Here is a 57,671-nt window from a genome sequence, read left to right as displayed (position 1 = left end):
CGTCCGTTGCGCAGCATTACCACGTGGCCGATCTCCGGCACGATTTCCTCCACGTGATGGGTGACCAGCACCAGCGTGGTGCCCTCCTGTGCCAGTTGGCGCAGCAGGTCGAGGAAACGCCGGCGGGTGCCCGGGTCCAGCCCGGCGCAGGGTTCGTCGAGCAGCAGCGCGCGAGGCTGGTGCACCAGCGCACGGGCGATGAGCACGCGTCGTGCCTCGCCCGTGGACAGCGTGGAGATGTCACGCCGCGCGAGGTGCGTGGCACCGACACGGGCCAGGGCATCCATGGCCCGCGCACGCATGCTGTCGTCTACGATGTGGTCCAGGCCCAGCGTCATCGAGGCAAAGAAGCCGGACAGCACGGCGTTCAGTGCCGCTTCGTGGGTGGCTTCGAACTCGCGGCGCAGGTCGGAGGACACCACGCCCAGCAGGGAACGCAGGTCGGCCACGCTCCAGCGGTCGCGTCCGAACACCTGCAGTACCGGCGAGCCGTCCTCGTGGACCAGCGGATACAGGCGCCGTTCGATCAGTTTCACCAGCGTGGACTTGCCGGAACCGTTCGGGCCGAGGATGGCCGTGTGCTGTCCCTGGGCGATCGTGAGTGACAGCCCGTCGAGCAGGCGGCGCTCTTCGCGGAGCACGGTGGCACGATCGATGGCGAGCAGGGGCGAAGTCGGGTCCAGGTCCGTCGGCGTCATGGGAAAGTCCCTCGGGTGGTCCCCTCCTTGTACCATGACGTCATGATCAGGAGTCTCCCATGCACCCACGACTGACCCATTGGCGTCTGGACGGCCGTACGGCCCTCGTCACCGGCGCAAGCAAGGGCATCGGACAGGCCTGCGCACGCGAACTGGCCGTGCTCGGCGCCAACGTGCTGCTTGTTGCGCGCGACGAAATCGCCCTGCAACAGATCAGCGACGAACTGGCCGACGAATGCCCGGAAAGCGAAGTCCTGTGGATGGCGGCCGACATGACCGACCACGAGGATCGCCTTGCCGTGTTCGACTGGGTGGCCGACCTGGGCACGAGCCTGTCGGTGCTGGTGAACAACGTCGGCGGCAATGCCGTGAAGGCCGCGCTCGACTACGAGCCTGACGAATACCGCGACATCTTCGAACTGAACGTGTATTCCGCTTTCGAGATGTGCCGGCTCGCGCATCCGCATCTCGTGCAGCACGCGAATGCCGCCATCGTGAACATCGGCTCGGTATCGGGCATCACCCATGTGCGCACCGGTGCGCCCTATGGCATGACCAAGGCCGCCTTGCATCAACTCACGCGTAACCTCGCTTGCGAATGGGCGGAAGACGGCATCCGCGTCAACGGCGTGGCACCCTGGTATATCCGCACGCAGCGCAGCGAGCCGGCCCTGGCCGATGCGGACTACCTGGAAGAAGTGCTCGACCGCACGCCGATGGGGCGTATCGGCGAGCCGGAAGAAGTGGCCGGCGCCGTGGCCTTCCTGTGCCTGCCTGCATCCAGTTACGTCACCGGCGAAATCGTCGCCGTCGACGGTGGTTTCCTGCGCTACGGCTTCTGATGCGCGTCAGCGGCACGAGGCCAGTTGCGTACGCAGCTCGGCCTCGCGTGCTTCGAACGGAGCCCGCTGGCTGCTGAAGGCGTTGCGCAGTGCCTTGTCGTTGGCGTCGGCGTCATCGCGCAATACCTGGCAGGTTTCGGCCGGGCTGAGTTCGCGGCAGCTGTCCTGCACCCAGACGTAGTTGCTGTTTACGAGCGCACCGACATTCCCCTTGCCGCGATTGAGTTCCGGCGCGGAGGCGACCGCGGCGTTGGGACTGCCATAGGCATCCGCCAACCCCGAACTTACCGCGCCCAGCACGCCGAACGGTGCCATGTAGGGTTGCGTCTGCCCGGTGGGGCTCGTATAGGGCTTGCCGTCGGTGGCACGGATGCAGCCATACATGCGCGGCGGGGGACGGGGCGCAGGAGGCGGCAGCGGAGGTGGCGCGGCATCGGCCACGCGCGGTGGTGGCGCAGGCACCGGCGTCGGCGCTGTCGTCGGCCCGGGAACCTCAAGCCGGATCGTTTCCTGTTTCTGGTTCGTGGCGCAGGGTGATTGCTGGTAACTCGTCTCGCCGTGGGCCACGCACTTGTAGACCGTCTGTGCTTGCAGCGCACAAGGCAGCGCAAGGAGCACGATGCTGGCGATGTAGCGACATGCCGGCATCAGAACGTCGCGACGTGATCTTCGGATGCCAGTCCCAGCGTGATCGCGCCTTCGCCGACGTTGACCATGCCGGTGATACCCATGGGGGTTTCGAGCACCTGCACGCCCGTCTCGTTGCAGATGCGCACGAGTGCGTCATAGCCAGGGAGGTTGCGCAGGTCGTCCAGGTCGCCGCCGTAGCTGAGCGAGAGCGAAGGCACCAGCAGGCCGGCCTGCACGCGTTTCGCTGCATAGTCGAACAACAGCTGAGCCCCGTGCTCGAAACCACGGACCTTGCCGACAGGGCCGGTTTCGCCGCGATGCGCACGCAGGATCGGCTTGATGTCCAGCGCCGTACCAAGCATGGAGCTGAGGAAGCTCACGCTGCGATCGCCCTTGCTGCGTGCACGGGAGCGCAGGTAGTTGAGATCGCGCGGCAGCATGTATCCGTAGCTGTGGTCCGCGACATGCGCGGCGCGTTCGCGGACTTCCGCCGGGGAGTGTCCCGCCGCGATCATCCGCACCGTCTCCGCAAGGGCGGGTCCGGAGCCGGCGAAGATGTTCCGGGTATCCACCACGCGCATGAGGAACGGACCACCCAGGCCAGCCGCTTCACGCACCGGGCGGTAATTCTTCAGGATGGCGAAGCTGGCCTTGATCACGTTGTCGTGGATCGGGCTGCGCGTGGCCATGATGGTGAGGCAGACCACGCAGTCGTACTCCCGCACCATCCTGTCCAGGAACAGGTTCTGCACCTCGATGACCGAGCTGGGCTCGGTTTCGGCGGCATGGCTTCGGCTGCCCAGCCGCTGCTGGCGGAAACGCAGGATCTCCGCCGGAGCCCGGTCATCGTGGAAGCGCTGGTCGTCGACCCGCACGGTGATGGGCATCACCGCGATGCCATGGGCATCCAGGAACGCCTGCGGGACATCGCAGGCCGCATCGATCGCCATTCCGATCCGCATCGGTCATCCCCCGGCGACGTCCGGATCACCCGTCGCGCTCCGCCACGCGCCGCTTGCGGCGGATGCTACACTTGCACGAATCAATTGGCACCTCGCCGGCGTGGCGTCGCCGGTAACCGCGCCGTCGGCCCTGTCTGGCCCCGCCTGCCGCCGGCGCAAGCGCGAACCGGATTCCCCATGAAAACCAAGAACGAGATCGTTTCCAACTGGCTGCCCCGCTATACGGGCACCCCCCTGGAGGCTTTCGGCCAGCACATCCTGCTGACTAACTTCGGCCATTACGTCGAGCGCTTTGCGCTGGAGCACGGCGTCGAGGTACGTGGCCGCGACCGGCCCATGCCCAATGCCACGGCCGACGGCATCACCCTGATCAACTTCGGCATGGGCAGCCCGAACGCGGCCACCGTGATGGACCTGCTCAGCGTCATCGAGCCCAAGGCGGTGCTATTCCTCGGCAAGTGCGGTGGTCTCAAGAAGAAGAACGCCATCGGCGACCTGATCCTGCCGATTGCCGCCATCCGCGGCGAGGGCACCTCCAACGACTACCTGCTGCCCGAAGTACCGGCGCTGCCGGCCTTCCAGCTCCAGCGCGCCGTCTCCACGATGATCCGCGACCTGGGCCACGACTACTGGACGGGCACGGTGTACACCACCAACCGCCGGGTCTGGGAACATGACGACGGCTTCAAGGAATACCTGCGCCGCACCCGCTCCATGGCCATCGACATGGAAACGGCCACGATCTTCGCGGCAGGCTTCGCCAACCACATCCCCTGCGGCGCTCTGCTGCTGGTTTCCGACCAGCCGATGATCCCCGAGGGCGTGAAGACCGAATCCAGCGACGCGGCGGTCACGGCCAACTTCGTCGAGCGGCACATCAAGGTGGGCGTCGAGGCTCTGAAGCTGGTCCGCCGCCACGGCCGCAGCGTGAAGCACCTGCGCTTCGCGGATGATGGCGACGGTGACGACGACGGTTCGATTCTGTGATCGCGGGCCGCAATCTCCACTGATCCGACCCATTTTTCAGAATCCTTCCATATATCCCTGCGAACCGGACCGATAGCTTCCCGCGGACCGGTTCGCATGGGAGTTGGATCATGTCTGAAAGTTTCGAGCTGTCGCGCCACGTGCGCGAATACCACTACGACTACGCCACGGTGGTGGAAGACCTCATTGACGAGGAACAGTGCGGCATCCTCCGCCGCCGCATCGACTGGCTGATTGCGGAAGGCCAGGTAAGGCTGGTAGACCGCCGCTCGCCCGGCGGGGAAGGGTGCTACCACCACCTCTTCGACGGCGACGACGTCCGCCTGCACCTGCCGGAACTCGCGGCCTTGTACCAGGCCAGCCTGCCGCTGGTCACCGCCATCACCTCACAGGACGTCGTGCTCTCGCCGAGCCGCCGAGCCGCCATCAACATCCGCGCCTACCCGGCAGGCGGCGGCGCACAGGGCGTCCACTACGACGACAACGGTATCACGGCACTGCTCTTCCTCACCACGAACAGCGAAGCCGCATTGCGCATGGAAATCCCGCGCACGCAGGCATGCACGGAGCAACGCCATTACCTCCCCCGCGCCGGCGCCCTGGTAGTCATGAAAGGACGCGAAGTACTGCACGACTCGATGCCCACGCTACACCAGCGAAAGATCTCAGTAGTCTTCCGCTACGGCATAAGAGGAGAACCCTGGCTACCCCCCCTGTAGGAGCGCGCCTCGCGCGCGACCGGCTGAAACGGTGCGCTCCGTAGTAAAGCAGCCCCTGTGGTGCGTCGCTCCGTAGGAAGGGCTCGCCTGTCGGCCTCGCGCTCGGCGCGTGAGCGTGGCGGCGCACGAGGCGACGGGGGCGGCCCTTGGCGCTCCGGCCTGCGGTGTCCCTCGGGAAAGGAGGAGCCGCTGCGCGGCTCAGTGTCTTATGGCTTACGCCCCTTCGGGCCCGGGGAGCGGGCGGGGTTTCCTGACTCGACATCCTGTCTCGGCAGGAAAGGCCGGCCTTCCTGGCCGGCCCCGCTTCGCGGCCTTTTCCGCCCACTCCCCTCACCTCCATCAAGTCGCGCCAAGGGCCGCCCCCGCCGCCTCTGTCGAACGTCATCGCAGCTTGTTGTAGGAGCGCGCCTGCGCGCGACCGGTTGTCGCGAAAATTTTCATCGATTGCGATACCCCGGTCGCGCGCAAGGCGCGCTCCTACACGGGAGGCGGTGCGGGCCAGGCCTCTCCTGGCGCCAACCAGCCCAACCACATCGCCGCTCCGAACAACAATGCCCCAGCGATATCCAGCGTCCACTCCGGCCCGATCACCGTGCATGACTCCGACGCCAACACCGGCGCAGCCAGCGCCGCGACCATAAACAAGGCAGCTCCCAGATCCACATTCCACCGCACACCCTTCGCCAACGGATCGGCATGCTCCCGCTTCCCCAATAACGTCGCGATATGGATCCCGTGCTGAATCAACCCGCCGACGACTTTTGCCACTTCGACTCGCTGCGTCATTATTTCGACCCTCCAGCGCACACACCTCATCCCACATGCGGCGCACGGTCGCCTGCTTCGTGCATTGCAGGCCCATGCGATACACGTCGTTCCTGCGCATGCAGGAACCCAGCGCCCCGATTCGCCAGCAAACACGATCATGCTGCATCGGCTTTGGCGCCGATCGGCTCGATACCCATCCAGCGATACGCAATCCCTGTAGGAGCGCGCCTTGCGCGCGACCGGTGATATCGAAACGATGAAAATTTTCGCGACAACCGGTCGCGCGCAGGCGCGCTCCTACAACAGTCTGCGATCCCGTTTGGGAGAGGCGGCGGGGGCGGCCCTTGGCGCGACTTGATGGAGGTGAGGGGAGTGGGCGGATAAGGCCGCGTAGCGGGGCCGGCCAGGAAGGCCGGCCTTTTTCGCCGAGGCACGGAGGCCGAGTCGAAAAACCCCGCCCGCTCCCCGTGCCCGAAGGGGCGAAGCCATAAGACACTGAGCCGCGTAGCGGCTCCTCCTTTCCCGAGGGACACCGCAGGCCGGAGCGACAAGGGCCGCACCCGTCGCCTCTGCTCCGCCACGTATGAGCGCCGATGCGAGGCTGATAGGCGAGCCCTTCCTACGGAGCGACGCACCACATGGGCTGCTTTACTACGGAGCGCACCGTTTCAACCGGTCGCGCGCGAGGCGCGCTCCTACAGGGAAGGGCAAAAAAAAGCCGCCCGTGGGAGCGGGCGGCGATCTGGGGAGCGTTGCAAGATGGCGCGTTCCTTGCCGGAACGCGCACCCTGTCTCGTTGTAATGGCGGAAAGGGTTAGAGCGAGAAGTCGTATTCCGCCGAGAGCTGTACGTAGCGTGGCGTCTGGAAGCCCGTGGGGATCTTGTACGTGGTGCCGGCCAGCGATCCGCCGTTGGCGTCTTCACCCACTTCGTTGATCGTCGTGACGTGCTGCTTGTTGAACACGTTGAAGACGTTCGCGGAAAGAGTGACGCCGCGTGCCCACGTCGGCTTGTACGACGCGTTCAGGTCGATGTTCCAGGTGCTCGGCGTACGGCCGACCGAACCGCGCTGCACGATCATGCCGTCGCAGTACAGGTACGAACCGGAGCCGTATCCGCCGTTGACCTGGCCGTCGATCGGGTTCAGGCCGTAGCAGTTTTCCGGACGACCGGTCTGGAACACGCCATTGGCGCCCACCATCCACTCGTTGTTGATCTGCCATGCACCGTAGATCTTGACGGTGTGCTTGCGGTCGTTCGGCAGGTAGCCGTTGGTGCCTGCCATGATTTCCGGATAGTCGAACAGCTCGGTCGTGCCGGTGTCGGCCTGGCCGTTGCTGGAATCGACGCCGCCTTCGGAGTTACCGCGCAGGTGCGACCACACGTACGACGCCTTCAGGTACCAGGTGTTGTCGAAGTTGCGTTCCGCGGTGAGCTGGAGGGCTTCATACGCACGCTTGTACTTCGGCTCGCCGATGTCGGCACCCGACAGGTGGATCTGGTACAGCTTGCCCGTGGCGTCGACCGGCGTATTCAGCGTGACCTGGCTGCCCGGGTTGAAGATGTAGCAGCCCGGCACGTTGGTTGCGTCCGGCGTGAGGCTGGTGGTGTCGAGGTTCAGGCCGTAGGTAGCGTTGGCGTACTTGGCGATCGGGCGGAAGTCGCACGAGTCATCGATGCCGGTGAGGATCTTCCGGTAAATGGCCTTCACGCCGAGCGTCCAGTCCGCCACCTGCTGCTGCGCACCGAGGATGAACTCACGCTGCTTGAACGGCTTGAGATCCTTGGTGGCGACGGCGCCCGGGTTCGGCACCACGCCGGCTTCGCCGTTCTGGTACGACGGTTCACCGCGTGCCGGGAACTGCGCGAGGTAGGCGGCGGGAAGCGCGCCGAGGCCCGTCGGTGCGCCGGTAAGCGGATTGATGCCCGTGTAGCTGAAGTACTGCGAGGTATACAGCGAGGCGGACGCACCACGCAGGGCCACATTGCCGTCGAGCGGCAGTGAGTAATCGCCGGCACTACCGTAGACCTTGAGCGTGGAGTCGCCGTTGACGTCCCACGAGAAGCCCAGGCGTGGCTGCCAGCTGTGCACCTGCTTCACATAGGTCTGGCCGAGGCTGTTGGTGTTTTCGAAACCGTCATTGCGCACGCCGATGCGGGCCATGAAGTTGTCGGTGACGTGCCACTCGTCCTGCAGGTAGTACGACTTCTGCGTGATGCCCACCTTGGCGCCGGTGGCGAAGATCGTCTGCTGGACCACGCTGTCGGCCGGATCCAGGCCCGGGGCGTGACCGAGGATGGACTGCGGGATCGAGCTGTAAGTGTAGAGCGCACCGCCTTCATAGGCGGAACCGGTATCCGTGGTGAAGTGATCGCGTGCCCAGCCGGCCTTCAGGTCGTGGTCGCCCAGGTGGTACTCGAAGTCGATGCGACCAGAACCGCGCTTGTCTTCGCCGTCCGGTGTGTTGAGCGTTCCTGCAAACGAGCAGTGCGGATATGCAGCGGCGCCGGCCAGCACCGGGCGGCGATTGTCGGTGATGCCCGGGCAACCGGGAGAGTTGGCTGCGTCGAAGATGTTGCCGTCGTACTCTTCCACTACGCCATTGGCCGCTACTGCGCGGTTATCGCGGAGGTTCTTGCTTTTGCCGTACTGCGCGGTGAGGGTGAAGTCATCCGTGATGTAGCTGGTGTACTTCAGGATGTTGGTCATGCCACCGAACTTGTCGTACACCTGGCCGCGATAGGCCCCCTGGTGAGGCTGGCCGTTTGCATCGGTCGAGTAGGCGTAGATGTTCTGGGTTTCGGTACTGGTGTCGTTGAAACCGGTGTACTCGAGGATGTTGCTGTCGTTGATGTTCCAGTCGAGCTTGACCAGGTAACGCGGGTCCTTGATCGTCGTGTGGTTGTAGCTGCCCGAGCCGCTGGCGGTGCCATAGTGCTCATCCGACGTGCGCGTGCCGCCCACCAGGGCAAACATGAACAGCTTGTCCTTGATGAGCGGGCCGCCCAGCCATGCATTCCAGCGCTGGCCGAAGTCGGTTGCATTACCCGTGTTGTTGTTGCCCACCAGGTAGTTTTCGTTGTGGCGGGTATTGCGATACAGCACGCCGTTCTGCAGGTAGATGTTTGGCTGGTTGGACTGCAGCTGGTAAGGATTCCAGGTGTAGTCGATGCCGCCCTTCCACTCGTTGGTGCCACGCTTGGTGTTGACCGAGATCACGCCGCCGGTGGAGTTGCCGTAGCGCGCGTCGTAGCCGCCGTCCTGGATGTCTTCCGAATCGATCGCCTCGAACGGTACCTGCGAGTAGGTAAGGCTCTGGAAGAAGTTGGTGACGTTGAAGCCGTTGACGTAGTAGCTGTTCTCGGCGACCGACGCACCGCCGAACGATGCCAGGTTGCCGAAGGCGCTGTCGCCGCGGGTTGCGCCGGGCGCCAGCAGGGCCACGGCGGTCTGGTTGCGTGCCAGCGGCAGGGCCTTGATCTGCTCGGAGGTCATCACCGTGCTGGTCTGTGCCGAGGTCACGTCGATGGGCGGCAGGGCATTGGCCGTGACGGACACGGCGCCGAGGTCTTCGGCATTCGCCGACGTGCTGGCTGCTGCGGCGGCAACGCTGAGGTTGAAGTTCTGGCCGGCGACGACCTGTACTTCACGGGTTTCTTCGTGCCCCTTGCTGGTGAGCGTGATCTTGTAGTTGCCCGGCGACAGCGAGGTGATGTTGAAGCGGCCGTCGCTACCGGCTGTGGCCGAACGGCCAGCGCCGTTGCCCGTATTGGTTGCCGTGACGGTGGCACCGGCATCGGCAACGCCGTAGACGCTGCCGACGGTGCTCTGCGCGAAGCTCTGGGTGGAAACGATGCCCAGGCCTACCGCAATGGCAAGTGCAAGCGAGCGCCTGCCGGCGCTGTAAGTACGACGCGAATTCATGATGGTCTCCCCGGCCATTGGCCAAATGTCGCAAACCGCTCCACGTCCCGCTCCCGCGAGAACGCACGGCGGAGTGATGTCTATCGATCTGGCCGTCCGAGGCCCCCTTTGATGCATCGGTATCCCCTACCGACGCCCCCCGTATCGCTGTTAACGAAACTGCAACACGTGAGTGGACGCTACAGGTTCTGGATGAATTCACTCAATGGGATTTTCATGAACGGAAGAACTTGCCCCTATTGCTAAGTAATGATTCGCAAGGGTGATGCCATGCGTAATGCAATGGCTTGCCGCAGCCTTGGCTGTTTCACGCCTCATTCGCGCAGAAACTGGCGATGACGGCTGGTTTTTGCATAAAGAAAAATTTATCGTCGAAAAATATGATGGTCGATGTATTACGACCGTTCCGGCATGTTCGGGGGCCGGTATCGGGGGGAAGTGGCTGCCTGGGAAGCCCTGGTCAGGGCGCACCCCAGGCTCCTGTCTTTTTTCCGGCAAAAAGCCGCTCATCGCTGAGCGGCTCCTGGACGGGTAAAAGCTGTTTATGACTTCACGGCATATTCGTTGCCGTCATCGTCCCCAGACGAATATCGGTGCAATCGATCCGGGTGGATTGCCGCACGGGTCTCCATACGTGGCGAGGATGTGACACAGCTGATCCTGTGTGAATCCCGGCGGCGGATTGGAATAGACCTCGTTTGGCTCGAGACCGGATTCACCGTTGGCCGGCGGACCGAGATAGCAGCCAAAGCTCTGCGTCAGACTGTACTGGGTGACTTCGCCGCCTTCGAAATGCTTGTTTTCGCAGGGATATAGTGATTGCCCCACGAAATTTCCCTGGGCATCGAAGTACGAGGTTGAAATCGAGTTGCTTCTTGCCGCCATCGCAGGTGCTGCGATGCCTGCGGCCATAACCACTGATACCACGCATGCCACTATCTTAAGAGAGCGCATTACATAGCCTCCTGCCCATGTGGGCAGCCTTGTAGTTGGATGGATGATCCCTTTGCTGGTGTTCCCCAGCGATCGAACAATAGGCATGGCGCACTTAAGAATTCGCTATCGAAGCAGGTGGCGATGTCGAGGAAAATTGCGTTCCTGTAGGGATGTTCCTACGACCTTTGGTCAGGTCGGATGCGGACACGGCGCTGTGGCGCGTCGGGAGCTTCGCATGATGTTTCGATGCCAGGACGAAAAAAAGGCCGCTCCTTCTGGAGCGGCCAATATCCGGGGAAACGTGCAGCTGTTGTTGTTATGCGTCAGAGCGTGAAGTCGTACCGTGCGCCGAGGCGCACATAGCGTGGATCCTGGAAGGAGCGGGCACGCTTGTACTGCGGGTTGGGCAGGCCGGACGGGGTTTCGCCGGTTTCATACAGCTGGGTTGCCTGCTGCTTGCCGAGGAGATTGAAGATGTCCGCGGAGAAGGTCAGCTTGTGGTCGGCGAACGCCGGCTTCCAGGCGGCGCTGACGTCGAGGGTGTAGGTCCATGGAGTGCGCCCGAACGTACCGCGCTTGGCCGGATCGCCGTTGCACCAGAAGTAGTTGTTCTTGTAGTTGAACGGATCGCCGCCCACCGAGGAAGGACGCAGGCCGAGGCAGCTGACCGGCGTGCCCGAGGCGATGCGCGTCACCGTCGAGAACTGCCATTCGTCGGTCGGTGTATACGTTCCGAAGATGCGCAGCTGGTGACGCTGGTCGTTCGGCAGGTTGCCGTTGGTGTTTTCCATGATCTCCGGGAAATCCCAGCTTTCGGTCGTGGACACGTCGGCCTGCACGATGTCCGAGTCAAGCTGGCCTTCGGAGTTGCCGTAGCTGTGTGACAGCGTGTAGTCGATCTTGCCATACCACTTGTCGCTGAACTGGTGCTCCAGGTACAGGTCGAGCATCCAGTACGCACGCTTGGCCTTTGGCTCGCCGATCTGTGCCGCTGTGAGCGGGATGCTCAGGTACTGGCCAGGGGCCGGGGAAAGGGTGAAGGTGTTCGCGCGGCCCGGGTTGAACAGGTAGCAGCCGGTGCTGCGGCCGATACCGGCGTTGACCTCGTCGAGCAGGCCGTTGGCGGCACCCCAGGCCTGGAACGGACGGGGGTCGCAGGTATCGTCGATCAGGCTGCGCAGCTTTCGGTACATGGTTTTCGCACCGAAGGTCCAGGTATCCGCCAGCTGTTTGTCGAAGCCGAGGATGTACTCGTCCTGGTAGTAGGAATGCAGGTGCTGCGCCGCGACGGTCTTCGCATCAGGCGGTACGCCGTTGGCACCGTTGTTGAAGAACAGGCCCGAGTAATTGCCCTGGACCAGTCCGGTGGGCACGCCGGTGACCGGGTCGATACCCGTGAAGCCGAAGTACTGCGACGGATAAGTGGACGGGCCGGCGCCACGCACGGCGACGGAGGTGGGCAGGCCCAGATGATAGCGGCCTGCGTTGGCGTAGACCTTCAGCGAGCTGTCGCCATAGACGTCCCACGATACGCCCAGTCGTGGATCGAGCTGGTGGCGTGAGCTGGCATACGCCTGGCCGGCACCGTTGTAGTTGGTGAACTGTTCGTTGCGCAGGCCGATGTAAGCGTGCCAGCGATCGGTTACCTGCCAGTTATCCTCGACGAACTGGGAGCGCTGGTTGGTGCGTGCGGACGTGCCGGTGCCAAGCGCCGCGGATTCCACGTAGTAGCCGCCCGGGAAGTCCGCCGGGTTGTACGAGCCCGGATCGAGGCCGAGGCTGGTCAGGCGATCTCTGATGGCCTGGCCGTCGCCAAGGTCGTTGTACGTATACGACGTGCCGCCTGCGGGAACGGCACCCCAGGTGGCGCGGAGCACATAGTTGTCCATGCCGGCACGCAGATCGTGATCGCCGATGCGGTATTCGATATTGAAGCTCCAGCCCTTGGTGCTGTCTTTCGAGCCCGGCAGCAGGAAGGTCGGCGCGATGTTGCAACCGGTCTGCGGATGGCCTGCGAATGCCACGCGATCGTCGGTAATGGCAGGACACGGAAGGCCGGTGGCCGAATTGATGGTCTGCTCGTGGCTGGACTTTGCCCGGCCGTACATGGCATTGATGGTCAGGTCGTCGGTGATGTAACCCGTGTAGTGACCGATGTACGTCTGGCCGCCCGGCGTCGCATTGGTCTGTGTACCGTTGTAGTTCTTGGTGTACTGCTTGCCGAGATAGGATCCCCGGCCGGTCTGGTAGCTGTAGTTATAGATCTGGTTGTCGGTCGTCTCGGTATCGCCGATGCCGGTGAACTCCACGATATGGTTATCGGTGATGTTCCAGTCGATCTTGCCCAGCCAGCGCTTGGTCTTGGCGGTGTCCTTCTCGTCGTCACTGACCGTGCTCGGGCCGGTGTAGTTGCCGGTCTGCTTGATCCAGTCGGCGGCAGCGAAGATGAACAGCTTGTCCTTGATCAGTGCACCACCCAGCGAGCCGGAGTACTGCAGGTTGTCCTGGTCACGCAACGTGTAGGGGCTGCCGCGCTGGAACCGGGTGCCGTCACGCAGATTGATGTTGCGAGGCGTCTGCTGGAGCGCACTCGGAGACCACAACACCTGGACATCGCCCTTCCACTCGTTGGAGCCGCGCTTGGACACCACGTTGATCACGCCGCCAGTGGTGCGGCCGTACTCGGCGCCGGAGCCGCCGATCAGTACCTGTTCCTGGTCGATGGCATCGTAGGGTAGCTGGCGCGATCCCACGCCCGTGAGCGGGTTCGTGATCTGGAAACCGTTGACGTAGTAAGAGTTCTCGGAGGCCGACGAGCCACCGAAGGAAAGCGCATTGCCGTAGCCGCGTGCCGCCGGCGTGGTGCCCGGGGCAAGCAGGGCAATCGAGCTGATCGACGTACGTGCGATCGGCAGCTTGGAGAGCTGGTCGGCGCTCAGTACGGTGCGCGAGTCCACCGAACTGACGTCGATGCTCGGCATGGCATTGGCGCTCACCTGCACGGCATTCAGGTCGGTGGCCTGCTTCGATGAAGCGGCTACGTTGAAGGAGACATTGGTACCCAGCGAGATCTGGGTCGACACATCCTTGCGCGTATCGACCGTGGTGCCGTTGCGGATCAGGCTGACGTTGTAGTTGCCGATCGGCAGCGAATTGACGCGGTACTTGCCATCCTTGTCGGCGGTGATATCGCGGGTCAGGCCTGTGCCGGTGTTCTCGATGTGCAGGACATCACCGGGTGCCGCCGTGCCGTAGATGTAACCACTGCTGTTGTTCTGCGCGAGAGCGCTGCCCGCTCCGCCGATCGCCATGGCGATGGCGGCGGCCAGCGCGAGCTTTCGGCGCGGATGTGCGATGGAACGTGTTGCGTACTGCATGAGACCTACCCTCCTGAGGAATTGCATGACGAACATCGGGGTGAGGTGACCCGTATCCGCGCGGCACGCGGACGTTCCGCCCGGGAAGGGGCGGTGGGATCACCGGAACGGGAGTGCACTGCGGTGGGCGGTGGGCCTCTTGGTGGGCCTGCCGCTACCGCATCGTCAAGGCGAGCCTGGAAGCTTGCCTGTAGCAGGGGGTATGGGCGGTTGCATGTGTGCCATGTGGATTCTCCCCAAGTGAAACAAACACCGGTTCCGTGGTGATAAACCGTGGCCGCTCGTATTAATCCCCTGGAGCGGTTTCCGGCAGCGCCATATATGGCGCGTGAAAATAACGTAAGCCCGTGATAGTCCTAGGAACAATAGGAATTAGTCCTAAGCAGGAAATTACGAATAATTAATGACATATTACGATTATCAGGAATGCCGGATTCCGGCAGATGAATCGGCATGCCGCTGGTTTTGCGGCACGGCTCACAGTCCGGGATGCTTGCCTGTCGCGGACCGCCTTGGGTAGCGTGGGCCGATGAGCCTAGTCATCACCATCCTTGTTCTGTTGCTTGTGGTTGCCATTTCCGGTGCGGTCACCCGGGTGCTGCCGGTAAAACTGCCGACGCCGCTGGTCCAGATCGGACTGGGCGCCCTGCTGGCACGACCCTTCGGCATGCATGTGGAGTTCGATCCGGACCTGTTCCTCATGCTGTTCATCCCGCCCTTGCTGTTCGCGGACGGATGGCGCATTCCAAAGCGCGAGCTGTTTCTTCTGCGGGGCCCCATCCTGGCGCTTGCCGTCGGCCTGGTGTTCTTCACGATCGTCGGCATCGGTTACTTCGTTCACTGGATGATTCCGACCGTGCCCCTGGCCGTGGGCTTTGCACTGGCCGCGGTGCTTTCGCCCACCGATGCGGTGGCGGTGTCGTCCATCACCGGGGGCTCGAAGATGCCGTCCCGGTTGATGCACATCCTGTCCGGTGAAGCGTTGTTCAACGATGCGTCCGGGCTGGTCGCCCTGCAGTTTGCCGTCGTGGCAGAACTCACCGGTCGCTTCTCGCTGAAGAGCGCCACGCTCGATTTCCTGCTCATGGCCGGAGGCGGCATCGCCGCCGGCTGGCTGGTTGGCCAGGCCTTCGGCATCGTCCGGCGTCGCCTGGTGCGCTGGAGTGGCGAGATGGATCCGCCGAGCCAGGTAGTCTTGCTGCTGCTGTTGCCGTTCGCCGCCTATCTGCTTGCCGAGCACTTCGATGTATCCGGCATCCTTGCGGCCGTGACGGCAGGCATGACGCTCAACTACACCGACATCCGCAAAGGCACGTACTCCGCCACGCGGATGCAGACCGGTGCGGTATGGGCCATGGTCGAGTTCACGTTCAATGGCCTGATTTTCATCCTGTTGGGCCTGCAGCTACCGGGCATCATCGCTGGTGCAAAGGTCGACCTTGCGCAGGCCGGTGGTGGCCACCTCTGGTACCTCGCCGCCTACGTGGTCGCGATCACGCTGGCCCTGGTGATCCTGCGCTTCATATGGGTCTGGGTATCGCTGCGCTTTGCCCTGATGCGGGCGCTGCGGCGTGGCGAGCAGCGGCCCAAGGCGGGCACGCGATTGATCTGGACGACGTCGCTGGCTGGCGTGCGCGGAGCGATCACGATGGCCGGTGTGCTGTCGATTCCCATCATGAAGGGCGACGGCCCGTTTCCGGTTCGCGACCTGATGATCTTCCTGGCTTCTGGCGTGATCCTGTGCACGCTGATCTTCGGTGCGGTGGGCCTGCCCTTGCTGGTGAAGGGCCTCAGGCTTCCCGGCGAAGATCCGCGGGTGCGTGAAGAACGCAAGGCGCGAGCGCTGGTCGCGGAAGCGGCACTCAAGGCCATTGGTGAGGAACAGAAGCGGGTAGACGATGGCGGAGACGAAAACGCCATTGCGCTGGCCTCGCACGTGGCCGCGCGGGTAGTTTCCGATTACCAGCAGCGCCTGGAGGCGGCAGGTGACGAGGGCGACGTGCCCGAGAAGGCACGCGCCGAGGCGGGTACCGAGCGTGTGATGCGCCTGGCCGCGCTGCGCGCGGAGCGTCAGGAACTCTATGCGCTGAGGCGCAGGCACGAGATCAACGACGAGACCCTGCGCACGCTGTTGCGTGAGGTGGATCTCGCCGAGGCGGCACTCTCGGGGCTGCACGCGGGGTGATCCGCGTGCTCTGGGTTCACAGTCCGAAGAAGGCTTCCGTGGTGCGGATCGTCGATGCGGTCAGCTCGTCGATCGATTCCCCGCGATCCTTCGCCACCTCGTCGCGGATGTGCGCAAGATACATCGGTTCGTTGCGACGGTCCTTGGGCATCGGGCGCAGCGTGCGTGGAAGCAGGTAGGGCGCATCCGTCTCGATCATGAGGCGGTTGGCGGGAATCAGCTTCACCAGCTCACGCAGGTGGGCACCGCGCCGCTCGTCGCAGATCCAGCCCGTGATGCCGATGTGGCAATCCAGGTCGAGATAGTCACGCAGGGCATCGCCCGTGTCCGTGAAGCAGTGCACCACGGCCGCGGGCACGCGGTCGCGATAGCGGCGCAGGATCGCGAGGAAATCGTGGTGGGCATCGCGCTGGTGCAGGAAGAGCGGCTTGCCGGCCTCGACCGCGATAGCAAGCTGCCGCTCGAACACCTCGCGCTGGACGTCGCGGGGCGAATAGTTGCGGTTGTAGTCCAGGCCGGTTTCGCCCACGGCACGCACCTCGGGCTGTGCCGCCAGCTGGCGCAGCCTTGCATCGGTTGCGTCGTCGTAATCGACGGCATGGTGGGGGTGGACGCCGGCCGTGGCGTAGAGCAGGCCCGGATGTGCCCGCGCCAGTTCGAGTGCGTGCTCGCTGCCGTCACGCGATGCGCCGGTGACGATCATCCGGCCCACGCCGTGAGCCTGGGCCCGGGCCAGTACATCGCCAAAATCCTGACGGAAGGAATCGTGGGTGAGGTTCGCGCCGATGTCGATCAAGTGCATGATTCTTTTCGCTTTGGGACGATGGTTCTTAAGTGGTATGCGCGCGTGGTATCGCCGCGCAAGACCATGAATTGAAACGCATGTACGCGCCGGAATCGAGTGTTTTCGCGGTTTGCATATGCTTTTTGCGAATAACGAAAAAAGTATCGTCAAAAGATTGACGTTCGTATTTTCCTGCTGCTAGGTTCCCCAGACCGGCGGCAAAACGCAGCCGGTTCGACCTGAAGTGCGAAGGATCTCAAGAACCTGATGCAGGGGTGTCCCGCGAGGGCATCGAAGGGGAGGCGGCCCGCAATCGGCCGTCCACAAGCAGTACCACGGGCAAGGGGTAGTGCAGATGGTAAACCGCATCGCTGCGAGGACGCTCGTCGTCTCGCTCATGCTGGGCATGGCGCCCGGCGTATTCGCCCAGGGGCCCGGGGAGCCCAGGGCCACGCTCGATGTCGCTGGCCTGCGTGCGCCAGCCGGCTACGACCGTTTCATCGTCACCTACCGTGACGGCACACGCGAACGTCTCGACACCACGGCAGCCACGCAGGCGGTATCCGCGGCGTTGTCGCGTACGTCGTCGTTGGCGGCGCAGCTGCGTGCCGGCACGCCGGCAGGTGGCGCGCTACAGGTGCGCTACGGGCGCAAGCTGGCCACCGGCGCCGACCTGGTCCGCACGTCGCGCCGGCTGTCGGCCGCCGATGCGCAGGCGCTCGTCAGCCAGATCGCGGCCGATCCCGCCGTGCGCCACGTCGAGGTGGACGCGGTCATGCAGAAGATCGACGACGTCCGCGCCACGGCCGATGTCACGCCGGTCGTGGTCAATGATCCGTACTACACGCGCTACCAGTGGCACCTGCGTCCGCCGTCAGGCGCCGCGGAGAAGATCGGCAACGACGCCGCAACGTACGCGAACAAGGGCGGCAGCAATGTTGCCAATGCCTGGAATCTCGCCGACGGCACGGGCATCGTCGTGGCCGTGCTCGACACGGGCATTACCCAGCATCCGGATATCGACCTCTCACTGGCCGGTGCCGGCTACGACTTCGTCACCGATGCCTTCATGTCCGGCCGCGCCACGGACGGACGCGTTCCCGGCGGCTGGGACACCGGTGACTGGACCACGGAAGACAAATACCTCGTCGCCAACGGCGGCTGCATCGATCCGTCGAAGGGCGACGTGCAGGAAGACTCCAGCTGGCACGGCACCCATGTGTCGGGAACCATCGCGGAGCTGACCAACAACGGTGTCGGCATGGCGGGCATCGCCTACAAGGCCAAAGTACTGCCGGTACGCGTGCTGGGCCATTGCGGCGGCTACACCTCGGACATCGCCGATGCGATCGTCTGGGCTTCGGGCGGTCACGTCGACGGCGTGCCCGACAACGCGCATCCGGCGCAGGTCATCAACCTGAGCCTGGGTGGCGAAGGTGCCTGCTCGGCGGATGCGGTCACTGCCGATGCCATTACCTCCGCCATCTCGCGTGGCACCACGGTGGTGGTGGCGGCCGGCAACGAAAACGACGATGCCACCAAATACTCGCCGGCTAGCTGCCCGGGTGCGATCACGGTGGCTTCCAACGGCATCGTCGGCAAGCGCTCCTATTACTCGAACTACGGTGCACCGGTGGCAATCTCGGCACCGGGCGGTGGCGTATACGCCAATGACGGCGCGAGCGGTGCCGTGGTGGATGCGGGCTTCGTCTGGTCGGCGATCAACGCCGGCACGCATGAGCCGGTGGGTCCCGGTTACGGCGGCATGGCAGGTACCTCGCAGGCTACGCCGCATGTGTCCGGTAGTGTCGCCCTGATTCTCTCGGCGGTGAAGGCGGCAAACCTGCCGACGCCCACGCCGGTGCAGATCCGCGCGTTGCTTACATCCACCGCACATGCCTTCCCGGCCACGCCGGACAAGCCGGTGGGCGCAGGCATCCTCGATGCCTATGCCGCGGTCAACAAGGCGCTTGGCAATACGCCGGGCGGTCCGGACGCCACGGCACTCACCAATGGCGTGGCGCTCTCCGGCCAGGCCGCACCGGCCAGCGGTTCGCTGAGCTATCGCATCGATGTTCCCGAAGGCGCGCGTTCGCTGGCGCTGCGCACGTTCGGTGGCAGCGGCGACGTCACGCTGTACGTGAAGAACGGCAGCCCTGCCAGTGCTTCTGCCTACGATTACCGTTCGGCGAAACCCGCCACCAACAGCGAAACGGTGACCCTGGCGCGACCTGCGGCGGGCACCTGGTACATCACGGTGGATGCGGGCGGCAAGCCGTTTACCAACGTCACCGTGCAGGCGAGTTTCACCGCGCCTTGAGCGACACCACCGTGCGCCCTCGTGGCGCACGGTCCAGGGACCGGTGCAGGGGGCACCGTGTCCGGGAGGTCTTGCACCGGCGAGGGGGCCTTCGCCGGTGGGCGTGCAGGGAGGGGTCCCGGCGCCGTATTAGGGAGGTAAACGTAATGACTTCACGAGCAAGAGCACAGGCCTTCGGCCTCGTGCTGACGGGCGTCTTCACCCTCGCGGGGGCCGCACACGCCGCCGACCAGGCCACCACGGCCGCACCGCAGACCGTCATGGTGCAGGGCGTGCAGGTGGCCATCGACCCGGCCACCGGCCGCCTGCGCGAGCCGACGGCTGCGGAGCGTGCCGCGCTTTCCAGGGCATTCGAGGTACAGCAGAGCAAGGTCTCCGCGCTTTCCGCGCAGCCGCGCACGGCAGCCGATGCCGTGTCCACCTTTCGCACGGTGAACCTCGCCAATGGCGTGCGTGCACAGGCCGTACGGGTGCCGCAGGAACTGATGAGCAGCGTCGTCGCCGAGCGCAACGCCGATGGTTCGGTCAGCATCCATCACGACGATCATGGCGTGCATGCCGCGCCGAAGGCTCCGGAGGTGACCCGATGATCCGCCGCGGCCTTCTGTATACCGCCCTTCTCACCGCCGGCCTGTTCGGCGCCGTGACGGCTGCCACGGCAGCGGAAATCAAGATCGTCAACCAGGATGCCGGCACCGGCAAGGGCCTGGACGATCCCACGCCCGCCTCACCGGTCGGCGGCAACCCGGGCACCACCGCCGGCCAGCAGGCGCTGAACGTCTACCTGTTTGCCGCCGATATCTGGGGCGCGGTGTTGCAGAGCGACGTCACCATCGTCAACAACGCCACCTTCCAGAAGCTCTCCTGCGACGCCACGTCGGGCGTGCTCGGTTCTTCCGGCACCACGTACATTTTCTATTTCGACAACACCAGCACGCTGCCTCCGGGCGCCGTGCGCAACACCTGGTATCACTCCGCGCTGTTCGACGCCCTCACCAAGCAGGACGGCCAGCCGGGCGAAGCGGATATCCAGAGCCAGTTCAACGGTGCGCTGGGCACCACCGGATGCCTCGAAGGATCGAAGTGGTACTTCGGCCTCGACGGCAACACGCCGGCCGGATCGATCAACTTCCTCAATGTCGTGCTGCACGAAATGGCCCACGGCCTGGGCTTCTCGGGCTTCAACAGCCTTACCACCGGTTCGCCCTACAAGGGCAGCGATGGCGTGGCGCGTCCGGACATCTATTCCACCTTCGTCTACGACAACACGCTCAACAAGAAGTGGTACGACCTCACCGACGCACAGCGTGTGACATCCGCGCTCAACGACGGCCATCTCGTGTTCACTGGTGCCACCGTGAAGACGGAAGCACCGCTGGCGCTGACCGTGCCGAACGTTTTCCGTGTGTCCGCTCCGGCGGGTGCTGCGGGTGACTATGGTTACTCGCAGGCGTCCTTCGGCCCGGTCGCTACCGGTTCCAACTTCAGCGGTGCCGTCGTGCGTGCCGTGCCGAACGATGGCTGCACGGCCATCACCAACGGTGCGGATCTGGCCGGCAAGATCGCGCTGATCGATCGCGGCACCTGCGACTTCACCGTGAAGACGCTGGGTGCGCAGGCCGCAGGTGCCAAGGCCGTGCTCATCGCCAACAACCAGGCCGGCGCCATCACGCCGGGAGGCACGCCCGCACAGCCGGTGAACATCCCGGTGATTGCGGTGAGCCAGGTCGACGGCAATACGCTCAAGGCCAATCTCGCCGGCCTTACTGGCGCCGTGGGCCAGGGCTCGGGCCTGGCCGGTGCCGATGCACAGGGCAATGTGCAGCTGTATGCACCGACCACGCTCGCGCAGGGTTCGTCGTTCTCGCATTACGACACCCGCCTGACGCCGAACGCCATCATGGAATACGCGATCAACCAGGATCTGCGTGGCGAGATCGATGTCGACCTGACGCCTGCGCTGTTCCAGGACATCGGCTGGGGCCTGAATCGCGGTACGCAGAAGCTGCTCACCTGCGATACCGGCGTGCCGACCCTCGTGCCGGGCGGTGTGATCATCGGTGCCAACGTGATTTCCAACGCGAAGATCCTCGCGGCCGCCTCGGCGAACGTGGGTGCCTATCGCAGCGCGATCACGTCGTACGCGGCGAAGCTCGCCACCGATGGTCTCATCACGTCCGGGCAGGCATCGAGTCTCAACCTGTGCCTGTCGGATGCGGAGACGCAGAAGCAGTTCACCGCCTGGGGCAAGCCCACGGCACCTCCCGGTACGGCGCTTGGCAACAACAAGGCGCTGACCGGACAGGCGGGTGCGGCCGGTGCCACCAAGGCGTACACGCTCGATGTCCCTGCCGGTGCGAAGTCGCTCACCCTGCGCACCTTCGGTGGTTCGGGTGATGTGTCCATCTCGGTCACCGACCCGTCGGGCAAGGTCACCGCGCAGCCGAATCGTCCGGGCAATAGCGAGCCGTTTACGGCGACCAGCCCGGCGCAAGGTGTGTGGACGCTCACCGTGAAGGGTGAACAGGCCTACTCGGGCGTCAGCGTCCTGGGTGCCTGGACCAACTGACGCATGAGCAGGAAGAAGCCCCGCCACGGCGGGGCTTCTTCCTACGCGGCGTTGCGGCAAAGGGGGAGGGGAGAACTCACGTCTGGACGTCCGGACGGCCGTAGGCTGCCCGGTCGCCAGGGATTACGTCCGCCGCGTCGGCGACGGACTGGCGACGGCCCGCGCTGTGCGTGGTGCGCGCATCTATCCGCCCATGGGCGGACACTGGAGGAAGTTTGTCGTGAATACCATTTACAGCAAGGTCTGGAACAAGTCGCTGGGCATGCTCGTCGTTGCCTCGGAACTCGCCCGGGCGAATGGCAAGGGTGGCGCATCGCGTCGCCTGCGCGCGGCGATGGCCGCACTGCCCCTGGCTGCCGGCATGGTGCTGGCGCTGGGCAGCTCTCCCGCGCAGGCGGGCAATGTGTGCGGTGGTTATCTGCTGGGCCTGCAGGGCAGCGGCCCCGTGGCGCGTGGCGATGATGCCTTCGCCTGCGGCACGTCGTCGAAGGCGGCCGGCGATTACGCCACGGCGGTCGGCACGCAATCGAAGGCCAGCGGCGGTTACAGCGTGGCGTACGGACAGGACGCGCAGGCCACCGGTGGATTCTCCACGGCACTGGGTCAGTCGACCCGCGCCACGGGCGTGGACAGCGTGGCGGTAGGCCAGGATGCACTCGCCAGCGCGGCATCGAGTTCGGCACTGGGGCGTGGTGCGCGCGCTACGGCGAAGGATTCGGTAGCTATCGGCGATTCTTCTGTCGCCAACCGGGCAGGTACCGTATCCGTCGGGCGCAGCGGTGCCGAACGACAGGTAGTGAATGTCGCGGATGGCAGCCAGGCCACCGATGCGGTGAACAAGCGTCAGCTCGACAAGGTGTCGGGAAGCGTGAGTGGCGTATCGAGCCGCGTCGATCAACTTTCGACGACGGTCACGGGCGTGTCCGGGCGCGTGGATTCGCTCGCCAGCGCGGTGAGCGACGCGAGCCATTATGTCAGCGCGAATGGTGCGGGCGATGGCAGCGACGATGCGCAGGCCAACGGTAAATTCGCGACGGCCATCGGCTCGGGTGCTTATGCAGGCGCCAATGGTGCTGGTGCCTTCGGCAGCGGTTCTGTCGCCACCGGACAGCAGTCCACGGCAACCGGTTACGGTGCGGTCGCCACGGGACAGAACAGTGCTGCTTACGGTGCAGGCGCGCAGGCGAATGGTCCTGCGAGCGTCGCAGTCGGTGGTGTGGCCGTGGATGAGAGCGGCAATCCCTTGATCACCAACGGTGGCGTGCCGGTCGATACGGGCGCGACGAGTGCCGGTGTGGGCGGTACGGCCGTTGGTGCCAGCTCTCAGGCCAGCGGCTTCGCTGCATCGTCACTCGGTGTGGGCGCGTATGCCTCGGGCGCACAGGCGACGGCCGTAGGTGCCGTGGCGAATGCCACGGGCGATCTTTCCACTGCCGTGGGTACACAAGCCGTGGCCGCTGGTACGCAGTCACTCGCCGCAGGTGCGGGCGCTGCGGCATACAGCACCAACGCGACGGCGCTGGGAGCTGCGACCAGTGCGTCGGGTGCCGGAAGCATCGCGCTTGGCAGTGGTGCGGAAACCGGCTTCGCCTTGTTTGGCCTTGAAAGCGCGAATGCCATCGCCGTCGGCACGGGGAGCTGGGCGCTAGGTAACAACGCAACGGCACTCGGTGCGAATGCCTGGGCACTGGCCGATAACTCGGTGGCGCTTGGCGCAGGATCGCAGGCAAGCCGCGTCAACACGGTGTCGGTAGGCGACAAGGGTAAGGAGCGACAGATCACCAACGTGGCGGCGGGCACCGAAAATACCGATGCGGTGAACAAGGGCCAGCTCGATGCAGTGGCCGGTAGCGTCAGCGATGCAAGCCATTACTTCAAGGCGAACGGCGCCGGTGACGGCAGCGATGATGCGCAGGCCAACGGCCAGTACACCACGGCGTCCGGTTCAGGCGCCTATGCCGGCGCCAATGGCGCCAGCGCCTTTGGCAGTGGCGCCGTGGCGACAGGAGTCCAGTCGACGGCTACGGGTTACGGTGCGGTGGCATCGGGCCAGAACAGCGTTTCCTATGGTTCGGGTGCGCAGGCCAGTGGCGCCGACAGTGTGGCTACCGGTGCGAACGCGGAAGCGTCCGGAGAGCGTTCCACGGCGACCGGCGCAAGCAGTGCAGCCTTTGGTAACGACGCCACCGTGAACGGCCATGGTGCCATCGCGGACGGTACCGGCACCTCCAGCTTCGGTGCAGGCAGCTATGCCAGCGGCGACTATGCGACGGCGGTGGGCCAGGGTGCCGTCGCGCAGGGACAAGGGTCTTCCGCCATCGGCAGCGGTGCCAGCACGAATGCCAGCTACGCCACGGCGGCGGGTTACGGCAGTGTCGCTTCCGCACAGAACAGCTCGGCCTACGGCGCGGGTGCGCAGGCATCGTCCAATGGTGCAACCGCCATCGGTGGGCAGGCGCTGGACGAGAATGGCAATCCGCTCATCACATATACGTCGACCGGTGAAGCGGTTGGGCCGGCCACCGCATCGGGACTGGATGCCACGGCGGTCGGTGCCAGTGCGCAGGCCGAAGGCAAATATGCCACGGCAGTCGGTACGGCGGCGTTTGCACAGGGTGAGCAGTCCACGGCCAGCGGCTTCCTTTCGCAGGCGTCGGGCAATGGCGCGACGGCCACGGGTGCGCAGTCGTTTGCCGACGGTGATCTCTCGGTGGCCACGGGCTACGGAGCATCGGCTTACAGCGCCGGTGCGACAGCGATCGGTGGCAACGCCAGCGCGGCTGGAGCGGGCAGTATCGCGATCGGCAACGGCGCCGAGACGGGCTTCGGTCTGTTCGGCATCGAAAGCGCCAACGCGATCGCACTCGGTGCAGGCAGCTGGGCGCTGGGCGACAACGCCACCGCACTGGGTGCCAATGCATGGGCACTGGGCGACAACTCGGTGGCACTCGGTGCCGGTTCGCGCGCCGACCGCGACAACACGGTATCGGTGGGCGACAAGGGCGCGGAGCGCCAGGTGACGAATGTCGCCGCGGGCACTGAAGCCACGGATGCGGTGAACAAGGGCCAGCTCGATGCGGTGGCCGGCAGCGTCAGCGACGCAAGCCATTATTTCAAGGCGAACGGTGCGGGTGACGGCAGCGACGACGCGCAGGCCAGCGGGAAGTATGCGACCGCCTCCGGTTCCGGTGCCTACGCGGGTGCGGACGGCGCCAGTGCATTGGGCAGTGGTGCGGTGGCGACCGGACAGCAGTCCACGGCTACCGGCTACGGCTCGGTGGCTTCGGGTCAGAACAGCGCCGCGTATGGCGCGGGTGCGCAGGCCAATGGTCCTGGCAGCGTCGCGGTGGGTGGTGTTGCCGTGGACGAAAACGGCAATCCGTTGATCACCAACGGCGGTGTGCCGGTCGATACGGGAGCCACCAGTGCGGGCGTCGGTGGTACCGCTGTCGGCGCCAGTTCGCAGGCCAGCGGCTTCGCATCATCTTCGCTGGGCGTGGGTGCCTATGCATCCGGTGCACAGGCCACGGCCGTCGGTGCGGTTGCCAATGCCATCGGCGATCTTTCCACGGCGGTGGGTACGCAGAGTGCCGCGACGGGGGCGAGCAGTGTTGCCGTGGGCGAAAGCGCACAGGCCACGGGCGCCGAGAGTGTTGCCGTGGGTGGCAGCACGTTCTTCGGGTTCATTCCCGCGCAGGCCACGGGCACGGGCGCTGCGGCCTTCGGTGCGGGCGCATGGGCCACGGCCGACTACGCCACGGCCCTGGGCTGGAACTCCTATGCCAATGCCGTGAACAGCACGGCGGTTGGTCAGTCCGCGACGGCGAAGGCCGTGAACAGCGTGGCACTTGGCGCAGGTTCGCAGGCGACCCGGGAGAACAGCGTGTCCGTGGGCGACAAGGGCAGCGAGCGCCAGGTGACCAACGTGGCGGCCGGTACCGAGAACACCGATGCGGTGAACAAGGGCCAGCTGGATGCGGTGGCCGGCAGCGTCAGCGACGCCAGCCATTACTTCAAGGCCAATGGCAACGGTGACGGTACGGACGATGCACAGGCCAGCGGGCAGTACGCTACCGCCACCGGTTCCGGCGCCTATGCCGGTGCCGAAGGCGCCACCGCGACGGGTAGTGGTGCCGTGGCGACGGGGAGCCATGCGACGGCGAGCGGTTATGGCGCCGTGGCAACGGGGCAGAACAGTGCAGCCTATGGTGCCGGCGCACAGGCGGATGGTCCGGGGAGCGTGGCCGTCGGCGGCAATGCGGTGGATGCCAAGGGCAATCCGCTGATCGTCGACGCCGATGGCAATCCGGTGACGACCGGCGCGACCAGCGCGGGTGTCGGCGGCACGGCCGTGGGTGCCAGCGCACAGGCAGGCGGCTTTGCCTCGACCTCGGTCGGCGTGGGCTCCTTTGCTTCCGGCGCGCAGTCCACGGCGCTGGGTTCGGTCGCCAGTGCTACGGGCGACTACGCCACGGCGGTGGGCACGTCTACCACGGCATCGGGCAACGGCTCGGTAGCAGTGGGCGGCCCGGCCAATCTCGGTGGCCTGCAGGTCTACACCGGCGCTACGGGCGAGAGCTCGGCGGCCTTCGGTGCGGGCGCGCAGGCCACGGCCGACTACGCCACGGCGGTAGGCGGCATCACGGGTGCGGAAGGTGTGGGCAGCACGGCTGTGGGCTACTTCGCCTACGCACCGGGCACCAACGCCACGGCGCTGGGCATCAACAGCTGGGCCTCGGGTGCGCGCAGTGTCGCCGTGGGTGACTACGCGACGGCCCGCGGCGCCAACAGCGTGGCCCTGGGCTCGAACTCCGTCGCCACACGCGACAACACGGTCTCCGTGGGCGACAAGGGCAGCGAGCGGCAGGTGACCAACGTCGCGGCCGGCACCCAGGGCACCGATGCGGCCAACGTCAACCAGCTCAATGCACTGGCGGACAGCGTGAGTGCGGCGAAGCACTACGTGGCGGCTACGGGTGCGGGCGACGGCTCCGACGATGCGAAGGCTTCCGGCGGATTCGCCACGGCCACCGGTGCAGGCAGCAGCGCGTCGGGTGACCTTTCCACCGCCATTGGTGCGCTGGCATCGGCCAGCAAGGAGTCGTCCACGGCCATCGGTGCCTCGGCGAACGCGGCCGGAGCCAGTGCCACGGCCATTGGTGACAGCGCACGGGCGCTGGCCGCCAACTCCGTGGCCCTGGGTGCGGGCTCCACCGCGACCCGTGCCAATACGGTGTCGGTCGGCAGTGCGGGCAACAACCGGCAGATCACGAATGTCGCTGCCGGTACCCAGACCACGGATGCCGTGAACCTCGGCCAGCTCAACACGGCCCTGTCCGGTGCCTTTGCCGGTTCGTCCAATGCGGCCGGCAATGCGGTGGCGATGGCGCTGGGCGGTGGCGCGACGATGGGCGCGAACGGCTTCGTGGGCCCGGTCTACCGGGTGCAGGGCAGCAGCTACCAGACGGTGGGCGATGCGGTGGGTGCGCTGGATGGCGCCCTGAGTTCGCTGACCAACCGGGTGGGCAGCCTGGAGTCGAAGGGTACGGGCAGCACGAGCCAGCCGGGTACGGGTACCGGCCCGATCCGTCGCAATGCGGTAGCGGCGCCGATGACGGCCAGTGCTTCTGGTGCCGGTATCACGCCGGCTTCTGCCGAGGTCACCCCGTTTGCCGCTTCGGCGGCCAGCCAGGCGGCACCGGCTGCCGTGGCCCCGCCGGCACCGGCCGCTGCCCAGGCCATTGTCCCGGGGACGGGCAATGGCACCGCTATCGGCACCGGCAGCTACGCCAAGGACACCACCGATCTTGCGATCGGCAACAACGCGAGCGTGGGTGCCGACAGCAGCACGGCGGTGGGCACGGGCGCCACGGTGACCGCCACGGCCACCAACAGCGTCGCGCTGGGTGCCGGTTCGGTGGCCGACCAGGCCAATACGGTTTCGGTGGGCAGTGCGAATGCCCAGCGCCGTATCACCAATGTGGCCGCCGGCACCGCGCCGAGCGACGCGGCGACGGTGAGCCAGGTAGACCAGGCCGTGGCCACGGCCCAGTCCTATGCAGACCAGGGCGATGCGCGGACCCTGCAGAGCGCCAAGGCCTATACCGACCAGAAGTTCGGCGACGTGGTCAGCGGTGGTGCCTTCGACGAGTACAAGCGGACGGTGGACCACCGTTTCAGCAACCTCAACGACCGCCTGAACAAGGTCGGTGCCATGGGCGCGGCCATGTCGCAGATGGCGTTCAGCACGCAGGGCGTCAACGGGGACAACCGCCTGGGCGTGGGCGTCGGCGGGTACAAGGGGCAGGGTGCGCTGTCGGTAGGCTACTCGCGATCCCTCTCGTCCAACGCCAGCCTCACCTTCGGCGCTGCGGTCAGCGGCGGCGAGACTTCGGGAGGCGTGGGCGTAGGCGTGGGCTGGTAATCGTGTAGGCGGCGGCCCTGTGGCCGCCGCCTTCCACGGCTTTTGTCCAGGACGGGCGCGGCTTTGACGGTTCCTGCGCCATCTTCAGGAACGTGATGGCCGCGGTCGCCCTCGACGCACGGTATGTGCTACCAATAGCGGCCCGCGTGGTCAGGAACGAAACACGCGACCCAACGCACTAACGGACCGTGAGGATGGCATGTCTGCGATGACCGAGCATAAGGACATGCTTACCGGGGAACCCGGTGAAGCCCAGGTATGCGCTTACCTGGTCACACATGGGAGGTTGAAGGATACCGATCTGGCGCGGGCGCGCCGTCTGCACGACGAAACGCCCGAAGGCACGCTCACCGCGCTCATGGCGCGACTGGGCCTGGTATCCGAGCGCGACCTCGCCGACGCGTGGGCCGACCTGCTCGGCCTGCCGCTGCTTGCCGCAAAAGACGCACCGGATCTTCCGCCCGCCGACACCGAACTTTCGGTGCGCTTCCTGAAGCAATACCACGTGGTGCCCGTGCGCGACGGCGACGACCGCATCGTCCTGCTGGTGGCCGATCCGGCCGACCCTTACCCCATCCAGGCCGTGCGTCTCTCCACGGGGCGCGACGTGCAGCTGCGCGTGGGCCTGCGTTCGGAAATCGACGACCTGATCGAGCGCTACTACGGGCAGGGCCGTTCGGCCATGGGCAGCATCGTGGAAAGCCTGGACGGCAATGCCGCCGTCGAGGACGACGTGGAACACCTGCGCGATCTCGCCTCCGAGGCGCCCGTGATCCGCCTGGTCAACCTGATCCTGCAACGCGCGGTCGAGCAGCGCGCATCCGACGTGCACATCGAACCGTTCGAGAACCGTCTCAAGGTGCGCTATCGCATCGACGGCGTGCTCCACGAGGTAGAAGCGCCGCCGTCCAGCTCCACGGCGGCGGTGATTTCCCGCGTGAAGATCATGGCCCGCCTGAACATCGCCGAGCGCCGCCTGCCGCAGGACGGCCGCATCCAGCTGCGTGTGCAGGGCAAGGAGCTCGACCTTCGTGTTTCCACGGTGCCGACCAGCTTCGGTGAATCGGTGGTGATGCGTATCCTCGATCGCGAGTCGGTGGTGTTCGACTTCGAATCGCTGGGTTTCACCGACAACTTCCGCGACCGCTTCGTCGAAGTGCTGGACCGGCCACACGGCATTCTGCTGGTCACCGGTCCTACCGGTTCGGGTAAAACCACCACGCTTTACACGGCCCTGTCGCAGATCAACACGCCCGACGTGAAGATCATCACCGTCGAAGATCCGGTGGAATACCAGATCGAGGGCATCAACCAGATCCAGGTCAAGCCGCAGATTGGCCTCGATTTCACCGGCGCCCTGCGCTCGATCGTCCGCCAGGATCCGGACGTCATCATGATCGGCGAAATGCGCGACCTGGAAACCTGCCGCATCGCGATCCAGTCCGCGCTCACCGGCCACCTGGTGTTGTCCACCCTGCACACGAACAGCGCGGCAGGTGGTATCACCCGCCTGCTCGACATGGGCGTGGAAGATTACCTGCTCGGTTCCACCGTCAACGGCATCCTGGCCCAGCGCCTCGTGCGCCGCCTCGATCCGGAAACGGCCATCCCCTACGAGGCCATGCCCGAGGTGATCGAACAGTTCCAGCTCGACAAGTACACCGACGAGCGGCCCATCCGGCTGTGGAAGCCGGGCACCAGCGCCATCAATCCCACGGGTTACCGCGGTCGGCGCGCCATCATGGAATTCCTGGTGATGAGTGATCCGCTGCGCAGGCTCGTCATGCAGCGCGCGGATGCCGGCGAGATCGAACGTCAGGCGCGTGCCGAGGGCATGCGCACGATGTATGAGGACGGCCTGGCCAAGGCCGTGATGGGTATCACCACCATCGAGGAAGTCCTGCGCGTCACGCAGGACTCCTGACATGAGCCAGTTCCGCTATCGAGCGATCAGCGCCGTGGGCGAGGTGCTCACCGGACGCATGGAAGCCGCCTCCGTCGAGGATGTGGTCGCACGCCTGCAAGACCAGGGACACACGCCACTGGAGGCGGCACCGGCAGATGGCGAATCCTCCGGCGGCGGTCTTGCGGCGCTGTTCCGCAAGGGCCCGTTCACCGGTGACCAGCTGGCCCAGTTCACCCACCAGCTCGCCACGCTGCTGGGGGCCGGCCAGCCGCTGGATCGTGCGCTGGGTATTCTGCTCGACCTGCCGGAAGGCGAGCGTGCCAAGAATCTCGTCGAACGCATCCGCGACCGGGTGCGTGGCGGTACCACGCTTTCGACGGCGCTGGACGAAGAGAACGGCGTCTTCCCACGTCTGTACATCAGCCTGGTGCGCGCGGGCGAGGCCGGTGGTTCGCTGGACGACACCCTGCGTCGCCTGGCCGATTACCTGGAACGCTCGCAGGCGCTGCGCGGCAGCATCATCAATGCGCTGATCTACCCGGCCTTCCTCATGGTGGGCGTGCTCGGTTCGCTCGTGCTGCTGCTTGCCTACGTCGTGCCGCAGTTCGTGCCGATCTTCGCCGACATGCAGGTGCCGATTCCGCTCATCACCAAGGTCGTGCTCGCCATGGGTACGGTCATCGGCGACTGGTGGTGGGCGCTGGCGCTGGTGATCATCGTGTTCGGCGCCCTGTTCAACCTGCGTCTGCGCGATCCGGAGCGCAAGCTGGCTTTCCACAGCCGCCTGCTGACGATGCGGGTGGCGGGTCCGCTGCTGCTCAAGGTGGAAACCGCGCGTATCGCACGCACCCTGGGTACCCTGCTGAAGAACGGCGTGCCATTGCTTTCGTCGCTGTCCATTGCCCGCCAGGTCACCGGCAACCGCGCGCTCGACCAGGCGCTGGAACAGGCAGCCGACCGGGTGAAGGGCGGTACCGGCCTGGGTAGCGCACTGGGCCAGACAGAACGCTTTCCGCGCCTCGCGCTGCAGATGATCCAGGTAGGCGAGGAAGCCGGTGCCCTCGATACCATGCTTCTCAAGGTTGCCGACACGTTCGACGTGGAAGCCAAGCGTGCCATCGACCGCCTGCTGGCGGCGCTGGTACCGACGCTCACCATCGTCATGACCGTGATGGTGGCCTTCATCATGGCGGCGATCCTTCTGCCGCTGCTCAGCCTCACCAGCAATATCAACTGATCAAACCGTTCCAAGGAGAGCTTGCCCATGCGTACGACACGTACCCTCCGACACAGCCACGCCCGCGGCTTCACGCTGCTGGAAATGCTCGCCGTGATCGTGCTGATCGGCATCATCGGCGCCATCGTGGTCACCCAGGTCGGCAAGAACGTCGACAAGGGCAAGTACGGTGCGGGCAAGGCCCAGCTCACCACGCTCAGCCAGAAGGTCGAAAACTACGCCCTCGACAACGGCACGCCGCCGCACGAGCTGGCCGACCTGGTTTCCAAGCCGGCCGATGCATCCAATTGGCAGGGACCCTACGCCAAGGAATCCGACCTGAAGGATCCGTGGGGCCACGCGTTCGGCTACCGCTACCCGGGTGAGCACGGCAACTTCGACCTCGTCTTCTACGGACAGGACGGCAAGGCCGGCGGCGAAGGCTATTCCGCCGACGTCGGCAACTGGCAGTAACCCCCGGAGGCAGGACGCACGGCCATGCGTACGCGCGGTTTCACGCTGTTCGAGATGCTGGCCGTGATCCTGTTGATCGGGATCGCCGCGGCGGCTGTCTCGATCCCGATCAGCCAGGGGCTGGCGAGCGCGCGCGTGAATGCGGCCAGTGGCGAACTGGCCGCGGCCCTGCGCTGGACGCGTGCGCAGTCGATCGTGCGCGGGCAGAGCCTTGCCCTTGAAGTCGATACGTCGGCAGCAACCTATCGGCCGCCTGGCAAGAGTGATGTGCGCCTGCCCAGGGACATGCGCGTATCGATCACCAGCGCTCGCGAAGACCAGGCCAATGCCACCACCGGTCGCATCCGCTTCTTCCCGGACGGAAGCTCCACGGGCGGCCGCGTCACGTTAAAGCGTGGACAGCGCGAGTGGCACGTCAACGTGGCATGGCTCACCGGTGCGGTGAGTGTGGTGGATACCCGATGAGGGCCGTCTTCACGGCGCCGACGGGAATCCGGGGGAACGTATCGCGGCAGAAGGGCTTCAGCCTGCTGGAAGTGATCGCCGCCATCGCTGTTCTTGCCATTGCGTTTGCTGCGTTGATGCAGGTGGCCGGCAGTTCGCTGAGTCTCACGGCGCGAGCCAACGAGCGCACCCAGGCGGCATTGCGGGCACGAAGCCTGCTCGATGGCGCCTTCGTGCTCGATCCGGTGCAGGAGGGCGAAACGGAAGGCCGCTTCGACGACATGTATCGCTGGCGTCTCGATGTATCGCGCTACCAGCCGCCGGACATCAAGCCGGCAGCCGACGGCGCGGCCAGTCCCATCTATCGCCTCGACCTCGACGTGATCTGGGGCCGCGACGGTGACGAGCGCCATGCGCGTTTCTCCACGCTGCGCATGGGCTCGGCCGGAGGTGGCGGATGAAGTCCGTCGAGCGGGGCTTCAGCCTGATGGAGGTGCTGGCAGCGCTGGCGCTTCTTTCTATCGTGCTGCTCGGCGTCTATTCCGGCATCAGCACCGCGACGCGCATCGTGCGCAGCGGTGACGATGCCATCCAGCGCATGGACGAAATCCGTTCGGCGCAGACTTTCATGCGCGACGAACTGGCCCAGGCGCTGGTCATTCCGTTCGGCGAAACCGATGATGGCGATCCTCTCATTTTTACCGGTGACGCACACACCATTCGTTTCGTGGCGCCCTTGCCAGGCTATCTCTCGCGCATGGGAGCGCAGCTCATCACGATGAAGCTGGTAGACGACGATGACGATCACAGTCAGCGCGGCCGTCAGCGCCTTGAAGTCACCCTTTCGTTGCTGCCGCCCGATGGCGACGATCCCAAGCCTCTGGGCGATCCCGAAATCCTGCTCCGGGGTATCGCAAAGGGCGGTTTCTCCTATCGTGGCCTCGACGAACAGAACCGGCCCACGGACTGGATCGATGAGTGGAAGGACAACCGCCGTACGCCGTCCATGGTCCGGGTGAAGCTCGACGTCGATGGTGGCGTGGTCTTCCCCGATTTCGTGGCACCCATCCGGATCGACCCCTCGGCGTCGCGAAATGGTTTCTTCTCGTCGCGCTCGCGCGGACAGGCACTGCGATGAACTGGCGCCGGCACAAGGGCGTGGCCCTGCTCATCGTCCTGTGGGGATGCACGCTGCTGGCGATCATGCTCGGTGGCTTCGCCGCGCTGGCACGCACGGAAGGCCTGCAGGCGCGCTACCAGTTCTCGCAGGCGCGGGCGCACTACGCCGCCGAGGCGGGCCTGGTGCGTGCCGTGGCCGGGTTGCAGAGCCCCGACATCGATTCGCGCTGGATCGCCGATGGCCGCGTCTACGCTTTTGCCTTCGACGACGCGAAAGTCAGCATCACGATCACCGACGAAGACGGCAAGATCGATCTCAATGCCGCTTCCGACGACGTGCTCACCGGCCTGTTCAAGGCGGCGGGCAGCAACGACGACCAGGCCAAGCGCCTGTCGTCCGCCATCCAGGACTGGCGCCGGCCCGGCGATGCCGCGTCGCCCAACGGTGCGAAAAAAGCGCAATACGACGCGGCTGGCCTCGGGTATGGTCCGCGTAACGGTCCGTTCGCCACCGTGGAAGAGGGGCGCATGGTGCTTGGCATGGACCCGGCACTGTGGACGAAGATTGCACCCGTGCTCACGATCTGGTCGGGCCGCGAGCGGCCCAATACCGAGCATGCGCCGCCGCTGGCGCTGGCCGCCATTCCGGGCCTGGGGCCGGCCGGTGCGCAGGCGATCCTGTCGCAGCGCGCGCAGGCAAACGGGGCGGCGGTGTCCGGAGGCAACGGTGTCACGCACACGATACGTGCAGAAGCGATCCTTGAAGACGGAACGAGAAGTTCCCTTACATCAACGATCCGGTTACGTGGGATAAGATCGGGAAACCAGCCCTACGCAATACTGCGTTGGCGCGAAGGAGATGCAGAATGACCGCCCTGCAGGACGCTTCACAACTGCAGCTTGAACGCCTGCGCCGTGCGTGGCGAGGCAGCGCGTTGCCCGGCTTCTTCCGCTGGTGGGGAAGCGAACTGTCGGCACTGGTGCCCGTGCGCTGGCGTCATGCCTTCGCCGGCGGCCAGCGCTGGTACGTCATCGAACGCAAGGACAACGCCTGGTCGCTGCGTCGCGTAGGCGATTCACTGCCCCTGGCCGCGGCGGACGATATCGACGGTGCCGAACACAGGCAGGCGGTGCTATCGCGTGCGCTGGCCGAGGCCGATCCTGCGGATCGACGCATCGCCCTTGTACTTCCGGCAGGCCAGGTACTGCGGCGGCGGCTCGTGCTGCCGGTGGCCGCGCGCGACAATCTCCGTCAGGTCGTGGGCTACGATCTCGACCGGCAGACGCCCTTCCGTGCGGAAGATATCCACTTCGGCGTGCGCGAACTCGGCGAGCCGGGGCCGGAAGGTCGCTTCGTCGCAGAGCTTGCCGCCACGCCGCGCCAGTCGCTCGATGCCCAGCTCGACGAACTGGCTGCACTCGGCATCTCGCCGGATCGCGTCGACGTACCGCAAGGCCATGGTCTTACCGGCATCGACCTGCTGCCACCGGCGCGCACCCCGCGACGCGCCGACCGCCGCAAACGACTGAATACGGCGCTCATCGTCGCCATCGTCGTGCTGCTGTTCGGCGCCATGGCGACCTGGTTGCATAACCGCAACGCTGCGCTGGAATCCATGCGTTCCGACGTCGAGTCGCTGCGCACCGACGCGCAGCGCGTGAAGGGCCTGCGGCAGCGCCTGACGGAAAGCGCCGGGGCATCGGGTTTCCTCGCCCGCCGCAAGACGGAATCCCCGTCCATCCTGCCTATCCTCGCCGAACTTACCCAGCGACTGCCGGACGACACCTGGCTCGAGCGCTTCACGGTCAACGCCTCCGGCCAGATCGGCTTCCAGGGACAAAGCCCGCAGGCCGCGCGCCTCATCGACGCACTGAAGGGGGCGGCCACCATTGGTGAGCCGAGCTTCCAGGGCACCATCCAGACCGATCCCACCTCGGGCAAGGAACGCTTCTACATGCAGGCGAAAGCCTTGATGCCGAAGCCGGGTGCACCGGCCCGTCCGGCAACGAAGGCGGCACCTGCCAAGGCAACGAGTGCGCCTGCGAAGGCGGCCAGCGCACCGGCCAGTGCGTCGACGTCGGCCAGGGTCGTACCGACGAAAAACGACGCTGCGAAGGTGGCCCCCGCGCAGCCGGTTCCTTCGCCCGGTACTCCGCATCCGGCGCCGCCTGCCGGGCCGACGAAATCGCCGGCCTCATCCACGCAGGGGGTACCGTCGACAGGAACACCGCACCCGGATGCATCAGTGGCAGCCCCGGCGAAGGCTCCGGTTGCCAACGCGCCTTCCACCACGGACAAGGAGACCGCCGGTGCGCATGAAGCCCAATGAATCGCGGATCGCCGCGATCCTGCTGCTCATCGTCGTCATCGTCGTGGGCTACTTTGCCCTGGTGCACTGGTGGTTCGTCGCGCCACAGCTGGCCATCGCCGATGAAATGAACGATCTGCGCGATACCCAGCGCCGGTTCGCCGCCGCCATCGCCGAACGCCCCCAGCTTGAAAAGCGGCTTGCCTCACTGGAGCAGGGGCAATCGAGCAGCGACGCCTTTCTTGCCGGCGACGACACCAATGCTGCCGCTGCGGGACTCATGCAGCGCATTGTCGACGTGGCCGCGGCACATCACGAGAATGGTGCCTGCGACGTCGTACAGAAGATGCCCGTGCCCAGCCAGGAAAAAGCGGGTGAGCCGTATCGCAAGGTCACGGTCAACATCAGCCTGCGCTGCCAGATGCAGCCCATGACGGCCGTGCTGCACGACATCGAGGAAGCCACGCCTTACCTGTTCATCGAAGACTTCAGCATCTATCGCAATCCCGTTGCTGCACGCGCGGGTGGTGCAGCACCGATGGAAGTACAGTTCACGGTTTCGGGCTATATCCATGCCGCGCGTGCGGCGAAGGCGGCGTCATGAACGCAGCGGATCAACGACGTCTGACGCCTGTGCTCGGCGGCGTGGCCATCGCGCTTGCCGTTGTATGCGGTATTTTTGCCATGGGCGTGGGGCGTGGCGTGCACTGGGATGATCCCGCACCGCCGGAAGGCCTGCCGCCCATGCGTGCGGCGGCCCTACCGACGCCGGCGCCCATCGCCCAGTTTGTCGAAGTCTGGCAACGTCCGCTGTTCATGTCCGACCGCAAGCCGGTCGCGGCCGCGGATGGTGACGACTCGTCGAGCAACATCGGCGACCTGGAACTCACCGGCATCATCATGACCGCCGGCCTGCGCATCGCCCTGCTGCATGACAAGGGCAAGGATGTGACTGTGCGCGTCAAGGAAGGCTCGCCCCTGGGCGATGGCCACTGGACGCTTGCCACGCTCAAGCCACGCAGCGCGGTATTCGACAACGGCGGTGATCACCGAGAACTGAACCTGAAAGTAGCCGCTCCCGACCCGCTCGCCAATGCGCAGGGCCAGAAGGGAGCGGTGCCGCCGCCGGGCCAGCCGCCGCTGCCGCCGCGCCCGTCGTCTCCGCAGCAGGGCAACGGCATCCATATCGAACAACAGCCCGCCTCGGGTATCGCCGGACCCGTGCCGCCGCAGCCGGCGGCATCGGGAACACGCTCCGCGCCGCCTCGTCAGGACGACCAGGCCTTGCAGCAGGCTCGTATCGAAGCACTCAAGCAGGCGGTCCAGCGCCGTCGTGCCGAACAACAGCAACACCAGCAGAGCCAGGACACGCAGTAACGGCGCGCAAGCGCCGTCATGGATGACAAAGGAGTAAGCCATGCAATGTCGCACCCTCGGTGTGGCCGTGCTCGCGGCCGCATTGACGGCCGCTTGCGCACCTCATTCGCCCCGGCCTTCCGACGGAAGGCTGGAGCGCGAAGCCCTTGCCGGCACGGAGCGTCCCGCTCCCGCCTCCCTGCCACTGAGGGATAGCGATGCCGGCATGACGGCGACGAAGGACAGCGAGACGGTCGCTGCATTGAGAGGCACCGGCCGCTTCATCGCTCCCCGCGCGCTGGAGACACCTCGCCCGGATGCCAAGGGCGCCGGTGCAGTAACTCTCAATTTCGAAAATCAGCCGGTGGAAGCCGTGGTGAAGGCGATCCTTGGAGACCTGCTGGATGCCAACTATTCCATTGCACCCGGTGTCATGGGATCGGTATCGTTTTCAACGGCCAAGCCCGTGCGCAAGGACGAAGTGCTGCCGATCCTGGAGACGCTGCTGTCGTGGACCGGCAACGCCCTGGTCAACGAGAAAGGTCGCTATGCCATCCTGCCCGCGTCGCACGCGGTCATGGGACAAGTGGTGCCCCGCCTGAAGGCGGCCTCGCCACGTGCGGGCATGGGAGCGCGGCTCTATCCGTTGCGCTATGTAGCCGCCGCGGAAATGACCAAGCTGCTGCAACCCTTCGTCACGCCCGAATCCATGCTGCTTACCGATCCTGCCCGCAACGTCCTCGTGCTTGCGGGCACACCGGATCAGCTGGCCAATTACGGCGACACCATCGATACGTTCGACGTCGACTGGGTTGCCGGTATGTCGGTCGGGGTATTCAGCCTGGACAACGCGGGCGTCGGCGAGGTGATGCCCGCGCTGGAATCGGTTTTCGGGCAGAAAAGCGGTGCCCCGGTTGCTGGCCTGGTGCGTTTCATTCCCATCGAGCGGACCAATGCCATCGTGGCGATTGCCATGCGGCCCGAATTCCTCGATCAGGTGGGTGACTGGATCGCCCGCATTGATCACGGTGGCGGTAGCGAACCCAGATTGTTCGTCTACGACGTGCGCAATCTTCTGGCATCGGACCTGGCCCGCTACGTTGGGAACATCTTCGGTGCATCCGTTGCTGGCGATACAGGCGGCGGCTCCATGGTCGTACCAGGACTGGCATCGGGGAACCTGGAAGGCGGTGGCACGACGGAAGATATGGCCGCGTCGGGTGGTGACAGCGATGCGGATTTCTTCCGGCCGCCGGAAGCGGCAGACTCTGGCATCACGTCATCGCACGGCAACAGTGGCAAGGCGATGGGGTTGCGTGTCACGGCGGTCGATGCAAACAACCAGTTGATGGTTCATGCGCGGCCGTCGCAATGGGCACAGATCCGCCAGGCGATCGAACGCCTGGACGCTGTGCCACTGCAAGTGCAGATCGAGACGCGCATCCTGGAAGTCACCCTGCGCGACAATTTCCGTTTCGGGGTGCAGTGGTACCTCGAAGGTCTGGCCGGCGGAAACGGAGAGGTCGCCCAGCCAGGCAACCAGCAACAGTGGGCCCTGGGGCGGGCGACCAAGGATGCACTACGGCCCGATACGTTCTTTTATTCGTTCGTGAACTCCGAGCTTCAGGTCGCCTTGCGCGCCATGGAGCAGAATACCAATACCAAGATACTTTCCGCGCCATCCCTGGTCGTGGTGAACAACCGCAAGGCGAAGATCCAGGTCGGCGACCAGATTCCGGTCACGCAGACCTACGTGAATACCGGCGCGGGTAATGGCAACCCGGTTGGACAGGTCGAGTACAAAGATACCGGCGTCATCCTGGAGGTGCGGCCCAGGGTCAACCCTGGCGGCCTGGTGTATCTGGACGTGGTGCAGGAAGTCAGCCGTGCGGATCCCGATGGTGCGGGGCCGAACCTCCCTATCGTCAAGCGCAAGCTCAACACCCAGGTTGCGGTGCAGAGCGGACAGACCGTGTTGCTCGGTGGCCTCATCCGCGACATGGACACCACCCAGGAGAGCGCCGTGCCGGGGCTGTCGCGTATTCCGATCCTTGGCAGGCTTTTCGGAGAGCATTCGAAGGAAGGCCTGCGTACGGAGCTTCTCGTGCTCATCACGCCGCGCGTCATCGCCAGCGGAGAAGACGCCAGGAGAGTGTCGGATGATTACCGTCGTACGTTCCGCTCACTGAAGCCTTTTGATCCGGTGCGAGCCGCGGAGTCGGCCAGTGCGGTGGGCGAAGGCTGATGCATCGACCATGGCGCTGCGAAACCCCGCACTTGGCTTACAGAAACATGAGGCATCCGACAGGAAGACCCATGCTGATTGCCGATAGGTAGCTCTTTTGCACTGATGTCCAATGCCTTCTCACGAGCGAGGCAATGGAATGAACCGACGAGACCTGATTCTTCGATACGGGGCGATCATGACGGGCATCGTGCTATGCACGATGCCCGTGATCACGGATGCAACACCGGCAGGCCGGTTTCACACAAATAACCAGCAAGGTGACTTGTACGGGGCCTGGGTGCGGAACAGCATGAAACGCCTCAGTCCCACCGACCTGGGAAACTTCTGGCCATTTCAGGATGACAGCGTCTGGGAAGGTGCATTCCTGGAAACACCAGGATCGATCTACAGCGACCTTCATCCGAGGATGTTCACCTCGAACGGTGACGACATACCGGGTGACGAAGACATCTTCCCTCGCGCCCGTTCCCGGGCGGCAAAGGCCATGGCCTGGGATCTGGGTCTGGACAAGGCCCTGGCGGGATATCAGGCGCCCGTCACGCAGCACTCGATAGAGACTGGTGGCCACGCGCCGGTAGTGAAGGCCAACTACACCAAGGCTGGTGTCATGACCCGTTATTTCCAGAAGGCATACGACATCGGCAATAACAATCTCTACACGATCAATGCGGAACTGGCCGTGGCAGTGCAGATCCTTCACGAATGGGTGGAGGCAACTGATGCCGTGGATCGATTCGAAATGGGCGTCTACGACGATGTATTGCTTCGCTTTGAACGGGCTACGTCGCTTCGCGACATGACGGACGCGGATCTGGCCTATCTTGCCGACATTCTGCGCGGTGAACTCTCCACGTGGCGGGCCGGACGCCTGAATACCTTCGGCTATCGGGAGATACCCACGCCGATGCGCATTGCACGCGTCGCGGCGGCTTATGCCTCGACGCAGGAAGGGTACCTTGCCTGCCAGCCGGATAGTCAGCGGGATATGAGTCACGCCGGCACCATTCCCGAACAGCTGGACAAACCGATCTGCTTCACCGATGCAAACGACCGCGCGGTGTATCGCTGGTACCGCGAAAAACGCAAGGCCCAGCTGGCCGTGCCACCCAGGGAATACATCTCGGTTTACGACATGGCGTCGGCCGGGCGCATCGTGGATGCCTTTGCCGACATCAAGCCGGCGTGGGCCGGTGCATTCGCCACGCAGGCGCTCGACTGGTCGAATCATGCCGAGGTCGTCGAAGCGCAGATGGCCGCGCAGGGCGACCCCACGCGGGATACGGATATGGACTTCTACCGGCTTGTTGAGCGAGCCAATCTGCTGATCTGCCGGAGTGCGACGCGATGAAGATGCATCTGATGAAATGGGTACGCTCGCTGATTGCGTTGTCGCTGCTCGTGGCGGTCGGTGCGTCTTCCCACCCTGTATTGAAGCGCAAGATCGAAGAAGACCCCCGGGGAACCATCATCGCGCGGGTACTTGCCTCGTTCACCCAGCATGCCGGGCCGGCCGGGCTATGGTATGCCGCCGCCCTCGAAGGGCGACATGTGAATACCGCGGAATTCTCGGGCTTTTCGAGACAGTTCGAGACAGCAACGTTTGCCAGCTTCACCTATCAGTATCAGCTCGACGGCGTGAATTACCGCCGGGTGTACCATGCCCGTTCCGGACGCAACGATCCGGCACTGGGCCTGGGTGATATCACTCCGGTAAGGCGGTATCGGTCCTTCTTCGACTCACGCGGCCCTGATGTGATTGCCTGGGACCGGCCGGCGGCAACGGGTAGTCGAGTGACCCCGCGTCCCGTGGCTGGAAAAAAACACGCTGAAGCAGCGAAACGGGACGCCGAGCTCAAGATTGCACGAGCGATCGAGCGCGATATCCTCAATGGACGTGTACCGGCGGGGGGCTATCTGGCAGGGTTCGTCAGTCAGGAGCCATGTCCCTCCTGCGAGGCGGCTTTGCAGGCATTGTCAGATAGTCAGAACATCCGGGTGCATGTGGCCTACCTCGATCACGGTAGTCCGGCCTATACGATCTTTCACCGCCAGCGCCTGCAACACCTCAACACGATCCACGTATCGGTCAATGGGGGGCAGATCAACGTGCTGAACAGGGAGGGCGCCGTCATGGATCAGGTGCCGAAGCCGGTGGCCTGCCTGGAGCCCGAAGCGCAGGACGACCCCGACGATACGTGATGCGCATGCCGGGGGCATCAGGCAAGGGGCGTGCGGACGAGTGCTTGCGTACTATATGCAGGGTATGCCCGACAACTTTCCCATCACGCCCCTGCTTCCGGACATCCTCGATTCGCTGGACAGGCACCCCCGGCTTGTCCTCGAAGCCCCTCCCGGCGCCGGCAAGACCACCCAGGTGCCGCTGGCGTTGCTGGACGCACCATGGCTGGCCGGCCTGCGCATCCTCATGCTGGAACCACGCCGTATCGCAGCCCGCGCTGCGGCGTCGTTCATGGCACGACAGTGTGGCGAAGAGGTGGGCGAAACCGTGGGATACCGGATCCGGTTCGAATCCCGCACGGGTCCACGGACACGCATCGAAGTGGTCACCGAAGGCATCCTCGGCCGGATGATCCAGGACGACCCCTCGCTGGAAGGCGTGGGTGCGATCCTCTTCGACGAATTTCACGAGCGCCACCTCGCGGGCGATCTGGGAGCCGCATTGGCGCTCGATGTGCAGGCTGCGCTGCGCCCCGACCTGCGTATCGTCATCATGTCGGCGACGCTGGATGGCGAGCGCATTTCGCAATGGCTGGGTGCGCCGAGGCTGACCAGTGCAGGTCGGAGCTTTCCCGTGGATATCGTCCATCCTCCCGCACGCACGCAGGAGGGCATCGAGCAACATCTTTCGCGTACGGTGATGCAGGCGCTTCGTGAGAATGAAGGTGACATCCTGGCTTTCCTGCCGGGCCGGCGTGAAATCGAGCGGGTGCGCAGCGTGCTTGATCGTCTGGGCGATGATGTCGAAACGGTCGCCTTGCATGGTGAGCTCTCACTGGCCGACCAGCAGCTAGCCCTCGCTCCGGCCGATCCGGGGACTCGACGGGTCGTGTTGGCAACGAATATCGCGGAATCCAGTGTGACGCTGCCAGGCATTCGTGTCGTAATCGACAGCGGGCTGGCGCGCGAACCACGTTTCGATCCGTCTTCCGGTTTCACGCGGCTGGAAACCGTGATGATTTCGCAGGCCTCGGCTGACCAGCGTGCGGGACGCGCAGGGCGCGTGGCGGAAGGGCGCGCCTATCGCCTGTGGCCGCAGAGCCGTCGCCTGGATGCCTCGCGTACCGCCGAAATCGAACAGGCCGAACTGTCAGGTCTTGCCCTGGAACTGGCCGGATGGGGAAGTGACGATCTTCCCTGGCTCGACGCCCCGCCAGCGGGAGCGATGGGGCAGGCGCGTGACCTGCTCCGCCGCCTGGGCGCTCTAGCCGACGACGGCGCCATCACGACGCTGGGACGCGACATGCTCGCACTGGGCGCGACGCCCCGGCTCGCAGCAGCGGCCCTGCGGTCGCCAAGGGAGTCGCGGGCGCTCGTGGCCGACCTGCTCGCTCTGACCGAAGCCCGTTCACCGATGCGCGGCGATGCGGCGCGCAGCGACGACTTCCGCCAACGCCTGCATGCGCTTCATCTGTGGCGCGACGGCGGTGCTCGCGCGGCTCGCACCGGATCGGCGGATATCGGCGCCCTTGCGGCCATCGAAAAGGCGTCGGCCGGATGGCGCCGCCGCCTCGACGTACGTAGCGCCGCCAGCGGCGTACCCGATAGCCGCAGCATCGGTGACCTTCTGGTTCATGCCTATCCCGACCGCGTTGCCCGTCGTGACGATGCACAGCCGTTGCGATACCAGCTGGCCAATGGTCGTGGGGCACGCCTGTACGAGAACAGCGAGCTGCGTGGCGAACCCTGGCTGGTGATTCTCGACCTGAGGCTGGATGCCCGCGACAGCCTGGTGTTTTCCGCAGCACCCATCGACCCGGATGTATTGGAACGCGATTATCCGGATCGCTTCGTGACCGAGCGCATCCTTCGCTGGGACGACGCGCGTGATATCGCCGAGGCCTTCGAAGAACGCCGCTTCGATGCGCTGGTCGTTTCACGCAAAGCCGTGCCGGTAAGCGGCGACGATGCGTTGCCGGCACTGCTCACGGCCATTCGTGCGCGGGGCATCGGCTGCCTTCCGTGGAGCGACCATGCCAGACGATTGCGCACGCGCATCGGGGCGCTTCGTGCATGGCGTCCCGAAATCGGCTTGCCCGACGTGGGTGATGAAGCGCTGCTCAAGACACTCGAAAGCTGGTTGTCTCCCTATCTGTCGGGCAAGCGCCGGCTTGAAGCGATTCAGCCGGCAGACCTGAGCGAAGCCCTGTCGGTCATGCTCGATTACGAGCAGCGACGCGCGCTGGATGCTCATGCGCCCGAGGAACTTGTAGTGCCCAGTGGCATGACGCGCCGGCTGGAATATGGTGCACGCGATGATGATCCGGCAGCGCCGCCGGTGCTTGCCGTGAAACTGCAGGAGTTGTTCGGCCTGGCGGAAACGCCCCGTGTCGGCGATGGACGCGTTCCCGTGATGCTTCATCTGCTTTCGCCCGCCGGACGTCCGATCCAGGTAACGCAGGACCTGCGCGGCTTCTGGGACCGGACCTATCCCGAGGTAAAAAAAGAGCTGAAAGGGCGGTATCCCAAGCATCCATGGCCTGATGACCCCTGGACTGCAAAGGCGACCCATCGCGCGAAGCCCCGGGGTACCTGACGGGCCCGCGCAAGGGGAAAACGCCCACAGGATGAGGGCGAAGGCAGGCCTCGCACCGGGAGATTTCCGGATGCCGCCGTGAATCGGTATGCACTTCAATGGCACGTGGTTTTCAAAGGGGGCAGGTTGCCGCCTGCGATGGCCACTACCGATTCATTCAACAAGGAGGCTTCAGATGAAGCAAGGAAGGTCACGTCGCATGGGCGCGTGCACACTGCTGTGCATGACGCTGGCAAGCGGCCTGGCGGCGCTCCCGGCCCTCGCCGATACCGCCGTACTCACGATGCCACCACCGGCCAGCGGGGATCTGCTCCAAGCGTGGCTCGATGCGCGCGTCAACGGTATCGAGGCGGCCGACGAACTGGGGTCGGACGGATTGTTCGTTGCCGGCATGCTCAATGATTCGAATTCGATCTACTCAGCGCTACGCCCCACCCCGGCGGCATTTCGCGGCAGCGCATGGCGAAGTGCCTTCAATGCCCTGGCGGTATCCAACACGATGATGAGTCGTGCCGTGGCGACTCGCGTGGTGGCATGGGATCTCGGTCTTACCAAGGCGCGCATGGGTGGGCATCCAGCCGCAGTCTATGCGCCGATGATAGGCAGCCCACGGGTGGAGGCGAATCTCATGAAAGCCGGGGTATCCTCGGACATCATCCGCCAGGCACTGCACCTGGTTGGTGAGCCGTCCTATGCCGTGGCGGCGAATCTGGCCGTGGCACTGCAGATCGTGCGCGACAAGCTGGCATGCGTCGATCGATCGGAGTGGTCTTCGGCGGGTCTTCGCAAGGAGGTCGTGGATCGGGTGATGGGGGCCAGGTCCCTGGCGGAGATAGACGAATTCGACCTGGTCTACCTCGTGCGAATGCTGGAGGGGGAGATGTCGGACTGGGCCGGTGTGAGTGCATCGATCTATGGCCGGCGCTCGTTGCCCGCCGCATTGAGGGTGGCACGCGTTGCCGCAGCCTACAGGGATATGCTTGGTTACACCAATGACACGGACCCCTGCACGCCGGAAGGACGGCATCGGCCCGGAGTCGCCGCGGAATCCCCGACGGAGAAAACCCGCTTCATGTGCTTCGTCGATGCAACGGATCGTGCAACCTACCGCTGGTTCCTGGAAGTGATGCATGCCCAGGTTGACCCACTTATCACCAACTTCGCAACTCGACCGGCAGAAAGAATTTCGCGCCATATCCGTCATATTCGTCCTTTGTGGATAGGCACGCATAGTGGAAAAATGTTGACCGAAGCTTCTACGGTCGAGGTGGTCGAAGCACTCATCGCATACCGTGCCGCTGATCCTGGATCGGACACATCGAGTACGCAAAAGTATGTGGACAGGGTGAGTCAGCTTCTTTGCGACAAGGAAAAAGCACCATGATGACGAAAAGCCTTGTGACAATGATCGCGCTATGCATATCCATGGCATGTGGCGCCAATGAAATACGAAAAAAGGAATATGACCGGGACGAAAACCGCGTCGTTCTTCCTCATGTAGAGGCAAGCTTTGCCTATCATGCGACCGCGGCAGCAACCTGGTACATGGACACCTTACGTGGGGCTCGCGTGCCTTACGCAACGTTCAACGAGTTCGCCCGGCGCATGGTGTCGAATGCCTATGCGTCCTTCGAGTACACCTATGTGGAGGACGGTCGCGAACGAACGAGGATCTACTATGCCTCGTCAGGTCTTGACGAACCCCATCTCGGCCTGCGTGACTGGCGTGATGCCCGGCCCTATGCAGAGTTTCTTCCGCAGAGCGGTATCGAGGTGCATGCTTTGGCCAGGCACGGCGAGTCCAGTCCATTCACCCCATCATCCGTAGGCGAGGCTGGCGACGGTGGACGTAATCCCCACATGAACGATGCGGAGCTGAAAGCGATTCGTACCCTGTCCAGAGAGATCGACGCCGGTCGCGTCGCTCCGATGGGCAAGTTGGTGGGCTTCATAACGATGCCCATGTGCGATTCCTGCGAGCAGGTGGTGAAGGACTTCTCTAATCAGTATGGCGTCGACGTATCCGTCAATTACCTTAAAGGAAAGGGTGGACGAGCGTCGTCGCAGTTCATGCGTCGCCGCTGGGCTTATTTTGATACGATGAAGTACGACGTCGTGAGGCGCAACGATCTCCATGACAGGCGTCCACCCGGTGGTTCGGGTGGCGCCTGTGGTGTGATCGTTCCCTAGGCCATCGCCAGGCCATGGCGTGAGTGTCCATGGCCTGGATGTCCGGATGAGAGACCCGAACGAAGGTGGTCCGGTGGTTTCTTCCCTTCAGCAACCATCAGTTCGGGTTCCATTCGTCGTCACTGTGTTCTGGTTCGGCTTTCTTTCCTGCTCAGAAATGCGCGGTTTATCCGGGAGTGATAGCAGGAATGAGCGATCCGATCCCATCTGCCCGCCGGATCGGCCTTGTTGCGATGAAAGCGAAAAGCGTTCCTGTACCTGAGCGTGTCTTGCATCTGCCAGTGCATCGAAGGCGATCATCGGGCGACCCGTGGCGGAATCGATGAGTTTCAGGCCTTTCATTCGCGCACGGCCCGACCGTACGAGTTCATTGCGCGTTCGCGATGGAACACTCGGGGACATCTCGCTGAAGCGAACATCAAGTTGGTAGGTTTTGGCGAAGCGTTCTACGGAATAGCGACAGGTGGCGCATGAGGTGCCGCTGAGCATGCCCCGGACGATGCCTCCACGCGGTACCTTGCCGGTAAAGATGTCCTGCTCCAGTGCGCGCAGACTTTTGTACTCAGCGTCGAGACCATGATAGCCGGCTTCGTCGTGGTAGGTCGGCATCACGGAGGCTCCACTGGGACGGAAGGGAGCGCGTGTTTCCGAATCGCCAAGATCACCATAGAACGCGTCATCGGACATTTCCGTGGAAACGCGCTGCTCATCTGCCGAGGTGGATAGCTGATCCCTCTCGCCATCCGGCGGCAGTTGGGGTATGGCATCGTATGTATCGAAAGATTTCGGTGCGGTGGGCGTCTCCGGCGGGGTGGGGCCTTCCAGTGCCTGCTGCACTACCAGTCCCAGCGGTTCTCCCGACATGGCGTGATACGTGCGGATGTTTACGTGGCCGTTGATGGTGTATTCGTAGTCCAGTCGCGCGATCGGGGTAGTACGAAGATGTTCTTCTATCGTTTCCCAGCGTCGCGTGGAATAGGCTTCAGGGTAGCGTTCGTCAACGAGTCGTCTTGCAGCATCGATATGGTACTGGCTGCTGGCCTCGAGCAACGCCGTCGTGCTTCCTTCATTGATGTTGACGTAGGTGGTGGACACCTTGCCGGCATGGGCCGTTCCGCAGGCCACGCTTGCGGCAACGAAGATAAAGGCCTGATGGTAATGCATGGATTACTCCGGTATGCGACAGGAGAGGGTCAAGTCACGCTCGATGGCCAGATCCGTATCCGAGCGGGCAATGGCGGCTTCCGTTACGACGTCCTCGGCGCTGACAGCTTCAACGACTTCTGCCATCGCGAAGATGTCCAGAAGTGGTAGCAGTGCGCCGAGAAGGGCGCCTATGCGAGCCATGCCGCTATGCGGGGCGTCGGGCCTGGGTAAGGGGCGGCGCATCTCTTTGGTATACCATTGATGCACCGCGCGGTCGGTCGATGCAACGAAACACGGGGTTCGTTCATCTCCCTCCTTTCCGGTACCTGCGTATCGCGGGTGAGGCGTGGCATCAGGCCGGCAGGGCGGCCCTCCGATATAACCGCGTGCATCACGAAAAGCGGCGGCGGTCCTGGCGATCCGCCATGCGATGGGTAATCCGGAATCTTCCTCCTGATGTCTGAGCCGGTGCTTCACCAGGGCGTCGAGATAGCGCAGGTCGTGCGCGATGAGTTGGTCCGGGTGGTGGGCTCGCATGATCCGGGACTGCACATCGCCATAGATGCCTAGTTCATCCTGCCGGTCGGCAGGTACGGTGGCCATCTGTTCGCGTAGTACCTGCAGTCCGACGGCATGACTACTGAACCGTTCCGCATTTGCGTATCCGAACATATCGAGAACGTGCCAGAAGATATCGGCATCAATCGCAGCCTTGGTCGCATTGGCGGATACAAAAGCATCCCGGAATCCCCGCGCCGGCATGACGTCGATCCAGGGCCTGGCCCGTGTGATGCCTAGTTCTTTCTGTAGGCCATCCAGTACTGCCGCCTCGTCCATTCCGGGTGAAAGCGTATCGACGACCTCCTGCCAGATGATCTCATTCGTAAAGGGAGGTCGTTCCACCAGATCGCTGTAGGGGGACGACGGCTCTGCGAGCATCTGGCCAATAAGCCAAGGCCTGGTCCCGGTAAGCGTATCGACGGTATGGATGGTGGCGACGCGTTCCTCATCGTACAGGCGCAGGATGGATGTCGCCATGGAGGAATTGACAGCCACCAGGAGGCCTGTTGCTATCAATGTATGGAGATATGCCTTCATGGCGTAAGTGCTCCTTGGCTATATGCTATTCAGGACATGCCGAATCAATGATGGTTTCTCCGCGTTCCATATTGGTTAGAGCCGACGCATTAAAAGGTTGCCTTCCCCATGGCAAGGCAGCATTCCCTTCGATATCACCGGAGAACGAGAAGTAGGTCTTGTTGATGGTTTTTCGCTCGACGAGAAGTGCATCCGATGACTGTCGGCTTGACTTAAGCGCATCGTCCGAAACGTCCGGTGTTTCGTTCAGGTAGTACATTTTTCCGTTGACGTTGTACTCGTTCGAAAACTCGCTGAATGCGCGTCTGCAGGAATGACAGACCGTCTTGCTCACATAGCCTGTCAGCTGACCACCTCTGGCGACACGACCTTCGTTGATCAACTGCTCCAGTTTGCGAAGCGATTTAAGCTCAGCGTCGGAACCGTGGATCACCTTGCCAATATTCGGGCCAGCCGTTTCGGCCGATGCCTCCACGATGCTGTCGTCCGACGAGAGTATGAGCGCCCTTACGTCTGAATCTGTGTCTGGGGGATACCAGGCAGATTCGGTGGCATCCAAGGCGATGTCATCAGCCTCGCTGGCGTAGGCGCCGTCCGTGGTGGCACCGTCGCTGGTCGCTCCTGTAGAGCCACTGCCATCGGCTGATACCGGTGCAGCAGCGATACCGCTGATGATCCGCGTAATGGGTTTGCCACTTCGTGCGTGAACGCTGATGGTCTTTCCGGCAGGATCTTCGTAGGTGATACGCGAAAGAGTGGCCTTCTGGGCATTGGCCTGAATTTTATTCAGGAAGTTGCGGTTGTTGCGTCCGAGAACGGACTTGCCGTCTTTCTGGGTAACGACAGGATCAAGGGCGAGGATGCCCTGGCGCATGGCGGAGGCATAGATCGCGGCATCTTCTGCAAGGATGCCTGCTATGTTCCCGGAGCCAGGCTGGATGTCGATGACCTGCGCACGACTTGTCGAGGAAAAACACAGGAAGATAGACGCAAGAAGCATCGAAACTAAAAGTGTGCTCTTCATGCGTCGACTCCGCAGATGAGTCGTTCGGTACGGATAGCGGCTGCATTGGCTTCTTCGGCGTCGATGGCTGCCGATTCCGCCAGTTCATGGGCGACCGATGCCTCGGTGAGCTCCATGAAGGCAGCGATATCCAGGGCGGGGAGAATGACGCCGAAAAGATAAAGTATCTTGTCCCATGTAGTGTGCTGGTTCTCGTGTATTCGCACACCGGAGAGTTCCAGGCGTGCCTCCTCCCTGTACCATGCAAGCACGGCGCGGTCGGTGGCGGCGATGAAGCAAAGCGGAGCATGGTCGTCCAGCGCCTCAGGTCCTTTCGGCAGATCGCTCCGGGGTGCGTCGCCTACGCAGTAGGCACGTCCGTTGTAGTACCCACGGGCATCCTTGTAGGCGGCGGCTACCCGCGCGATGCGAAAGGCGGCGGGTAGCTGCTGAACGCCATTGACTCCCTGGCTCATGCCGTTGCTTCGCAGTGCAGAGGTAACTAGCGCAGCCAGATAGCGCGTATCCGCTTCGCTGATCACATCCGGACTGCGGGCTTTCATGTATCGGCGAAATACATCGGGCCGGATCGCATGGGCGCCCCATTTTTCGCGCGGTGTGTTGCGCATCTGTTCGTATAGCAATTGCAATGCCAGCGCATCCTGGGCGGCGATTGTGATATGCGATGAGTTCATGTCCCAGGCTTTCATGAAAATACGCGGATGAACACCGGCCTTGATAGCATTGGCTGCGGCCTCCCTTCCAAGGAAGTCGCTGGCGGCAGTTTTCGTTAGTTCGACCTCCATGCCAGGGCGCGCTTTGGTAAGGCCAAACTGCCATTGCAGCGTGTCGAGGACACTGCTGAACCCGGACGCCGGATCCATTCGATAGGTAAAGTCTTCCCACCACAATTCATTGGTGAAAGCAGGGCGGTCCACTCGTTCGCTATAGGGCGACGATGGATCCTGCAACAGCTGCTTCAACGCTCCGGGGGTACCAAGGACAGCATCGCCGAATGGCACGGCATGTGCTGTTTCTGGTTGTGTTCGGAAGCGAAGCAGCTCGCGATAGACGTCCGCGGTGAGAGGGTGCGAGACAGTGGTTGCGGTGGCGGCAACAGGGGAAAGGCAGGCGGCAAGTGCCAGCCAGTGTAGCGACTTCATGTCGGTGGAACTCCTGTGGGGACAGCTCTGGGGAGAGCGTCACCAGTGTCGCAGACCAGGCTCTGACAGGCTGTAAGCGCGCGAAGTAAGTAGGTTGGTCAGTGATCTGGCGCGACCGTAAGCCGAAACCTACGATTCGCGTTGAGTCACCAGCGCGTACGCTCGGGTAGCAGCCCCTTCAACTCGGCTTCCGTGAGATTGCGCCATTGCCCCGGCTTGAGGTGGCCCAGCTTGACGTTGATGATGCGCACACGCCGCAATTGCGTGACGCGGTAGCCGAAGGCCGCCGCCATCAGACGGATCTGCCGGTTGAGCCCCTGGGTGAGGGTGATGGCGAAGCCGAACTTCGCGATCTTGCGCACCTTGCAGGGCCTGGTCATCTGGCCGTGGATGCGCACGCCACGCGCCATGCCCGTCAGGAACTCATCGGTAACCGCCTTGTTCACCGCCACGAGGTATTCCTTCTCGTGGTGATTTTCCGCACGCAGGATCTCGTTGACGATGTCGCCGTTGCTGGTCAGCAGGATCAGGCCTTCGGAGTCCTTGTCGAGGCGGCCGATGGGGAAGATGCGCTGCGCATGGTCCACGAAGTCGACGATGTTGCCGTCGACCGTGGTGTCGGTGGTGCAGGTGATGCCTGCCGGTTTGTTCAGCGCGATGTAGACGCCGCGGCTCTTTGCGGACTCTGGTGCCATGGTGCGTGCGACGACGACGTCGCCGTCCACCTTCACCACGTCGCCGTCGAGCGCCTTGGCACCCATGCCCACGACTTCGTCGTTGATCGTGACGCGGCCGGCCACGAGCAGTTCGTCCGCCTCACGGCGGGAGCACAGCCCGGATTCGCTGATGTACTTGTTGACCCGCATGGATATGCTTTACGACCGCATGCCAACGCCGCGCTTCAGCAGGTGCAGCGCCACGGCCGACAGGCCGACGACGAACACCAGCATCACCACGAAGGCCGTGACGATGGGCACGTCGCTGACGCCCAGCACGCCGAAGCGGAAGGCGTTAACCATGTAGAGGATGGGGTTCACCAGCGAGATGCTGTGCCACGGCTCGCTCAGCAGGTCCACCGAGTAGAACACGCCGCCCAGGTAGGTGAGCGGGGTGAGCACGAAGGTGGGCACCAGGGCGATGTCGTCGAACTTCTTGGCGAACACCGCGTTGACGAAGCCGGCCAGAGAAAACACGGTGGCACCGAGCAGCACCGAGAAGAACGTGGTGAGCGGATGCGCCACGTGCAGGTCGGTGAAGAACAGGGCGATCACCAGCACCAGCGCGCCGACGATCATGCCGCGCACCACGGCACCGGTGACATAGCCCAGCAGCATCACCCAGTTGGGCATGGGTGAGACCAGCATTTCCTCGACGAAACGACCGAACTTGGCCCCGAAGAACGACGAGGAGATGTTGCCGTAGCTGTTCGTGATGATGCTCATCATGACCAGGCCCGGCACGATGTATTGCATGTAAGTGAAGCCATGCATCTGCCCGATGCGGCTGCCGATGAGCTTGCCGAAGATGACGAAGTACAGCGTCATCGTGATGGCGGGCGGAATCAGCGTCTGCGTCCAGATGCGCATGATGCGCACGATTTCGCGGCGGACGATGGTGCCCAGGGCGATCAGGTGGTTGCCGCTCATGCCGCGTTCTCCCGGCCGTGTTCAACCAGTCTCACGAACAGCTCCTCAAGACGGTTGGCCTTGTTGCGCATCGAGGTCACGGTGATGCCGTGCGAGGACAGTGCGGCGAACAGGGAGTTGAGATCGTGCGCGCGGGACATTTCGGCTTCAAGGGTGTGGTCGTCCAGCGTGCGCAGGGTCACGCCGGGCAGCGTGGGCAGGGTGCCCGGAACGGCGTTCACGTCGAGCACGAAAGTCTCGACGTCGAGCGTGGAGAGCAGGCTCTTCATCGTGGTGTTCTGCACGATGCGACCCTGGTCGATGATGGCAATGTTGCGGCAGAGCTGCTCGGCTTCCTCGAGGTAATGCGTGGTGAGGATCACCGTGGTGCCTGCGGCATTGATGCCGCTGACGAACTGCCACATGGAACGGCGGATCTCGATGTCCACGCCAGCCGTGGGCTCGTCGAGGATCAGCAGCTTCGGCTCGTTCATCATCGCGCGGGCGATCATGAGGCGGCGCTTCATGCCGCCCGAGAGCGTGCGGGCCTGTTCGTGCGCCTTGTCCCACAGGCGCAGCTCCTTCAGGTACTTCTCGGCGCGTGCCGAGGCCTCCGCGCGGCCGATGCCGTAGAAGCCGGCCTGGTTCACGCAGATGTCGAAGGGCTTTTCGAACTGATTGAAGTTGATCTCCTGGGGCACCAGGCCGATCAGGCGCATCGCATCGCTGCGGCGCTTGTGGATCGACACGCCGAATATCTCGGCGTCGCCGGAGGTGGCGTTCACCAGGGAGGACAGGATGCCGATCAGGGTGGACTTGCCGGCGCCGTTGGGTCCCAGCAGGGCGAAGAAGTCGCCCGGCTGGACGGTGAGCGAGATGCCCTTGAGGGCCTCGACCCCGTTGCCGTAGGTCTTGCGGAGGTCTTTGACGTGGAGTGCGGGAGTGGTCATGGGCTGCGCCGGGATGCCAAGCCGCCTATTATACCGGGCTTTGCCGGGCTCCCCTGTTCCCGGTCGTCAACAGAGACTTTCCATGGCCGAACAATTCCAGCTGCGCCTCGCCGATAGTTTCATGCTTGCCCCGACGGTGCGGCACCTGTCCTTCGAGCGCGTGGACGGTCAGCCCCTGGCCTTTGTGCCGGGGCAGTTCCTGCAGGTGCATTTCAGTTACGACGACGGCAAGCCGACCAAGCGCAGCTATTCGGTAGGCACCATCGGCGACGGTTCCTCGCCTGTCCAGCGCATCGAGATCGCCGTGAGCTACGTCGAGGGCGGCGCCGCCACGAAGCTCCTGGGCGGCCTGGAGCACGGCCAGGCCATCGATGCCAGCGGGCCGTATGGCCGGTTCTGCCTGATGGACGGCGACCAGAACAAGCGCTACATCCTGATTGCCACGGGTACAGGCGTCACCCCGTACCGGGCCATGCTGCCGCAGATCGAGACCCTGCTGGCCTCCCGCGGCTGCCGGGTGGTGCTGCTCTACGGCGCCCGCAACGAGACCGAACTGCTCTATGGCGAGGAATTCGATGCCTTCGCCCGCAAGCACGAGGGGTTCACCTTCCACCCCTGCTTCAGCCGGGGCCCCCGCCCGAACCCGCGCCCGCACGACCGCCTGGGCTACGTGCAGGACATGCTGGCCGAACTGGAGCCCAGGGCCGACGAGGACATTGCCTACCTGTGCGGCAACCCGAACATGGTCGACGCCTCCTTCGCCGCCCTGAAGGAGCACGGCCTGGCCGTACAGCACATCCGCCGCGAGAAATACATCAGCTCCCGCTAAGCCCACCGGATTCTCCCTGTAGGAGCGCGCCTCGCGCGCGACCTGGCATGCCACGACCCGACCGGTCGCGCGCAGGCGCGCTCCTACAAGGGCGCTGGGTTGTAGGAGCGCGCCTCGCGCGCGACCTGGCATGCCTCGACCCGACCGGTCGCGCGCAGGCGCGCTCCTACAGGGCGCCGGTTTGTAGGAGCGCGCCTTGCGCGCGACCGGGCATGCCACGACCCGCCGGTCGCGCGCGAAGCACGCTCCTGCAAGGCCCGGCCTGCCGGCTGGGCTTATACTCCGGCCCATGCACGCCAAGGCCGACTCCGCTGTTCTCTCCGCCGATATGCGCCGCTTTGCGGCCCTGGACCAGCGTCTGCTGGCGGCGGTCCGCAATATCCGCATCCTGCCGACCGTTTCCTGGCCGGCCTCGGTCGAAGAGCGGCTGATTGCCGAATTCAGCGCCGGGCGGCTGTCCCTGCCCGAAATCCGCTACCACCGCCCCGAACTGGGCGAGACCCGGGCGGAACTGGAGGACATCGAGAAGGACGCCGGCGAAGACCACCCTATCGCCGAATACCTGCGGCGTACAGCCGAGTCCTGGCGCATCGCGACCCATATGCTGGACGCGGCCGGTACCGATGGCGTCACCGATGCCTCCATCCTCCTGTACGGCCGGCCGGGTGACGCCATCCCGGGTAGCAGTCGCAGCAACCTCGACGCGGCGCGCTATTTCGTCGACCTTGCCGATGAACTGGGTGCCGACCTCGAAACCGAGGACGCGGCAGGCAATATCCCGGCCGAATCGCTGCAGCGCGACATGGCCCGCGAGCTGGACGCCTTTTTCGCCCCCGGCACCATCTCGGTGGAAGTGGACCCGGAACTCACGGCCAAGGCCGCGGCCGGCGCGACCCGCATCCGCCTGCGTGGTGGTGCCCGCTTCACCGAGTACGACCGCCACCAGCTCCTGGCCCACGAAGCCTTCGTTCACTCCCTGACAGCGCTAAATGGTCGCGAGCAGCCGGTGCTGGCCTCGCTGGCCCGCACCTCGCCCCGTGTCACGGCAACCCAGGAAGGCCTGGCCGTGTTCGCTGAGCTGATGTCCGGCGCCATCGACATCTCGCGCCTGAAGCGCATCAGCCTGCGCATCCTCGCGATCGACATGGCGCTGAACGGCGCCGATTTCGTCGAAGTGTTCCGCTATTTCCGCGAATGCGGGCAGAACGTGCCGGACAGCTTCCATTCGGCGCAACGCGTCTTCCGTGGCGTGCCGCTCACCGGTGGCTCGGCCTTTGCGAAGGACAACGTCTACCTGACCGGCCTGCTCGCGGTGCATACGTTCTTCCGCTGGGCCCTGCGCCAGCGCAGGCTGGACCTGCTACGCAACCTGTTTGCGGGCAAGCTGGCACTGCACGACGTGATGAGTCTCGAAGCGCATTTCGCGAACGGTGACATCGCACCGCCGCGCTATCTGCCGCCGTGGATGCAGCACGTGCATGGACTGGCCGGCAAGCTGGCCTTTTCGCTGTTCGTGAATCACATTCACATGGCGAGAGTAGAGGCCGAGGAAATCTCGCTCGGCCTGTAGACGCGCGTTACCCGATACTGAAATCCCCCGGCGAAACAGCGAAGAACGGTCGCCAGTCGCAGCGGATGCGCAGGCGGCCCTTGTCCGTGGGAGGCACCTCGTTGGGAAGGTCGAGTGTCGCCTCGCCGTCGTTGCGTTCGTCGCGGGCGAGTTCGTAAGGCCATGTCTCGCCGCCGTCCACGGATAGATGCACATCGAGAAAGTGACAGGAAATCGGTGGCTGTGTCGTACCGGCGACATCCCATCGCACCGCCAGGGATGCACCCGGTGCGAGTCGCGTCGCGGCTGCCGGCATCGTCATGGAAAACGGCCGGCCGGTATCCACGACGCGCAGACGCCGGTCTGCGTGCGCAGTGGTCGCGTCATCGCCGCCGTTGTCACGTACGGTGAGCCGGAAATTCAGCAGCCGGTTCGTTGTGGGTAACGCCTCGCCCGGGGCCGCATCTTCGCGGCCCAGCAGGGCGGCGAGCCGGGGAAAGATCCGTTGTGACGTAGTGGCCGGTGGCATCGAGCGAAACAGCGGCCCCTGGCCGTCGTCCTTCAGCGCGCCTTTCTGCTCCGGCCCGGCATCCATCTGCTCCCAGGTGTAAGTCAGTCGCCTGCCCGGTTCGCCGGGAAATACCCGTGCATCCAGCAGGAACGGCGTGCGTGCGGGAATGACGGCTTCCTCGGCAACGGATGCCGGGTCGATCCATGGCGCACTGGCCTTGCCCAGACGCTTGCGCGCGCAGCTTCCACCGCGTGATGCCAGCCAGGAACGCACCTGAGCGATATTCGCCGCGTGGAAATAGGCGTCGGAACGCGGTTGCAGCCATTGTGCCTCGCCGCCGCAGCGTGTCGGTGCGTAGCCCATGGCCGTGCTGCCGCTGCCCGGTTCGAAGGCCCGATCGTCCAGAGTGAAGCGTATGCAGCCATTTGCCGTGGGCCATGCGCCCAATTGCGAGCCCAGGACGTGGAGCATGAAATCCTGCGCGTAGGGTTCTGTATCCGGATGCGCGTGTCCGCTCCAGCCTGCTGCCTTGTGCGTGGCGTGGAAGTCGGCCGAGAGATCGTTGCTGCATGATGTGCCGGTTTCACTGTAGCCACCGAAGATGTCAGTCAGCGTATGGCCGATGTCGTATGCGCTCTCGCCGATCCGGCGATTGATGAATTCGACCGACGCCGGCCCTGGTTCCGAGGCCTCGAACGGATCGTCTTCCGGCCGGGTCAGGATGAGGCGGTCGTTACGTGCCGCGAGTGTCAGGTGGACACCGAAATCCGTTTCGAGGATGTCGTTGGCCCTGTTCACCTCATGTGCGGCCGCGACAAGACCGCCTTCCACGGTGCCGCCGAACTTCGCCGTGCGACGACTCGTCGATGCAACGGCGATACGAAAATCATGGTGCGTCGCACCATTGAATGGATGTTGCCGGGATGGACGCGTTGCGATCAGGGGCGAGTTGATTGATAAGGAATGCCGGGGCGGCACGGGCGTGCTTCCGCTCACATCATGACCGTTCAAACGCAGGGTCCACGTGTCGTTTCCATCGCGGAGGCTCAGGTGCGTGGCACTCCGGGACACGTCGAGCCGTGCGCTGCGTCCCGTCGCGTCATGACCGCGAAAACTGCGCAGGCCGGGATACCGGCGCATCAGGCTGGCCGGAAGGCTGCGCGAATCGACCAGGTGGAAGGGCGAAAGCCCGCCATTGCTCAACGGCAGGTCGATATCCACGCCGTCGGAGCCGTTCGTCGGCACCGCGGAAAGGGCTGCGCGAAGCGCTTCGGGATCGGGTGGCGTCGTAAGCGCGGTGGACAGGGCAAGTGCAAGCAGGGGCATGGAAAGCCTCCATGAAAAGAGGGCTTTCGAGCGTACGCAGGCGCATGGCCGGGCGCGGTCGTTCGTGCCTGCGTCGCTACGTAGGTTTTGCCTATCACAGCCGGTCGCAATGGATCACACCGGAGCGGCGGAGAGCGCCCGCCCCGGTGCTAACATGGATCCCTATATCGCGCGGCGACGGGCCGCAACCCCACTTTTCCTTTTTCCCATTACATCCCGCAGGATCCCATGGCCATTTCCGAGGAACTGAGGCAAGCCGCCCTCGAGTACCACCGCCTTCCCCGCCCGGGCAAGATCAAGGTCACGCCG

Annotated in this window: 43 protein-coding genes (2 of these 43 only partly in view); 27 read left to right on the top strand and 16 right to left on the bottom strand. The window is 64.3% G+C overall.

What is annotated here, in order from left to right; all coding sequences use genetic code 11:
* Positions 1-698: the 5' portion of an ABC transporter ATP-binding protein gene (locus HBF25_RS17510; RefSeq protein ID WP_166950688.1), read on the bottom strand. Its footprint begins 118 nt before the window's first position; 698 of the gene's 816 nt are visible here — the first part of the coding sequence; it begins with the start codon at positions 696-698; its stop codon lies off the left edge, out of view.
* Between the two features lie 59 nt (positions 699-757).
* Here HBF25_RS17510 and HBF25_RS17505 point away from each other — a divergent pair, with 59 nt between their 5' ends.
* Positions 758-1,540: an SDR family oxidoreductase gene (locus tag HBF25_RS17505; RefSeq protein ID WP_166950686.1), complete on the top strand. Its 783-nt coding sequence runs from the start codon at positions 758-760 to the stop codon at positions 1,538-1,540.
* Between the two features lie 6 nt (positions 1,541-1,546).
* Here the strand turns inward: HBF25_RS17505 and HBF25_RS17500 are convergent, their stop codons facing one another.
* Together HBF25_RS17500 and HBF25_RS17495 are read right to left on the bottom strand one after the other, a co-directional pair.
* Positions 1,547-2,188, bottom strand: coding sequence for a DUF4124 domain-containing protein (locus tag HBF25_RS17500; RefSeq protein ID WP_166950684.1), 642 nt, complete (start codon positions 2,186-2,188; stop codon positions 1,547-1,549).
* Positions 2,188-3,132: a DegV family protein gene (locus HBF25_RS17495; protein WP_208392649.1), complete on the bottom strand. Its 945-nt coding sequence runs from the start codon at positions 3,130-3,132 to the stop codon at positions 2,188-2,190. The genes HBF25_RS17500 and HBF25_RS17495 overlap by 1 nt, the downstream gene beginning before the upstream one ends.
* A 177-nt stretch (positions 3,133-3,309) precedes the next feature.
* On the opposite strand from HBF25_RS17495, the gene HBF25_RS17490 reads away from it, so the two are divergent.
* A complete protein-coding gene (locus tag HBF25_RS17490; protein ID WP_166950682.1) occupies positions 3,310-4,119 on the top strand; it encodes an AMP nucleosidase in 810 nt (269 codons plus the stop codon).
* Positions 4,120-4,229: 110 nt separating this feature from the next.
* Positions 4,230-4,838 carry a hypothetical protein gene (locus HBF25_RS17485; protein ID WP_166950680.1) on the top strand — a complete coding sequence of 203 codons (609 nt, stop codon included), beginning with the start codon at positions 4,230-4,232 and terminating at the stop codon, positions 4,836-4,838.
* Between the two features lie 477 nt (positions 4,839-5,315).
* Here HBF25_RS17485 and HBF25_RS17480 read toward each other — a convergent pair whose 3' ends face one another.
* The 4 genes from HBF25_RS17480 to HBF25_RS17465 form a co-directional block, all read right to left on the bottom strand.
* Positions 5,316-5,624 (bottom strand): hypothetical protein, encoded by a 309-nt coding sequence (locus HBF25_RS17480; protein ID WP_166950678.1) that lies wholly within the window; start codon positions 5,622-5,624, stop codon positions 5,316-5,318.
* A 796-nt stretch (positions 5,625-6,420) separates the two neighbouring features.
* Positions 6,421-9,531 carry a TonB-dependent receptor gene (locus HBF25_RS17475; RefSeq protein WP_166950676.1) on the bottom strand — a complete coding sequence of 1,037 codons (3,111 nt, stop codon included), beginning with the start codon at positions 9,529-9,531 and terminating at the stop codon, positions 6,421-6,423.
* Between the two features lie 570 nt (positions 9,532-10,101).
* Positions 10,102-10,443: a hypothetical protein gene (locus HBF25_RS17470; RefSeq protein WP_166950674.1), complete on the bottom strand. Its 342-nt coding sequence runs from the start codon at positions 10,441-10,443 to the stop codon at positions 10,102-10,104.
* A 347-nt stretch (positions 10,444-10,790) separates the two neighbouring features.
* Positions 10,791-13,844 (bottom strand): TonB-dependent receptor, encoded by a 3,054-nt coding sequence (locus HBF25_RS17465; protein WP_166950672.1) that lies wholly within the window; start codon positions 13,842-13,844, stop codon positions 10,791-10,793.
* 529 nt (positions 13,845-14,373) lie between these two features.
* On the opposite strand from HBF25_RS17465, the gene HBF25_RS17460 reads away from it, so the two are divergent.
* The gene (locus HBF25_RS17460; protein ID WP_166950670.1) at positions 14,374-16,029 is read left to right on the top strand and encodes a Na+/H+ antiporter; all 1,656 of its coding nucleotides are present in this window, start codon (positions 14,374-14,376) and stop codon (positions 16,027-16,029) included.
* 16 nt (positions 16,030-16,045) lie between these two features.
* On the opposite strand, the gene HBF25_RS17455 is transcribed toward HBF25_RS17460, so the two are convergent.
* On the bottom strand, positions 16,046-16,831 hold the full coding sequence (locus tag HBF25_RS17455; RefSeq protein WP_166950668.1) for a TatD family hydrolase: 786 nt from the start codon (positions 16,829-16,831) through the stop codon (positions 16,046-16,048).
* Positions 16,832-17,168: 337 nt separating this feature from the next.
* On the opposite strand from HBF25_RS17455, the gene HBF25_RS17450 reads away from it, so the two are divergent.
* From HBF25_RS17450 to HBF25_RS17355, 20 genes are all read left to right on the top strand, one after another.
* On the top strand, positions 17,169-19,133 hold the full coding sequence (locus HBF25_RS17450) for a S8 family serine peptidase (protein WP_166950666.1): 1,965 nt from the start codon (positions 17,169-17,171) through the stop codon (positions 19,131-19,133).
* Positions 19,134-19,279: 146 nt separating this feature from the next.
* Positions 19,280-19,723 (top strand): post-PEP-CTERM-1 domain-containing protein, encoded by a 444-nt coding sequence (locus HBF25_RS17445; RefSeq protein ID WP_166950664.1) that lies wholly within the window; start codon positions 19,280-19,282, stop codon positions 19,721-19,723.
* Positions 19,720-21,702: a PA domain-containing protein gene (locus HBF25_RS17440; protein ID WP_166950662.1), complete on the top strand. Its 1,983-nt coding sequence runs from the start codon at positions 19,720-19,722 to the stop codon at positions 21,700-21,702. The genes HBF25_RS17445 and HBF25_RS17440 overlap by 4 nt, the downstream gene beginning before the upstream one ends.
* Before the next feature lie 220 nt (positions 21,703-21,922).
* Positions 21,923-28,126, top strand: coding sequence for an ESPR-type extended signal peptide-containing protein (locus tag HBF25_RS17435; RefSeq protein WP_341778103.1), 6,204 nt, complete (start codon positions 21,923-21,925; stop codon positions 28,124-28,126).
* 226 nt (positions 28,127-28,352) lie between these two features.
* Positions 28,353-30,050: a type II secretion system ATPase GspE gene (gene gspE / locus HBF25_RS17430; protein ID WP_425483506.1), complete on the top strand. Its 1,698-nt coding sequence runs from the start codon at positions 28,353-28,355 to the stop codon at positions 30,048-30,050.
* A gap of 1 nt (position 30,051) precedes the next feature.
* The gene (gene gspF / locus HBF25_RS17425; protein WP_166950643.1) at positions 30,052-31,269 is read left to right on the top strand and encodes a type II secretion system inner membrane protein GspF; all 1,218 of its coding nucleotides are present in this window, start codon (positions 30,052-30,054) and stop codon (positions 31,267-31,269) included.
* 27 nt (positions 31,270-31,296) lie between these two features.
* Positions 31,297-31,722, top strand: coding sequence for a type II secretion system major pseudopilin GspG (gspG, locus tag HBF25_RS17420; RefSeq protein WP_166950641.1), 426 nt, complete (start codon positions 31,297-31,299; stop codon positions 31,720-31,722).
* Positions 31,723-31,746: 24 nt separating this feature from the next.
* Positions 31,747-32,187 carry a GspH/FimT family pseudopilin gene (locus tag HBF25_RS17415; RefSeq protein ID WP_166950639.1) on the top strand — a complete coding sequence of 147 codons (441 nt, stop codon included), beginning with the start codon at positions 31,747-31,749 and terminating at the stop codon, positions 32,185-32,187.
* A complete protein-coding gene (locus tag HBF25_RS17410; protein ID WP_166950637.1) occupies positions 32,184-32,627 on the top strand; it encodes a prepilin-type N-terminal cleavage/methylation domain-containing protein in 444 nt (147 codons plus the stop codon). Before HBF25_RS17415 ends, HBF25_RS17410 begins: the two co-directional genes overlap by 4 nt.
* A complete protein-coding gene (locus HBF25_RS17405; protein ID WP_166950635.1) occupies positions 32,624-33,304 on the top strand; it encodes a prepilin-type N-terminal cleavage/methylation domain-containing protein in 681 nt (226 codons plus the stop codon). Before HBF25_RS17410 ends, HBF25_RS17405 begins: the two co-directional genes overlap by 4 nt.
* On the top strand, positions 33,301-34,155 hold the full coding sequence (locus HBF25_RS17400) for a type II secretion system minor pseudopilin (protein WP_166950633.1): 855 nt from the start codon (positions 33,301-33,303) through the stop codon (positions 34,153-34,155). The genes HBF25_RS17405 and HBF25_RS17400 overlap by 4 nt, the downstream gene beginning before the upstream one ends.
* Positions 34,152-35,615: a PilN domain-containing protein gene (locus tag HBF25_RS17395; protein WP_166950631.1), complete on the top strand. Its 1,464-nt coding sequence runs from the start codon at positions 34,152-34,154 to the stop codon at positions 35,613-35,615. Before HBF25_RS17400 ends, HBF25_RS17395 begins: the two co-directional genes overlap by 4 nt.
* A complete protein-coding gene (gspM, locus tag HBF25_RS17390) occupies positions 35,602-36,198 on the top strand; it encodes a type II secretion system protein GspM (RefSeq protein WP_208392648.1) in 597 nt (198 codons plus the stop codon). Before HBF25_RS17395 ends, gspM begins: the two co-directional genes overlap by 14 nt.
* Positions 36,195-36,971, top strand: coding sequence for a general secretion pathway protein GspN (locus HBF25_RS17385; RefSeq protein WP_166950628.1), 777 nt, complete (start codon positions 36,195-36,197; stop codon positions 36,969-36,971). Before gspM ends, HBF25_RS17385 begins: the two co-directional genes overlap by 4 nt.
* 40 nt (positions 36,972-37,011) lie before the next feature.
* Entirely contained in the window at positions 37,012-39,195 is a 2,184-nt protein-coding gene (gene gspD / locus HBF25_RS17380) for a type II secretion system secretin GspD (protein WP_166950626.1), read from the top strand.
* 292 nt (positions 39,196-39,487) lie between these two features.
* Positions 39,488-40,546 carry a hypothetical protein gene (locus HBF25_RS17375; RefSeq protein WP_166950624.1) on the top strand — a complete coding sequence of 353 codons (1,059 nt, stop codon included), beginning with the start codon at positions 39,488-39,490 and terminating at the stop codon, positions 40,544-40,546.
* Complete coding sequence (locus HBF25_RS17370; RefSeq protein WP_166950622.1) at positions 40,543-41,397, top strand: hypothetical protein; 855 nt, start codon at positions 40,543-40,545, stop codon at positions 41,395-41,397. The genes HBF25_RS17375 and HBF25_RS17370 overlap by 4 nt, the downstream gene beginning before the upstream one ends.
* A gap of 64 nt (positions 41,398-41,461) precedes the next feature.
* On the top strand, positions 41,462-43,972 hold the full coding sequence (hrpB, locus tag HBF25_RS17365; RefSeq protein ID WP_425483505.1) for an ATP-dependent helicase HrpB: 2,511 nt from the start codon (positions 41,462-41,464) through the stop codon (positions 43,970-43,972).
* 175 nt (positions 43,973-44,147) lie between these two features.
* Positions 44,148-45,356, top strand: coding sequence for a hypothetical protein (locus HBF25_RS17360; protein WP_166950620.1), 1,209 nt, complete (start codon positions 44,148-44,150; stop codon positions 45,354-45,356).
* Complete coding sequence (locus HBF25_RS17355) at positions 45,353-46,162, top strand: hypothetical protein (RefSeq protein ID WP_166950618.1); 810 nt, start codon at positions 45,353-45,355, stop codon at positions 46,160-46,162. Before HBF25_RS17360 ends, HBF25_RS17355 begins: the two co-directional genes overlap by 4 nt.
* 87 nt (positions 46,163-46,249) lie before the next feature.
* On the opposite strand, the gene HBF25_RS17350 is transcribed toward HBF25_RS17355, so the two are convergent.
* The 7 genes from HBF25_RS17350 to HBF25_RS17320 form a co-directional block, all read right to left on the bottom strand.
* Positions 46,250-47,326 carry a hypothetical protein gene (locus tag HBF25_RS17350; RefSeq protein WP_166950616.1) on the bottom strand — a complete coding sequence of 359 codons (1,077 nt, stop codon included), beginning with the start codon at positions 47,324-47,326 and terminating at the stop codon, positions 46,250-46,252.
* A gap of 3 nt (positions 47,327-47,329) precedes the next feature.
* Positions 47,330-48,406 carry a hypothetical protein gene (locus HBF25_RS17345; RefSeq protein ID WP_166950614.1) on the bottom strand — a complete coding sequence of 359 codons (1,077 nt, stop codon included), beginning with the start codon at positions 48,404-48,406 and terminating at the stop codon, positions 47,330-47,332.
* Positions 48,407-48,431: 25 nt separating this feature from the next.
* Positions 48,432-49,430 (bottom strand): hypothetical protein, encoded by a 999-nt coding sequence (locus HBF25_RS17340; protein ID WP_166950613.1) that lies wholly within the window; start codon positions 49,428-49,430, stop codon positions 48,432-48,434.
* A complete protein-coding gene (locus HBF25_RS17335; protein ID WP_166950611.1) occupies positions 49,427-50,572 on the bottom strand; it encodes a hypothetical protein in 1,146 nt (381 codons plus the stop codon). Before HBF25_RS17335 ends, HBF25_RS17340 begins: the two co-directional genes overlap by 4 nt.
* A 146-nt stretch (positions 50,573-50,718) precedes the next feature.
* Complete coding sequence (locus HBF25_RS17330) at positions 50,719-51,438, bottom strand: pseudouridine synthase (RefSeq protein ID WP_166950609.1); 720 nt, start codon at positions 51,436-51,438, stop codon at positions 50,719-50,721.
* 9 nt (positions 51,439-51,447) lie between these two features.
* Entirely contained in the window at positions 51,448-52,218 is a 771-nt protein-coding gene (locus HBF25_RS17325) for an ABC transporter permease (protein WP_166950608.1), read from the bottom strand.
* Positions 52,215-53,147 carry an ABC transporter ATP-binding protein gene (locus tag HBF25_RS17320; RefSeq protein WP_166950606.1) on the bottom strand — a complete coding sequence of 311 codons (933 nt, stop codon included), beginning with the start codon at positions 53,145-53,147 and terminating at the stop codon, positions 52,215-52,217. The genes HBF25_RS17325 and HBF25_RS17320 overlap by 4 nt, the downstream gene beginning before the upstream one ends.
* Before the next feature lie 82 nt (positions 53,148-53,229).
* Between HBF25_RS17320 and HBF25_RS17315 the strand changes: the two genes are divergently transcribed.
* Complete coding sequence (locus tag HBF25_RS17315; protein ID WP_166950604.1) at positions 53,230-53,976, top strand: FAD-binding oxidoreductase; 747 nt, start codon at positions 53,230-53,232, stop codon at positions 53,974-53,976.
* Between the two features lie 289 nt (positions 53,977-54,265).
* Positions 54,266-55,546, top strand: a complete 1,281-nt coding sequence (locus HBF25_RS17310) for a peptidase MATCAP family protein (RefSeq protein ID WP_166950602.1) — start codon at positions 54,266-54,268, stop codon at positions 55,544-55,546.
* A gap of 7 nt (positions 55,547-55,553) precedes the next feature.
* Here HBF25_RS17310 and HBF25_RS17305 read toward each other — a convergent pair whose 3' ends face one another.
* Complete coding sequence (locus HBF25_RS17305) at positions 55,554-57,362, bottom strand: reprolysin-like metallopeptidase (protein ID WP_166950601.1); 1,809 nt, start codon at positions 57,360-57,362, stop codon at positions 55,554-55,556.
* Positions 57,363-57,590: 228 nt separating this feature from the next.
* On the opposite strand from HBF25_RS17305, the gene HBF25_RS17300 reads away from it, so the two are divergent.
* Positions 57,591-57,671, top strand: the beginning of a protein-coding gene (locus HBF25_RS17300) for an NADP-dependent malic enzyme (protein ID WP_166950599.1). It continues 2,211 nt past the right edge of the window; 81 of the gene's 2,292 nt are visible here — the first part of the coding sequence; its start codon is at positions 57,591-57,593; its stop codon lies beyond the right edge, outside the window.

The sequence above is a fragment of the Luteibacter anthropi genome (assembly GCF_011759365.1).
GTDB lineage: Bacteria > Pseudomonadota > Gammaproteobacteria > Xanthomonadales > Rhodanobacteraceae > Luteibacter > Luteibacter anthropi.
The sequence above is the reverse complement of the archived record's forward strand: the minus strand, read 5'-3'. Positions and strand labels throughout refer to the sequence as shown.

What these genes read in the sequence shown, in the direction of transcription:
- HBF25_RS17480 (WP_166950678.1), bottom strand. Translation starts at nt 5,624, where the DNA reads ATGACGCAGCGAGTCGAAGTGGCAAAAGTCGTCGGCGGGTTGATTCAG.
- HBF25_RS17395 (WP_166950631.1), top strand. Translation starts at nt 34,152, where the DNA reads ATGACCGCCCTGCAGGACGCTTCACAACTGCAGCTTGAACGCCTGCGC.
- gspG (WP_166950641.1), top strand. Translation starts at nt 31,297, where the DNA reads ATGCGTACGACACGTACCCTCCGACACAGCCACGCCCGCGGCTTCACG.
- HBF25_RS17485 (WP_166950680.1), top strand. Translation starts at nt 4,230, where the DNA reads ATGTCTGAAAGTTTCGAGCTGTCGCGCCACGTGCGCGAATACCACTAC.
- HBF25_RS17505 (WP_166950686.1), top strand. Translation starts at nt 758, where the DNA reads ATGCACCCACGACTGACCCATTGGCGTCTGGACGGCCGTACGGCCCTC.
- gspF (WP_166950643.1), top strand. Translation starts at nt 30,052, where the DNA reads ATGAGCCAGTTCCGCTATCGAGCGATCAGCGCCGTGGGCGAGGTGCTC.
- HBF25_RS17475 (WP_166950676.1), bottom strand. Translation starts at nt 9,531, where the DNA reads ATGAATTCGCGTCGTACTTACAGCGCCGGCAGGCGCTCGCTTGCACTT.
- HBF25_RS17385 (WP_166950628.1), top strand. Translation starts at nt 36,195, where the DNA reads ATGAACGCAGCGGATCAACGACGTCTGACGCCTGTGCTCGGCGGCGTG.
- gspD (WP_166950626.1), top strand. Translation starts at nt 37,012, where the DNA reads ATGCAATGTCGCACCCTCGGTGTGGCCGTGCTCGCGGCCGCATTGACG.
- HBF25_RS17370 (WP_166950622.1), top strand. Translation starts at nt 40,543, where the DNA reads ATGAAGATGCATCTGATGAAATGGGTACGCTCGCTGATTGCGTTGTCG.
- HBF25_RS17470 (WP_166950674.1), bottom strand. Translation starts at nt 10,443, where the DNA reads ATGGCCGCAGGCATCGCAGCACCTGCGATGGCGGCAAGAAGCAACTCG.
- HBF25_RS17320 (WP_166950606.1), bottom strand. Translation starts at nt 53,147, where the DNA reads ATGACCACTCCCGCACTCCACGTCAAAGACCTCCGCAAGACCTACGGC.
- HBF25_RS17310 (WP_166950602.1), top strand. Translation starts at nt 54,266, where the DNA reads ATGCACGCCAAGGCCGACTCCGCTGTTCTCTCCGCCGATATGCGCCGC.
- HBF25_RS17495 (WP_208392649.1), bottom strand. Translation starts at nt 3,132, where the DNA reads ATGCGGATCGGAATGGCGATCGATGCGGCCTGCGATGTCCCGCAGGCG.
- gspM (WP_208392648.1), top strand. Translation starts at nt 35,602, where the DNA reads ATGAAGCCCAATGAATCGCGGATCGCCGCGATCCTGCTGCTCATCGTC.
- gspE (WP_425483506.1), top strand. Translation starts at nt 28,353, where the DNA reads ATGCTTACCGGGGAACCCGGTGAAGCCCAGGTATGCGCTTACCTGGTC.
- HBF25_RS17490 (WP_166950682.1), top strand. Translation starts at nt 3,310, where the DNA reads ATGAAAACCAAGAACGAGATCGTTTCCAACTGGCTGCCCCGCTATACG.
- HBF25_RS17455 (WP_166950668.1), bottom strand. Translation starts at nt 16,831, where the DNA reads ATGCACTTGATCGACATCGGCGCGAACCTCACCCACGATTCCTTCCGT.
- HBF25_RS17500 (WP_166950684.1), bottom strand. Translation starts at nt 2,188, where the DNA reads ATGCCGGCATGTCGCTACATCGCCAGCATCGTGCTCCTTGCGCTGCCT.
- HBF25_RS17450 (WP_166950666.1), top strand. Translation starts at nt 17,169, where the DNA reads ATGGTAAACCGCATCGCTGCGAGGACGCTCGTCGTCTCGCTCATGCTG.
- HBF25_RS17375 (WP_166950624.1), top strand. Translation starts at nt 39,488, where the DNA reads ATGAAACGCCTCAGTCCCACCGACCTGGGAAACTTCTGGCCATTTCAG.
- HBF25_RS17340 (WP_166950613.1), bottom strand. Translation starts at nt 49,430, where the DNA reads ATGAAGAGCACACTTTTAGTTTCGATGCTTCTTGCGTCTATCTTCCTG.
- HBF25_RS17400 (WP_166950633.1), top strand. Translation starts at nt 33,301, where the DNA reads ATGAACTGGCGCCGGCACAAGGGCGTGGCCCTGCTCATCGTCCTGTGG.
- HBF25_RS17350 (WP_166950616.1), bottom strand. Translation starts at nt 47,326, where the DNA reads ATGCATTACCATCAGGCCTTTATCTTCGTTGCCGCAAGCGTGGCCTGC.
- HBF25_RS17315 (WP_166950604.1), top strand. Translation starts at nt 53,230, where the DNA reads ATGGCCGAACAATTCCAGCTGCGCCTCGCCGATAGTTTCATGCTTGCC.
- HBF25_RS17405 (WP_166950635.1), top strand. Translation starts at nt 32,624, where the DNA reads ATGAAGTCCGTCGAGCGGGGCTTCAGCCTGATGGAGGTGCTGGCAGCG.
- HBF25_RS17415 (WP_166950639.1), top strand. Translation starts at nt 31,747, where the DNA reads ATGCGTACGCGCGGTTTCACGCTGTTCGAGATGCTGGCCGTGATCCTG.
- HBF25_RS17345 (WP_166950614.1), bottom strand. Translation starts at nt 48,406, where the DNA reads ATGAAGGCATATCTCCATACATTGATAGCAACAGGCCTCCTGGTGGCT.
- HBF25_RS17330 (WP_166950609.1), bottom strand. Translation starts at nt 51,438, where the DNA reads ATGCGGGTCAACAAGTACATCAGCGAATCCGGGCTGTGCTCCCGCCGT.
- HBF25_RS17305 (WP_166950601.1), bottom strand. Translation starts at nt 57,362, where the DNA reads ATGCCCCTGCTTGCACTTGCCCTGTCCACCGCGCTTACGACGCCACCC.
- HBF25_RS17440 (WP_166950662.1), top strand. Translation starts at nt 19,720, where the DNA reads ATGATCCGCCGCGGCCTTCTGTATACCGCCCTTCTCACCGCCGGCCTG.
- HBF25_RS17335 (WP_166950611.1), bottom strand. Translation starts at nt 50,572, where the DNA reads ATGAAGTCGCTACACTGGCTGGCACTTGCCGCCTGCCTTTCCCCTGTT.
- HBF25_RS17445 (WP_166950664.1), top strand. Translation starts at nt 19,280, where the DNA reads ATGACTTCACGAGCAAGAGCACAGGCCTTCGGCCTCGTGCTGACGGGC.
- HBF25_RS17325 (WP_166950608.1), bottom strand. Translation starts at nt 52,218, where the DNA reads ATGAGCGGCAACCACCTGATCGCCCTGGGCACCATCGTCCGCCGCGAA.
- HBF25_RS17465 (WP_166950672.1), bottom strand. Translation starts at nt 13,844, where the DNA reads ATGCAGTACGCAACACGTTCCATCGCACATCCGCGCCGAAAGCTCGCG.
- HBF25_RS17360 (WP_166950620.1), top strand. Translation starts at nt 44,148, where the DNA reads ATGAAGCAAGGAAGGTCACGTCGCATGGGCGCGTGCACACTGCTGTGC.
- HBF25_RS17460 (WP_166950670.1), top strand. Translation starts at nt 14,374, where the DNA reads ATGAGCCTAGTCATCACCATCCTTGTTCTGTTGCTTGTGGTTGCCATT.
- HBF25_RS17355 (WP_166950618.1), top strand. Translation starts at nt 45,353, where the DNA reads ATGATGACGAAAAGCCTTGTGACAATGATCGCGCTATGCATATCCATG.
- hrpB (WP_425483505.1), top strand. Translation starts at nt 41,462, where the DNA reads ATGCCCGACAACTTTCCCATCACGCCCCTGCTTCCGGACATCCTCGAT.
- HBF25_RS17410 (WP_166950637.1), top strand. Translation starts at nt 32,184, where the DNA reads ATGAGGGCCGTCTTCACGGCGCCGACGGGAATCCGGGGGAACGTATCG.